This is a genomic window from Corynebacterium sp. MSK047, assembly GCF_030232285.1.
GTDB classification, from domain to species: Bacteria; Actinomycetota; Actinomycetes; order Mycobacteriales; family Mycobacteriaceae; genus Corynebacterium; species Corynebacterium jeikeium_D.
Genome location: NZ_JASPJI010000013.1, coordinates 1 through 57671 on the forward strand (window position 1 = coordinate 1; position 57671 = coordinate 57671).

Sequence of the window (57671 nt, forward strand, 5' to 3'; positions counted from 1 at the left end):
TATTCTTTGGTGATTTGTGGTGTGTGGTCTGGGGTTATGGTGGCATGCGGACACACTTTTCTTTACTTAACCCGCATTACCGTATTACGCAACATCGCATTAAGCATCAAAGGAATACGCGCCAAAAGATGACGCACCAAAACCTAGCCGCCAGCAGCTACCTGCGGTACTCCACCCGCGTATAGGACACGCGAATCCGAGTGGTAATGCGCTGACGGAGGTCCTCAGGGGCAGGTTGCTGGCAGCACCGGCGCAGCAGCCGTCGTATAGCTTGCTCGGAACCGAACTCTTCCAAACACTGAGGGCATTTGTGAATGTGCTCCTCGAGAAAGCGGCGCTCCTCCGAATCACACTCTCCATCCAAAAATGCGTGTAGGCGCGAGTGGACATCCTGACAGAAAGCATCTTCACAGGCGTGTCCGCGCTCTGGTGTCTGCTCCATATCTTGGCTCGACTCTCGGCTCATCGCGGAGAATCTCCCTTCTCTTCTTTCAAGAATCCACGTTCCACGGCTACGTTGTGCAACGCGTCTCGGAGCTGTTTTCTTCCACGGTGGAGCCGACTCATCACAGTTCCGATGGGCGTGCCCATGATTTCGGCGATTTCCTTGTAGGGCAATCCCTCGACATCGGCGTAGTAGACCACCATCCGGTAGTCCTCTTTGAGGCTCATCAAAGCGTCACGAATTTCCTCGTCAGGAAGCTTTTCCAGCGCTTCAACCTCAGCAGAGCGCAGCCCTATCGAAGTGTGCGACGCGGTTTCCGCGATCTGTGAATCCGTGATGTCATCGGTGGCGTACTCGGCAGGACGTCGCTGCGCCTTGCGGTAGTTGTTGATGTACGCATTCGTCAGAATGCGGTAGAGCCACGCTTTCAGGTTCGTGCCCGGCTTGTAGGAGCGGAAGCCCTGAAAGGCCTTGATATAGGTCTCCTGCACCAGGTCTTCGGCATCGGCGGGGTTGCGTGTCATCCGCAGCGCCGCTCCATAGAGCTGATCCAAAAGCGGCATGGCGTCACGCTCAAAGCGCTGCGCAAGCTCCTCATCCGACTCATCAGTCCGGATGGCCGATGTTCCTGTCTGATCACCTGACATGCTACCTATCCTAAAACATCCGCACCCACGAGTCGGCCAGACCCCCGTCACCAGGCATTTCGTAGCGTGGCGGCACTGGTGTGCAACGATGGGAAATTATGTCGAAGAAGTCCGCCAAGAAATCCGCTGCCGCCACCCCGGCAATCGCCGTCTGTCAGAACGCCGGAATCGACTTCCACGTTCACCAATTCCCCCACGGCAGCGACAACTTCGGCGAAGAGGCCGCCTCTTGGCTACTAGAGCATCTCGGAGTCGAGCCCGAACGCATCTTCAAAACTCTCATTATCGAGCTATCCGGCAAACGCACTGGGCTGGCCATCGCCGTCGTCCCCGCCACCGGAATGCTCAACCTCAAGGCCGCCGCCGCGGCTGTCGGGGCTTCCAAGGCCATGATGGCCGACCCCCATGACGCGTCACTTGCCACCGGCTACGTTCCCGGCGGCATCTCCCCGCTTGGCGGTCGCCGCAAGCTCCCGACTGTCATTGATGAGACAGCTACTCTCGCCGACACGGTGTTCGTCTCCGGTGGTCGCCGCGGGTGGGACATCGAACTGTCACCCGCTGATCTGGTTTCGCTTTGCGACGCCACGGTCGCCGACATCGCCCGCTAACCCTGCGGCTACTCCTGCAGCCTCCCCGCTGATACGGCCTTAAAACAGCTCCTTGTTGTGGCCGGGTGCTGCTCCATCGGGCCCATTCAGCAGGTGCGGCCCTTCATTCGCAACATTGCCGACGGCGCGGTTGACCGGTCGGATGGTCAGCTTGTCCACCACTTCTGCGCTGGTCATGCCAACATCTCCGTCTGCTGCCCAGGCCGAGAGATCCAACCAGTCACTGACTTCGTCGTCGGCAAGCACGCGCGGCATACGATGATGAAGATCCGCGAGCTGTCCCACGGCGTCGGTGGTGAGAATTGTGGCGGAGACGATATCGCCCCAGCGCGCCCACAGCCCCGCGACGGTGAAAAGCGGTGCGTCATCGCCGAAGCTGACGAAGTAGGGCTGGCGATTCTTCCACTCATACCAACCGTTCATGGGGATTGCGCAGGGCAGGCCGTCCCGGAAAGTCGGTTTGGACTGCCAGGTTTCCGCACGGGCATTGAAGAAAGGTGTCGTCGGCACCTCGCGGGCCCACTGCGGAATTAAACCCCAGCGCACGGTGGCAGCAATGGTTCCTGTGCGGCCGGGGTGCTCGCGGGCAAGAGCAACTATTGGCATGGTCGGGCCGATGTTGTAGCGGGAGGTGGGCAACGGGCCGTCGGCACGCACGGGCACCAAACCGGGAATCTCAGCCGAGGTGCTGAGCAGTTCTTCGGCGACTGTGAAATTGACGAAACGACCACACATACCAACTGATTGTGCCGTTGACTCCCCCTCTAGTCGAGGTATGGAGTGAAAGTGTTCCATAATTGGTTGTGTGTGTTCCCAAAATCAGAATTGGTCCGCCCCTACTGTAAGTGTCGACGGTGCCGAGGCCGGTCGACAGCCTTTTAGCGCCACGGTGCAGATTGCCGGCTCGAAGTCGATTACGAACCGTGCCCTTGTCATCGCGGCGATATCTTCGACACCATCGGTTATCCATGGTGCTCTGCGCTCTCGCGATACCGATCTTATGATTCGCGCACTGCAGGCCCTGGGAACTGACATCAGTGCCGACTCGACCTATTCGGGTGCCCCGAACCACACGCTCCGCGTCACTCCACGCATGCTTCGCGGTGGTGTCGTGGAATGTGGTCTCGCAGGTACGGTTATGCGCTTCGTGCCACCTATCGCAGCTCTTGCGCAGGGGTCGGTGTTCTTCGAAGGCGACGTGGAGGCCAAGGCTCGCCCGATGTCGGCCGTGCTGGATGCCCTGCGCAGCCTCGGTGTGAACATCGCGGGCAATGGGCTTCCCTTCACGGTCAATCCGCAGGGTCCGAATCAGGGCAACCGCCTCGGTGACTCGGTCCAGGAGCAGGATCTGCCGGACATCGGCGGCGAAGTGGAAATTGACGCTTCGGCTTCGAGCCAGTTCGTCTCTGGCCTGTTGCTGTCAGCACCGCGCTACGGCCGTGGCCTGGTACTTCGCCCGACCGGTGAGATTCCTTCCCGCCCGCACATTGACATGACCCTGGACATGCTTCGCGAGGCCGGTGTGCAGGTCGAGGAGACCACGGCCGACACACCTGAGGGACCACGCACAACGTTCACCATTCACCCGACCGAAATGATGGGTCGTACTTGGCAGGTCGAGCCTGATCTGTCCAACGCCGCCGCCTTCCTGGCCGCTGCGGCTGTCACTGGTGGCAGCGTCACCGTGCCCGACTGGCCAGAGCACACCACGCAGCCGGGCGACCGCATCCGCGAGATCCTCACCGCTATGGGCGCTACTGTGACATTCAACCGTCACGAAGGTGGCCGCACCAGCCTCACCGTCGTGGGCCCAAAGCCGTCGGAGCTGCGCGGACTCACGATGGACATGTCCGAAATTGGCGAGCTGACCCCCACTGTCGCCGCCATCGCCACCTTGGCCACTACCCGCACCGAGCTGACGGGTATCGCACACCTGCGCGGTCACGAGACCAACCGTCTCGCCGCGCTCACCACGGAAATCAACCGTCTCGGCGGTCGCGCGACCGAGCTTGACGACGGCATTGCGATCGACCCCGTTCCGCTCCACGGTGGGCTCTGGCACAGCTACGCCGACCATCGAATGGCCACCGCTGGTGCCATTGTTGGCCTGCGCACGGAGGGCGTGGAAGTCGAAAATATCGGTACCACTGCTAAGACCATGCCTGGATTCGATCTGCGCTGGCTGGAGATGCTCGGGCTGGCCTCCCCCAGCCCTAGTTCGTTGGAAAAGTCAGTCGAAGCTCGACTTGATGGCGTGGACAACGGAACCGAGGCAGGGAAATAACAGTGGCGGCACGCAGGCGTGGACGGCAATGGGACGAGTCCGATGTACGCATCCGCCCCGGTAAAGGGTCGCGGCCACGGACGAAGGATCGCCCCCGCCACGCCGATGCCCACTGGGGCATGGTGGTGACCAAGGATCGTGGTCGTTGGGGTGTAGTCCTCGATAACAACCCTGATGTTGCAGTGACATGCATGCGTGCCCGCGAGCTCGGCCGCACCAATATCGTTGTCGGTGACCGTGTCGGTGTCGTAGGCGATGTCAGCGGCCGTGCGGGCACACTGGCCCGCATCGTCAAGCTGGCAGAGCGCAGCACGGTTTTGCGTCGCACCGCCGATGACAATGACCCGTATGAGCGCATCGTCGTGGCCAATGCCAGCCTGCTGCTCATTGTGTGCGCAGTCGCCGATCCTGAACCTCGCACCGGTTTTGTCGAACGCGCGCTGGTCGCGGCCTACGCCGGCGGTGTCCGCCCCGTGCTCTGTCTGACTAAATCCGATCTGGCCGACCCAGAGGAATTTGCCGGGGAGTTCTCGGCACTCGGAGTGGATGTCGTTGTCTGCGGTATCAACGATGACTTGGCTCCCTTGTCAGAGCTCATCGATGTCCCCGGACGAGTGACAGCTTTGGTTGGGCATTCCGGTGTGGGGAAATCGACCCTTGTCAACCGGATTGTTCCTGAAGCCAACCGTGAGACCGGCGAAGTCAGTGGTGTGGGTAAGGGCCGCCATACCTCCACGCAGTCGGTGGCGCTGATGCTGCCGTCGGAAAGCGAAGACAGCGCGACGTCGTGGATTATTGATACCCCGGGCATTCGTTCCTTTGGTCTGGCTCATGTGACACCGGAGACGCTGCTGGCGGCGTTTCCAGATATCCAGGCAGCGACAGATGAATGCCCACGTGGTTGCACCCATTTGGGGCCGCCCGCGGATCCAGAGTGCGCCCTCGACAAGCTGGAGGGAGTTCAGCACCGTCGAGCGATGGCCGTGCGTCGCCTGTTGAGCGCCATCAGCGACAACGAGGATTGGGAGCTGGACATTGAAAGAGACTAGCCACACCGGTTCTGTGGAGACGCCCTCTGAAGCCTCGGCTGGAGCTGAGGCGGACAACGCGGGCTCCGGTCTCTACCCCGCTCCCGGCAGTTGGATTCGGCTGTGTATCTACACGCTTATCGTGGGTCTTGCGACAGGACTCGGCGCAGCCGGCCTCGCACTAATAATGCACGGCATCGAGTACGCAGTTTACGGACAACATGAGGGCGACGTAGCCGTCGTGACCGATGGCACCACTGGCCTCCAGCGCTTTGTCGGAATTGTGTTGGCGGGACTGATTGCAGGACCGGTGTGGGCAGCGCTGCGCACAAAGGCCACGCCCATTGAGAGCGTTGAGGCAGGCATGAACGGTCGACTCATGCCGGTGTGGTCAACTCTTGTCAATGTGTTTTTGCAGATGGCGACCGTCGCTGCAGGTGCATCCATGGGACGCGAGAATGCTCCGCGTGAGCTCGGTGCGATGGTGGCTTCACAGATGTCGCATCGACTGCGCATCGATCCGCTACACCGCCGTATTCTGGTCGCAGCAGCGGCCGGTGCCGGCCTGGGGGCGATTTATCACATCCCGTTGGCTGGAGCGGTTTTCTCGTTGGAGATTCTGCTGGGCTCGCTGAGTATTACCGCGGTGATGGTGGTGCTGGCGTGTTCAGCCATTGCCACGGTGACGTCGGGCATTGTGGTCGGCAGTAGCCCGCTCTACAGCCCAATTAATCTCTCGGACGGCTGGGGCAACCTCGGGGCAGCACTGCTCATCGGTGTTATCTGCGGTGCCATTGGCTACGCATTTCGCATTCTCAGCTCGCGGATGTCGGACAAAGCACCGACTGGCTGGCATTCTGCCTGGGCCATCCCCCTCGCATTCACACTGGTTGGTGTGATTTCACTGTGGGTTCCAGAAGTGTTGGGCAATGGCCGTATCGCTGCGACCACAGTTCTCATGGACCGCCCGCTGCTGGGTTTTGCAGTCATCCTGCTGATTGCGAAAGCTTTCGCGGTTCTCGTTACTTTCCGTTCTGGTGCCGTCGGTGGTCTCTTGACTCCCGGCTTTGCCCTTGGCGCGCTCAGCGGTTTCATCGTCGGCTGCTTCATACAGCCATTGATGCCCTCAGTTCCGCTGAGCGACTTTGCGATTCTCGGCGCGGCGGCCTTCCTGTCGGCGTCCATGGCAGCACCACTTTTCGCACTGATCGTGACCGTGGAGTTCACCGGCCAGAATTCCTCGGCTTACTTAGCACTCTTCCTCGCTGGTGCAACTGCGACGCTGACCGTGACCATGATTCGCGCCTGGCTACGGCTCCCCCACAAGCAATCAATGCCATGGAACCGCGAACCAGCAGTCGCGGCTGCGGTTCGCAAGCGGGCCGAGGGCTAAGCGCGCGCAGCAGTGTGCGTCGAGCGACCGGTGTAGGCCCGGACAATTTCCCGGACACCTGGGCGAAGACGGCGGAGCATTCGCAGGCCCGTCGCTAAGCCCTTGCGTTGCGGGGAACTGGACTGGAGCTCCGCTTCAACCTGCGGATACTTCTTGAACGCCGCCTCCGAACGTACCTCTGGGGCGTTGTCCGGGTCAGCGACTAAGAAACGATCCGGCAGCGACAACTTCAGCAGCGTGCGCTGGACCTGGAAGAACTGCTTCGGGAACGACCCCGTGTTGTATGGCAGGTCGTATTCCCGGCAGATCTGCTGAACCTGCTTCGAAATCTGCGCGAGCCTGTTGGACGGCATGTCCGGGAACAGGTGGTGCTCAATCTGGTAATTCAGATTTCCCGAGAGCACCGACAGCGCCAGCCCACCGTGGAAGTTTGCCGAGCCCAGCATTTGGCGCAAATACCACTCACTCTTGTCCTCGGTGTTGTACTGCTCCTTGGTGAAAGTCTCGGCATCATCCGGAAAGTGTCCGCAGAAGATGACCGCGTAGGCCCAAAGATTACGGGCGAGATTAGCCATCATGTTCGCAAAGGCCACCTCACGGTAACGCGGACCCGCCATCGCCGGGAAGAGAACGTAGTCCTTGAGCACCTGGCGCCCCGACTTGTTGAGCACCTCCATGAGCTGCGGTCGGGCCTCATCCCAGGATTTCTTGCCTGCGAACACGCGCCCGAGCTCGACGTCATAGAAGGCCACTGCCCATTGGAAAAGGCTGGCCAACACCACGTTTGTCACCGGCTGCAGCAGCGTCGATGGCTTCCAACGGCGGTCACGAGTCACCCGGAGAATGCCATATCCCACATCGTTGTCCATACCGAGCACGTTGGTGTACTTGTGGTGGACAAAGTTGTGGGAGTGCTTCCACCCGCTGGATGGGCAGGAATTGTCCCACTCCCAGGTGGCCGAGTGAATCTCGGGGTCATTCATCCAGTCCCACTGACCGTGCATGGTGTTGTGGCCGATTTCGAGGTTTTCCAAAATCTTTGCCAACCCCAGCGCTGAGACGCCCGCCCATTTGAAACCCCAGTGCGCGGTGTTCTTCCACGACTTCGGCAGCATCCCCAATTTGTTCAGGGCCATGCCGGCGGTCGGCACCATCAGCAGGCCTCGACCAGTCACCTCAAGGGTGCGTTGAATGCGGATGAGCGTGCGGATGTAGCGAGCATCCTTCTGCCCCAGCGAATCGCGGTGCTGCTTTTCGATTTCCGCAAACCGACGCCCAATCTCTGCGACGTCTTCTTCGCTCAAGTGCGCATACGATGCGATATCGGAAATTGCCATGGGAAGGGTCCCAACTCCTTTAGGTAGTTTCTCCTGGTTAATGCAGGTTGAGATAGATGTGGGGCGAACTTACAATTCGATACGCGCGTGCCCCGCCGGCGCACAGACGCACGTTCGGACTCGCTCCCCCGCCACAAACGTCGCCCCGGTGCGGATGTCCCGCGCTGCGCCGTCGGAGAGTTGCTGCACGCACGTCGCACAAATTCCCATCCGACAGCCGTACGGCAGGTCAACCCCGACGCTCTCGGCCGCCTCCAGGATGGTCGTTGCACCGTCTACGTCGATATCGCCTCGGCTGCCGAAACTCACCGTGCCGCCGACCTCCCCCGCCGCCGAGCGGTCAACGGTGAAACGTTCCGTCCGCAGCCCGGGAAACTCCGGCTCAAGGTTTTTCAGCAGTTCAACCGGACCACAGGCATAGGCGCTTGCCGACGATGCCAGCGCTCCAAAGTCAGCAATGATGCTGGTAACCGCCGCAACGTCAATCCGCGGCTGCGTCTCCGTATTCCGGGCATGCAGGCGATACTTCAACGCGCTAGTAGCGCTGCACTGTTCCAGCTCGCGAAGCTCATTGACAAACACAGCTTCTGCCTCGCCGCGGTAGGAGTGAATGTGCTCGACTTCCACTGAGGCATTGCGAGCTGAAAGATCACGCAGCATCGAAATCACCGGAGTGACGCCGGAGCCTGCGGTAACAAACGCAATGCGGGCTGGGAGCGGCTCCGGAAGATGGAAATCCCCAGCCGGGGCAGCCAGGCGGACGACAGTACCCGGCTTTACATTGGCGACGAGGTGTTGGGACACGTAGCCGTCGTTGAGCGCACGAATGTTGATAGTCAGCAGCCCGTCATGAGGCCGCGGCGCATTTGTCAGCGAGTAGGAGCGCCACAGATATTTCCCTTTGACCTCTACGCCGACTCCGATGAACTGGCCTGGCTTGAAGTCTGTTGGCATCCCCCAACCCGGACGGATTATCAACTCTGCTGAAGTAGGAGATGTGGGATTAATGGCCTCAATCTGACCGCGCAGCTCGCGACTTGACCACAGCGGATTTAGCAAATGCGTGTAGTCATCGGGCAAAAGTGGCGTGGATAAATGCTTGAATACCCGGGAAACTTTGGTCTTAAGCCCCATTTTTGGCCCTCCTGACTATCACGGGCGAACACGCAATAACACTGTTCATCAGCAGGCATGCCCCACCCGATTCATTATTACGTGTCCGTAGGTTACTTAGACGTAGACTACGGAGCGGTAAGTTATTGGTCAAGAGAAACAAATGGTTTTGACACAAATAGCGAAATTGTCATTACCCCCACTCCCGTGCGAAACACCCCCTTTGACATGGAGCTTATCCACACAAAACAATCACGCCTTTTATACCCCCGCTGAAAACACTTGTGCCATACAAAAAAGGGGCTGGGTTCCTAAACCCAGTCCCCTTCTTTAACGCCGAGCACGCGCTACTACAGGAAGTCGACCACCATGCCGAGCTCAGCTACGTCGTACCACGCCAGCGGGATCTCCAGCGCGTCGCCGACAGTGAGCTCCGCATCCTCGTCACCGAGATCCGCCTTATCGACGGCATCAATCGCAGCCTCAACCTTGTTTTCCGCCTCTTTCACATCAATGTGGAGCGCTGCAACGTCGGCAAGCGAAATTGGGCCGCCGACCTTAACCACAGCATCTCCCATATCCGACTGCGGCTCCGCCTCCACATCAACGGAAATGACCACTCGACGGTGCGGGAACTTCTCTTCTGCGGCATCGAGCAGACGGAGCGACGCACGCGCAGCCTCATCAAAGGCTACGTCTGCCAGTTCCTCATCATCGCCCTCAGTAAAGAAATCGCGCAGCGCTTCAGTGACAGCAAAGCCCCAACCACCGCGGGCGTGGAAGAGCTCATCCTCCTTCAGCGCCTCAAGCATGGAGAAAGTCGCTGGGATATAGACGCGCATTAGAACTCGCCCTCGAGCCCCAGTAGACCGGCAATCTCGACCACTGCGCGGTCGAACTGCTGATAGAAGACTCCCACCATGCCGTTAGAGACGGCCGCATGGATGTTCTCAATCGAATCATCTACCAGCACGCAGTCCCGTGCCGGCAGTTCAATAGCCGCAGCGGCTGCATTAAAAGCCTCTGCCGAAGGCTTCTCATGGCCAATTTCACCAGAGAGCACAACTGCGTCTACCAGGCCCTCATCTTCGAGCTTGCGAATCGGATCCGCCGATGGGCCACCTGGGTCATTCGACAGGACTGCCAGGCCAACACCATTTGCACGCGCCTCTACCAGCAAATTACGCCAACGTGCCTGGTCTTCATCCGTGCCGTCAAGGACACCACAGTAATCGATAATCATTCCGCGCATGGCCTGTAGTTTATCGCATGACCTGCACGTTTGCCTTTTTTCCAGTTCAGCGTGTTAATTGGCTGTTCGTTACGCCCATTTGTAGACGACCAGAACGGCCTTGACGGAAACCGATAGGACCATTAACAGCGAAACACTCAGCCCATTTCGCAGCTGCATCCTCTCCCCAATCCCCCCACGCCGGCCGTGAATTCCCCTTCACAAGCTGCACACTTAAAGCACTTGTAGGACAATGGTCTTCAGCAAGGGGGAACTTGCCAATGGAGCGTTTTTAGGGGGATTAATCCATGGCACCAACGTCTCACGTACCAAAATCTCAGACACCGATGCCTTACGCGCTGTCGCACGCCGCTGAGCACCGCTCCAGTGGCAGGGAATCCATTGAACCGGCAACGGGCTTTTCGCTTCTCCACACAATTCAACTTGGCCAGTCAGCTAATGCCGCCGCCTCTCAAACCGCAAAAGTGGCACCGACCTATAGCGGATGCTCCGCTGCCACCGGGACCGCTGTCATGACGGCATTACCGCCCGCCGTGGCCACTCCTGCTGCGAAAAAGACGCCGCAAACACCGCACGTCGTCCAGCACTGTGAGCAGAATCTGAGACAGGAGCTTGGCACGATTACTCGCCGCGTCTTCGACATCATCGCGGGTCGCAGGCGAGTCAACGATTTGCGTCGCATCAATATCGACCCGATTATTCACGCTGCGATACTCACGCTGTCGAAGAACACCAGCCTCAAGGGTGTCGCGTTGCAATCCTTCCATGCCAGCGCTTCCGCGGACGGCAAGAAGGTCGAGTTCCTGGGTAGTTGCCGTGTCGGTCCGCGCGTTCGCGCGTTCACGGGCACTTTCCGCCGCGGAACAGCAAAAACGCGGCCATGGACCATGACCGCGTTTCGTGTGCTTTAGTGCTTAGCGACGGCGCTTGCGAGCCGCCTTCCGACGCTGCGCTCGGTTGCCCTCAGACTCTTGATCCACGCGCTGCTGCTCTGCACTGCCGTCCTCGCTGGGGCCGGAGTAAGTCATCTGCTGATTTTGCTCAGCAGCTTCCGTTGGCAGAGCTGGAGCCTGGTTCTCCTGCCCCTCGGCGTTTTCCACTGCAGGCATAACCTGCTTACGGATCAGGAACAACTGACGAACCGATTCTTCCTTGATGCCGTCCATCATCGCGGTGAACATGTCGTAGCCCTCACGCTGGTACTCCACCAGCGGGTCAGCCTGGGCCATGGCGCGCAAGCCAATGCCCTCCTTGAGGTAGTCCATCTCGTAGAGGTGCTCGCGCCACTTCTGGTCCATGACGTTCAGGATGGTGAAGCGCTCGATGTTGCGCATCTGGTCGTCGCCGCCAATTGCGGAGACCGCATCCTCAAGCTGGTCGTAGCTGGCCGAGATGTCCGCGTGCAGAGCCTTGGACAGCTCATCGGCCGAGAGGTCACCCGGAGTACCGAAGTCAGAGCCATCAATGAGCTCTTGCGCGGTAAACGTCGGGCTATAGAGCTGCTCAAGGGCATTCCACAGCTCGTCGAGGTCCCAATCCTCCACGTAACCGTCAGCGGTGGCACCGTTGACATACGCATCGACTACGTCATCCTGCATGTCACGGACCTGAGTCTTCAAATCCTCACCTTCGAGGATGCGACGGCGCTCAGCGTAGATGACCTTACGCTGCTGGTTCATAACCTCGTCATACTTCAGAACATTCTTACGGATTTCGAAGTTCTGGCTTTCCACCTGAGCCTGGACGCTCTTAATGGAGTTGGAGACAACCTTGGAGTCGATAGGAACGTCATCCGGAACATTCAGAGTGTTCATCAGCGCTTCCATGCGCTGACCGTTGAAGCGAACCATGAGATCATCGCGCATGGACAGGTAGAAGCGGGTAACACCCGGGTCACCCTGACGACCGGTACGACCACGCAACTGGTTGTCAATGCGGCGCGACTCATGGCGCTCAGTGCCCAGGACGTAGAGGCCACCGGCCTCACGTACCTTGTCAGCTTCTTCCTTCGACTGCTGACGAACACGCTCAATCTCAGCGTCCCACGCCTCTTCGTACTCTTCCGGAGTTTCCACCGGGTCCAAACCACGAGAGCGCAGATTCAGGTCGGCGATGATGTCCGGGTTACCGCCCAGCACAATGTCAGTACCACGACCGGCCATGTTAGTTGCCACGGTAACGCCTCCGAGACGACCCGCCACTGCGACAATCTCAGCTTCCTTCTCGTGGTGCTTAGCGTTCAGCACAGAGTGAGGAACACCTTCGCGCTGCAGGAGCTTGGAAAGGTACTCGGATTTCTCAACTGACGTCGTACCGACAAGAACTGGCTGGCCCTTTTCATGGCATTCGCGGATGTCCTCGACAACAGCGGCGAACTTTGCCTCCTGCGTCTTGTAAATCAGGTCGGGCAAATCCTCACGCTGCTTCGGGCGATTCGGCGGGATCGCCATGACGTTCAGCTTGTAAATCTGGTGTAGCTCAGCCGCTTCGGTCTCAGCCGTACCGGTCATACCGGACAGCTTGTCGTAGAGGCGGAAGTAGTTCTGGAGCGTAACGGTTGCCAGCGTCTGGTTCTCGTTTTTAATCTCCACCCCTTCCTTGGCCTCAATTGCCTGGTGCATGCCCTCGTTATAGCGACGGCCTGCCAGCACACGACCGGTGAACTCATCGACAATGAGGATCTCACCATTGCGGATAATGTAATCCTTGTCGCGGGTGAACAGCTCCTTGGCCTTCAGGGCATTGTTCAGGTAGCTGACCAGCGAAGAGTTTTCCGGAGCATACAGGTTGGCAATACCCAGCTGATCCTCGACGAATTCAACACCCTCTTCACGAATACCGATGGTGCGCTTACGCTCATCGACTTCGTAGTGAATGTCGCGCTTCATACGCGGCACAATCTTGGAGAACGCCAGGTACCAGTGCGGATCGCCATCTGCCGGACCGGAAATAATTAACGGGGTACGAGCCTCGTCAATCAGAATCGAGTCAACCTCATCGACGATGGCGAAGTGGTGCCCACGCTGCACCAAATCGTCGAGCGAATGCGCCATGTTATCGCGCAGGTAGTCAAAGCCGAACTCGTTGTTCGTACCGTAGGTGATGTCGGCAGCATAGGCCTTGCGGCGCTGGTCCGGGCTGAGCTCAGAGAGAATCACGGAAGTCTCAAGCCCCAGGAAGCGGTGGACTCGACCCATCCACTCCGCGTCACGCTTAGCCAGGTAGTCATTAACCGTAACGACATGAACACCCTTGCCTGCCAACGCATTGAGGTATGCGGGCAGCACACAGGTCAGGGTCTTACCTTCACCAGTACCCATCTCGGCAACGTTGCCGAAGTGCAGTGCCGCACCGCCCATAACCTGGACGCGGTAGTGCTTCTGTCCCAGCACGCGCCAGGATGCCTCGCGCGCCGTGGCGAAAGCATCCAGCAGCAAATCGTCTACATCGGCACCGTCAGCCAGCTGCTTCTTAAACTCCTCGGTCTTGGCACGGAGTTCATCGTCTGAAAGAGCTGCGTACTCGTCTTCCTTGGCGATGACCTGATCTGCAATATTGCCAAGCCTCTTGACAGCGCGGCCTTCACCAATGCGGAGCAACTTGCTGAGCGAAAACACTAAATTGGGACCTTTCCGGCCGATTCACGTCGAACTTTAATGTGCAACGGTTGATTATACGACGAACCCGCCTTCCCTTCTAAGAGAAGACGGGCTCATGTGAGCAATTACTTACCAATACACAGCTCTGCGCGGTATTGCGTGCTCTTTTTGGTGAAGACTTACTTCTCGTCTTCGTCTGCCAGCTCAATCAGACCGTAGTCGTACGCGTGACGACGGTAGACCACGGACGGACGAGAGGTTGCCTCGTTAACGAAGAGGTAGAAGTCGTGACCGACGAGCTCCATCTCAGACAGAGCATCTTCCACCGTCATCGGAGTTGCGGAGTGCTGCTTGGTACGCACAACCTGGCCCGGGGTCACGTCCTCAACCAGATCCTCGTACGGATCAGCCTTTTCCGGAGCCGCTGCCTCAGCCTCTGCAACCAGCGAAGCAGTTGCCTCGCCGACGGACATCGGTGCACGGTGGCCAGAACGGCTAATCCTGCGGCGAGCCTTCACCTTACGCAGGGAGCGCTCCATCTTGCCCAGAGCAGACTCCAGCGCAGCGTAGAAGCTATCTTCCTTCGCTTCCGCACGAGCCAGGTGTCCCTTGCCAGTAGCGGTGATCTGAATACGGTCAGAGCGGTCTGCACGGCGCGGATTCGGCTCGTGCTGGAGCTCCACGTGGAAGAAGGTCAAAGTCGGGTCGAGGCGCTCAATCTTCGCCAGCTTCGCCTTAACACGATCTGCGAAGTGCTCTGGAACCTCAACATTGCGCCCGGTGATGGTCACCTGAGCGTTTGGGCTGAGTACCTCGTTGTTGTCAGCAGGTGTGGACACTTGCTACCTACCTCCCGGTATGGCCACCGCCCTTCCGTGAGCGGGATTACTCACGGCGTCTACGGTGACGAGTCTTTCTGCACCCCCAGGATACAGTTCCGGGGGTAACCAATGCCACGTTCCCCTCGTTTATTTTTCGCTTGCCGACGACACCCCCTGCGTCTACGCCCGGGCGAGCACCAACACCATGTCGATGCGAATCCCCAATGACGCTGCCACCAACTCGGTTTCCGCTGCAGTGGCACCAGTGGTGGCCACATCATCAACCAGAATTACTGTCGCCTGCGCACAGCGTTGTCGCAGCTTGTCGCTAATTCCGCGCTTGAATTGCGTCAGCGGCACAATGTGGCCAGAAAGATTTCGTCTGCGTTGAGAAGCCCCCAGCTCCGCGGAATCCCGCGTGCGCCCACCAATGCGCACCAGGGGCAATACCGAGCTGGAGGGGAGCTGACTGCAAGCAAAGTCGCAGGCAATTGTTACCGGGTCCCCACCCCGTTGTCGACGGGATGACGATCTTGTCGGCGCCGGAATCAAAATGACGGGGGTAATTTCTGGGGGCATTATATGGCCGTCAGAAGCCAGCCTTCGCACCGCAGCGGCGAACACGGCCCCCATGATTCGTCTAGCTTCACCACTGCCACGTTCTTTGGCCGACAAAATGAGATGTCTCCTCGCACCGGAGTACGGACCGCAGGCCCACGCTGCTGCGCGTAACGCAGCCCGCGGTGAAAACCGCACTGGAGGTTGCTGAAGGTCGTCCTTGCAATCGCGACACAGCGTTCCGGAGCGGCCACACACAGGACAGGTTTCCGGTATCACGAGGCCGATTGCATCGCGGGTAACGTCGTAAAGCACGCGCAGAAATTCCTGCGATGACCTCCCCTGCGCCATTAATCCCCTCCCCGATTTGCGCTTATTCCACAGACACCGGAGCCATTCGACCACGCGCACCCGGAACCTGGCGCCAGAACTGCTGCTGCCCCTCGCTGGAGATCAGCTCCATGACACCGGTGGCATCCAATGCGTAACGCTTCGACGAGGTCGCGGTAACCACAGGAATTGGCGGTGTCAGGTTGAGCTTCGGCAGAACGGAGCTGGTCGCACCGTCCGGGAAGGCACTCCACATCGGGGTGTCTCCGCTGTAACCACCCACCGTGACCGTTTGATTCGGCGACCACGTCAGCGACACTGGGGAGACGTTTTCAGGTAGCGGCAGAGCGCGCGGATGCGTCAACTTCCACGGTTTATCGTCATGCCTTTCGATGGTGGCGATATAGACCTCACCAGCGATAATCATCGCTACCTGAGTGCCTGAAGAATCGACGCGGAACTCAGAAATACCGGCGCTCGGGCGCCCCGTGCCTTCACCGCCGTCAAGGAGGTGGCTGAGCTCAGAGGTATCAACCTCCTCCTGCTGAATCCGGGATGACGTCGACTGCCGAACCAGGCGTACGACGGTTGTACCGTCCTTCACTGTCCAGACCGCCTCGGCGTCTGGCGACCATGTCGGACGGGTGAGGCTCTCGCCAGTCAGCACAGGAACCGGCTGATCTTGTATTCCGCCGAGCATCAATGTGGACTCCCCGAGGTCATACGAACCGGCACGACCGTCCACGGCCGAGCGGAACACGGCGGCAATAAGCTCGCTGCCATTGGGGTTGGTGCCCACTGCCGCGGAAAACACCGCAGTGCTGCCGCTGGCGGTCCAGCCGCGTCCCACAGGTGTGGCGTGGCCGTCAGCGATCTCGTAGATACCGCTGCGGTCGACCGTCCGCAACGGTGCGTTATCAGCCGGTAGATGATTCGGGTCGTAGAGCTGGATTGTGTCGGTGTCCTTCGTCCACGGCTCGTCGTGGCTGGCAACTAGTGGTTCGCCGTCGGCCATGAGGATCCACGGACCACGGAAATCTGCCGAATCGAGAGTCCAGATAATCTGCGCCGCGAGCATGACACGCAGTTCCTCGGAAACATCACCCAATCCGGTGATTTCGACCCTGCGACCGTCCGCGTTGGACACAGGTCCTGCTTCCACCGCAATTGAGGCATTGGGCTTGAGCACGGTAGTAACGCCCGGTCGCAGTGGTGCTGATGGTCCGTTCTTCAGCTTTGTCAACAGATTGGTCGCGCCATCGGTGACGCCACGATAGAGCCAACGACGATCTGTGACCAAATGATTACCGGCCGGGTCGAGGAAATAGACATTGCGAGGCACATTGTTTTCCAGAAATGCCTGACGCTCCATGACAACACCGTCGGGCAGCGAGGAAATGCGCCACTGCCCATCCGAACCGAGCTTCATCTCCACGGTTTCCTCATAGTCACCGGACTGGGGCTCATAAGCACCATCAGTACCGAATTGACCAACGCTGCGACCTCGGGCAACGAAGGACTGCCGCGATCCTCCTTCATCCCGCTGAGCGATGAGGTTGACACCGTCGAGAATGCGAGCGCTATCTTGCGGTTTCCAACTGGCCGCAAGTTCCGGGGTCATGAAGGCACGCATAGCTTGAAAATCATCAACCGGATGCGCGGCCGCGGCGAAAAAGTCGCGCAGGACAATGTCTGCATTGACATTCGGACGTGGCTGCGGAACTTCAATACGAACCTGGGGCGGCTCAAACGGACGCAGCACCTGGGGGCTGGTGTTCCGCGGAATGGTGGTACATCCTGCGGCCGTGCCCAAAATGATCACCGAGCTAAGCGCCACTGTCTTACGCAGGACGCGACGAGCCTTTGACTGTTGCTGCGCCGTCATTTAACTATCCTCCTCTCGTGCCTGTTGGGATTCGCTATCGCTAGCCCTCTGCCCCTTACCCTGATCCTGGCTCTTGGCTTGCGGTGCATTCGATTCCGATTCCAACTCCCGTGCACCAATTTCCTGCTGGTGCGGAATCTGATCAGGCAGCGGGGGAACTTCCAGTCCGAGCGGATGCTCACCGAAGCTCGCATCGGGCTCCAGTGGCACAGTCAGACGGAAACAGCTACCGACCGTCGGCACGCCAAATGCCTCCAGCTCCCCACCGTGCAATTGTGCGTCCTCACGCGCGATCGCCAAGCCAAGTCCGGTACCGCCGGTGCGTCGGACACGCGAGGGGTCAGCACGCCAGAAACGGTTAAACACCAGTTCCTGCTGCTCCGGCTTTAGCCCCACACCGTGGTCAACGACCGTAAACGAAACCGCGGAATCGCTCGCCCGCACTGTGACATCCACCGGATTGCCCTCACTGTGGTCAACAGCGTTGGCCATAAGATTGCGTAGCACGCGCTCGATACGACGCGAGTCGACTGTCGCCATTACCGGTTCATCGGGCAGGTGGAAGCGGATGGGCGTACCGGTCTCCTTAGCCACGACTGTTACCTGCTGATAGGCAGCATCCACACAGCGACGGACATCGACCTTTTCTGCAGACAGGTCAGCAACGCCGGCATCGTGGCGTGAGATCTCAAGCAGGTCATTGAGAAGCATCTCAAAACGCTCAAGCTCCTCATTCATCAGCTCAGCTGCGCGGCGAGTCGCCGGATCGAGGTCCTCAGCGCCGTCAGCAATAAGATCGGCGGCCATACGCACCGTGGTCAGAGGTGTCCTCAACTCATGCGAAACATCGGAGGTGAACTGTCGCTGCAGACTGCCGTACTCCTCCAACTGTCTAATCTGCGTGGACAGCGATTCGGCCATCTTGTTAAAGCTCATTGCCAGTCGCGCCATGTCATCTTCACCCTGCACGACCATGCGTTCGCGCAAGTGACCGTCGGCAAAGCGCTGGGCAATCTGGGCAGCGGAACGCACTGGTGTCGTCACCTGATTGGAGAAGAACCAAGTAATACCACCGAGAAGCGCCATGATGATTACTGTCGCACCGGCGAGCAGACCACGAACCAACTTAATAGTCGATTCCTCTGCGGCCATAGAGGTGACCAGATAGAGCTCGAGCCCATCAACCGAAGTAGAAGTGGGACTACCGATAATTAACGCCGAGTACGTATCGCCGCGGTTATCAGTGACTTGGCGTACCTGATACGCAATTTGCCCTTGTCGGACTACTTCATGCAATCGTTCTGGGACATCAGCCTTAATCGGCGATGAAGCCAACACCGTGCCTCGCGGCACCGGCGCCACGAGCAGTGGTTCATAACTTGTCAATGGTGCAGCACCGGAACCGGCTGCACGGTTCACAAGGGCATCGCGCCCCACGTTGAGCAGAGCTTGCAGTTCGTTGGACGAAGAGTTCTCAATCGCCCGCTCCACCACTGCGCGAGCACGGTCAATTTCCTCGTCGGCAGCGGTAACCTTTGCGTCGATAAGCCGCTGGGTAACAATAGTCGCCAACGCGAAACCGAGTACCGCAATCACCATCGCGCTCAGTACCACCACAGAGGTCAGAATGCGCGCTTGAATAGACGTGCGCCAGAGTGTAACCGCCCAGGTCACTCCCCTATTGGTGAAGTCTCGAAGCTTCGTTATTAATCGACGCAAGAATCGGCTCCCACTAAAGCTGACTGGCCTTGTTTAGTCACCCGTCTTGTACCCGACACCGCGGACGGTCAGCACAATCTGGGGGTTTTCCGGATCCAGTTCGATCTTCGAGCGCAGACGCTGAACGTGAACGTTGACGAGTCGAGTATCCGAGGTGTGCTGATATCCCCAGACCTTTTCCAACAACTCATCACGGGAAAAGACCTGCTTCGGACGGGATGCAAGAGTGTGCAATAGGTCAAACTCCAACGGGGTCAGAGAAATCTCCTTGCCATCACGGAACACGGCGTGACCGGGCACGTCGATGGTCAAGTCGCCGACCTCGAGGGTCTCGCTCGGGCTGTCCTCTTGACGACGCAGCCGAGCGCGCACGCGCGCCACGAGCTCCTTCGGCTTAAAGGGCTTCGTGACATAGTCATCCGCACCGGTTTCCAGGCCGAGGACCACATCGACCGTGTCGGTCTTCGCAGTCAACATGATAATCGGCACCGCCGATGTCTCTCGCACAGTGCGACAGACATCGACACCACTCATGCCCGGCAACATGAGATCCAGCAGAATCAAATCTGGGTTCTCCCGCTCTGCTGCCTTGACAGCTTCGAGGCCATCGTCGACTACTACTGTGTCGAAGCCCTCGCGCTCCATCACCATCGTGAGCATTTCGGCGATGGCCGGATCATCATCAACAACCAGGATTTTTGAGCTCATGCGTCATATTCTAAACGTAAAGCTATCTAGTTCTGTAGTTTCCCGTTGAGGTGGCTAGCGCAGGCGTGCACTGATCCATTCCACAAGGCGGTCCGCCCCATCGTCCCCCGTAAGCATCAGCCATGGTGACTGCCACGAGCCTTCCGCGAACTTTTGGTACGCCGCTAGTGTGCGCTCCTGCAAACCCGAGTCCTTTTCGTAGGCATCCCTAGTTCGCTGCACATCAGAGGCTTCCCGCTTGCGTGCGCGGTCGGCTGCCACTCCCACCGACGTGGCCAGACAGACCTGAACGTCGGGAAGCGGAAGCTGGAAATCCCCGAATTCAGTCTTCTCAATCCACTCGACGATCACCGGATCCTGTGTGCGCGCCAGGGAGTAGGCCGCGTTGGACGCGACGTAGCGATCGATAATCAGAACATCGTTCTCGCGCGCTGCATCAACAATCGCTTCACGACGTTCTTTGCGGTCCAGAGCGAACAGGAGTGCCATTGCCCAAGCGGAGTCCGCGGTGTCGCCGAGCTGACCGTGCAAGGCTTGATCGGCGAAATCAGCGAAGATTGTCTGCCGGTACGCCGGAAAGGTCATCGAAGAAACGGAGTGCCCTTGACTTCGGAGTTGATTGGTAACAGCTGTGACAAGCGTGTTCTTGCCAGCACCGTCGATTCCTTCGACTGCAATAATCAAATTTTTCTCCTCGCGCACATGGCTGCGGCCTAGCCTTGGCTAGAACTAGTAGCGGTAGTGCTCTGGCTTATACGGGCCCTCGACATCAACGCCGATGTATTCGGCCTGTTCCTTGGACAGTCGGGTGAGCTCGCCGCCGAGTGCCTCGACGTGAATCCGAGCGACCTTCTCATCCAGAATCTTCGGTAGACGGTGGACAGTGTTGTCGTACTTATCACCGTTGCAGTAGAGCTCAATCTGCGCGATTGTCTGGTCGGCAAACGAGGTCGACATTACGAAGGACGGGTGTCCGGTGGCATTACCCAGGTTGAGCAGGCGCCCCTCGGAAAGCACAATCAGAGAGCGCTCCTCGCCGTCTGCATGCGGGAAGATGTACTCGGTGACCTGCGGCTTGATTTCCACACGACGGACATCATCGCGGTGGTGCAGGCTGTGCATGTCAATCTCGTTGTCAAAGTGGCCGATGTTGCCCAGCAGCGCGTGGTTCTTCATCTGCTGCATGTGCTCGAAAGTGATGACGTCCTTGTTGCCTGTGGCGGTGATGACAATGTCGACATCTGCGATGACGCTCTCAGTAGCGACGACGTCGAAACCGTCCATCAATGCCTGCAATGCGTTAATCGGGTCGGCCTCGGTGACCTGAACGCGAGCGCCCTGCCCCGCCAGCGCCTCCGCGCAGCCCTTACCCACATCGCCGTAACCGCAAACCAGCACATTCTTGCCGCCAACCAGCATGTCGGTACCGCGGTTAATGCCGTCCAGAAGGCTGTGGCGGGTGCCGTACTTGTTATCGAACTTGGACTTGGTGACGGCATCGTTGACGTTCATGGCCGGGAATGGCAGCACGCCCTGCTCTGCGAAGTGGTAGAGGCGGTGGACACCAGTGGTGGTCTCCTCTGTGACACCCTTGACCGACTTTGCAATTCGGTGCCAACGGCCGGCATCCTTCTCCAAGCTGGCGCGAAGCATGTCCTTGAAGGCAATAAACTCGTCCGAATCCGACTCTTCTGCAGGCGGCACCAGGCCAGCATCCTCGAATTCCATACCCTTAATGACAGCCATGGTGGCGTCGCCGCCGTCGTCCAGAATCATGTTGGCATCTTCATCGCCCCAGTCAAAGATGCGGTCGAGGCACCACCAGTACTCCTCCAGCGTCTCGCCCTTCCAAGCGAAAACCGGAACACCCTGCGGATCCTCCGGAGTGCCGTTTCGCCCAACGACGACAGCCGCAGCGGCCTCATCCTGAGTGGAGAAGATGTTGCAGGAAGCCCAGCGGACCTCTGCGCCCAGCGCCGTCAAGGTCTCGATGAGCACCGCGGTTTGAACCGTCATGTGAATGGAGCCGGAAATACGGGCACCGGCCAGTGGCTGCTGCTCTGCGTACTCTTCGCGCAGCGCCATTAGGCCTGGCATCTCGTGCTCAGCCAGACGAATCTGGTGACGACCGGCCTCAGCCAGGGAGAGGTCTGCAACCTTGAAATCAATGTTCTTCGAGGACATGTAACGCTTTCTCTAGATTCTTTGACGTGAGATTCTTCTTAAAGAATCAGTACTGGGGACGCGAGAATTACTCTACCGCTTCGACACAGTTTTCCAGCGCCGCCTGGTCAGACTCACTGAGTTCCCCCAGAAGACTATCGAACACCTCGGAGGCGATAGCCAACGCATCCTCCTCGCTGCCGTGTGCCTCCGAGATTCCCTCCCGAATGAAGCTGTAGTCCTCCACAATGTCACCGCCGCTAAATGGCGCACCATTCCAAATTGCAATAATCACAGCCGCCGCGAGTGCGCATGCTTTCTCATCGCTACTTTCGGAATCCACCCCAATGCGGCCAGCATCAATCAATGCACCAACGCGATCCTGCGAGTCGAGATCCTGAACCTCATCGAACAGTTCAATGACCGAATCGCTACCAAAAACCTCAGTCTCCCAGATGGACATGATAGGTGGCCACGCTCCTTTCGCGCTTCGAACCAATTGCCAGTTTTCGTCTTCGACGAGCGCTTTCCGAAGAGCGCTTTTCGACGAGCCCACGGTAATCTGGCCGCCGACCTAATAGCTGTCGACTGCACGCGCCGCTAGCCGGAAAACCGCATGTGGCCTTACCGAAGTTCTACCCGACTTTTCGCCACTTTTACAGTGCGAGAGACTTATTTAATCCCCTCAACACAATTTTCACCCTAGAGAGAAGATAACGGGCATGTTAAGTTAGTTCCCAGACCTCGTAATGCAACTGTTATCTTTTTCGTTACAGGGCGACCTCACGCACGACACGAAAGGAGTACCTACCATGGTGAAGAAGGCTTTTGGAGCTCTTCTGCTCGCAGCCCTTCCCCTGAGCGTTTCGCTCGTTGGCTGCTCCGATAGCAATGCTGCCGAGGGGGCGAACCCGGAAAACGCCGGCTCTCAGTCGAAAATGGAGACCTCTGCTCCGCTGCCTCCAGTTCCTAGTGATGCCGAGCTGCAGCAGAGCACTGAATCGAATTCGGATTCCTCGCTGACTGAGACGACTGGCAGTCTGGTACCTCGTCCGACCACGCCATCGAGCAGCGAGATTGTAGAGGATCCGTACCTGCCACCGCAGGCGTATATCCCGCCGACTTCCACAAGCTCTAGTACGACAACTCCGACGTCGACCACATCAACACCTCCGACGACCACGGAGACCACAGAGCCCACGTCTGACGACGTTTCTTCGCCGACGCCCAGCAAGCCGGTGCCACTGCTACCGGAAGATAACTCGGAAAAGCCGAACGACAGTCTTCCGGAAGGCGACGGTGACGCAGCAGCTGAGCCGAAGCCGCCTTCATCGCAGGCGGAGTCCCAGTCGGGTACGCAAACCACAACTCCGTCCGAGACTCCTCAGAAAACTCCTTCGAACGAGCCGACGTCCCCGAAGGAGCCGACACCGCCGAACAACCAGGCCCCTTCGAAGGAGAAGGACACCACTGGCGGCAATGGGGCTATCAATAGCAAGATTTCCCCAATCCCGGAAAAGCCGAAGGACTCCGGATTCCTGGGAAATCTCTTCGATAACGACTAGGACTAACCCACCCGCGGGACGGTCGCGACAAAGACGGTTGCCCCGCCTTGGCGCGCAGTCAACTCAATATCGACTGCGTCAACAGCCGGAACCCAGGCCGCATGGCCGCTGGGAACCTCAACCACGGAGTCGTCGTGACGCAACGTAACCGTCCCCGCTGTAGACAACACAACCGTGGCGGAATCTTCGTCGAGCAGAACATGTTCGCCCGGCTCCAGGTCCCGCGAACGAAGGCGGAACTCGCGCACCGGCGCGTCATAGTCATTCCAGCCATCATCGGTCAGCCGCGACTGCAGCACCGGATCTGGCAGCGGGCGGAAAGAGAGCACGCGCAGTAGCTCTACGACATCGACATGCTTAGAGGTCAGGCCTCCGCGCAGCACGTTGTCGGAGTTGGCCATGATTTCCACGCCCATGCCATTGAGGTAAGCATGCAGCTGTCCCGCACCAAGGTAGATGGCTTCGCCCGGCTGTAAGCGAAGGCGATTAAGCAGCATCGAGCCCAGGACTCCCGGGTCCCCCGGATACTTTCGAGCCAGTTCGCAGGTGGTCTCGGCTACTCGCGAGAACTCCTCGTCCTCGCCACTGTAATCCGCGCACTTGGCAGCCACGGCTTCGACCAGCTCATCGAGGACATCCTGGGGCAACGTCAACCACGTTGTAAACAATGCCCGCAGAGCGCTCTCGTCATCGGCGGCATCGAGCAGTCCCATGTAGTGGTCGAACTCCGGTACCGCCAGCGCCGCGAGCAACTCCTTCGTGCGCTCCACCGGGCGGAATCCGGCCAACGCGTCGAAGGTAGTCAGGGCGACAATGAGTTCTGGCTTGTGGTTATTGTCCCGGTAATTGCGGAAATGTGCAGTGGCCGGAATGCCTTCCGCATTTTCGCGTGCAAATCCCTCCTGAGCTTCTGCCAAGGTGGGGTGTGCTTGCAGCGATAGCGGCTCATCGGCTGCGAGCAGCTTCAACAGGAACGGCAGCCTGCCGTTGTCGGTGTCAATTGCGCATCCGAGCGCAGCCGCCGGATCCTGCGCAATGAGCTCATCCAACGGCGTGCCGGCTACGGTGGCCGATGCCAGTGCATGCGCACCAAACCACAGTTCCGCCCAGGGCTTCGATGTGGGAGCGTCCGCACCGGTGATTCTCGCCAAATGTGTACGAGACCCCCAGGGGTACGACTGCAGCACGGGGTCCAACAGCTCCATGCCCGTATCACTCCTCTAATAGTCACTACTGGCGCAAGCACGCCAATCTCACCGAAGACCCAAAAGCCTTCGGTGACACCCGGCGATTACGCAGAAAACGCCGCAATCGCACCAACTCTGGCTGCAGTAACACATACTTCAACCAGTGGATGATGAGTCTCCGCATCGAGCGCGGGGCACTCCACACGAGCCCATCCAGCCTCGCCGTAGTGGTCCCGGTAGTGGCCCACGTTGTTCGGCGCAGCTAAAACAATCGCCCCCAACGGTAGCACTGTCGCCCCTTCATCCCCACCATCAATGAACGGGTCATAGAAAATATCCCGGCTTGCCTGGGGTTCTGCAGCGAGCAACGCGCCCACGCTAAGAGACAATTCGCTTATCGACGACACTGCCGAGACCACGCCTGCCTCGAGCATCTGTAACGATGCCAGCTCCGCTACCGGCGCCAGCGCCGAGGTCGTCGACACTGCAAGCATTCTGCGGCCTGCCAACCACTGCGCTACCTGCCGCGCGGGGTTAACTGTTTCATCTCGCTGCGGAGCGCAAGCCGCAATATCGGTGTCCACCGCATCGGCGACTTCCTCGACTACCCCGGCCGGAGCCAGGGCGGTGGCGCCACATTCAGTGAGCGCGCTGGCGATGGCACCGACATAGGCGGTAAAGGACGCGGACTCCGCCATCGCCGGGCGCGGAACCACAACCGTATCGGGACTACCGGCGGCACGCAATGGCCCTTCACCGGGATCCACCACGACCGTGGCTGCTCCTCGCCTATCAGCTTCAGCCAGAGCTGCACCCAGTGGACTGCCGGGGTTGTCGTCACAGACGATGACCAAGTCGAGGGCTCCGACATAACTGGGCAACTGATGCGCAATTACGACCGGGCAGCGGATGTCGTCGGCAAGCGCGCGCACGGACTCGGCGGCGAGCTGCGCCCGACGATTTCCCACGAGGATGACCGCGCTGCGCGGCAGTGGAAGTTGAGCAAATGCTCCCCCGCGAGTTGCGGAGGCAGCAGCTCTGAGACCTGCGCCGGCAGTGGCCATACGGTAGAACAGGGCCTCTTGGCGCGGGTTATGGGAGGAGTCGAATGACGAGGTCATACTCCCAAGCATGCCTGAAAACGGGCGTGTGGGGTTGATTAACCGCGGATGATGCCGAGAACTTCGTCGACAAGAGCGTCAACCTCAGCACGCGTCGGCGCCTCGACGTTCAGACGCAGCAGCGGCTCCGTATTGGAGGCCCGGACGTTGAACCACGCCTTGGAGTCCGCCAGCTCAATGGTCAGGCCATCCATCCAGTCCGAGGACTCGGTCCGATCGGCAAACGCAGCCTCGATTTCCTTCTGCTTGGCCTGCTGCTCCTCTGCGCTGCCCAGGCGGGAATTAATCTCACCGGAGGCCTCGTAGCGGTTGTACTCGGCCATGAATTCGCTCAGTGGCTTATCCTGCTCTGCCAGTGCGGCCAGGACATGCATGGCGGCGAGCATGCCGGAGTCAGCGTTGAAGAATTCCTTGAAGTAGTAGTGCGCCGAATGCTCGCCACCAAAAACAGCACTGTGCTCGGCCATTTGCGCTTTAATAAAGGAGTGCCCAACACGGGTACGAACCGGGGTTCCGCCGTTTTCCACAATCATCTCCGGCACGACGTGCGAGGTAATCAGGTTATGGATGATAGCCGCGCCCGGGTTCTGCTCCAGGTAGCGGGTGGCCACCAACGCACAGATGGCCGATGGGCTGACCGGGTTACCCTTCTCGTCGACGACGAAGCAGCGGTCAGCGTCGCCATCGAAGGCAATACCGATGTCTGCGCCCTGCTCCACCGTGAACTTCTGTAGGTCAACGAGGTTGGCGGGCTCCAATGGGTTGGCCTCGTGATTCGGGAAGTTGCCGTCGAGCTCAAAGTAGAGGTCAGCAACATCCATGTCTTCTCCGAGCACTGCCGGGACTGTCAGTCCCCCCATACCGTTACCGGCATCGACTGCAACCTTCAGGCGACGGCCAGAGCGGATGTCGACCAGCCCATGAAGGAACGCCGCGTAATCCTGCAGAACATCCTCGTGATCAATTTCGCCCGGAGTGCCGGTGTACTCCGGGATTCCGTCGACAAGCAGATCCTTAATCTGAGCGAGCCCTGTCTCCTGCCCGATTGGGCGGGCGAGCGAACGGCACATCTTGATGCCGTTGTATTCAGCTGGGTTGTGGCTGGCAGTGAACATCGCGCCCGGACATTCCTTTACACCGGAAGCAAAGTACAGCTCGTCCGTAGAGGTCAGGCCGAGCAGGGTGACATTGAGCCCCTGTGCAGCCGCGCCGTCGGCGAAACTAGCCGCCAGCTCCGGCGAGGACTCACGCATATCGTGGCCGACTACGGCACGTGTTGCGCCCTCTGAACGCATGATGTGTCCAAAGGCGGCGCCGATGGCTCCGACAAGGTCCGCGTCGATGCCCTCACCGACAACACCGCGCACGTCATAGGCCTTGATGACGGCATCCAAATCGGAACGATTGTAAGTGCCCACGAAAAACCTCTCTGGGTAAGTATCAGTTTTGTGAAAAATGATACTAGCCACAGAGAGGCTCTCACAAAGAAATGCCGCGGCAAGATGGCATGAGCTAGGGCACGGCGCCCGACCTGTTAGTCGTCCGAATCCTCCGGATCGCGAACTACATGCAGGTGACCGCGCGCGGATTTCCGCGTCGACGGGTGACGGCTGGAATCAATCTTGTAGGTCTGAGGACGGTTGTCGACCTCATCCCGCAGCACCAGGCCAGTCGCGTTGCGGCCAGCTTCACGGACGGCTTCCGCCAGTGCCGTCAAATCATCATCGTCCTGGGCGGGCGTCGGCACGTCGTAACGCACGAGCTCCCAACCCAGCGGTGCGGTGATGGAACGCGCGTGCTTCTCACAGAGATCCCAGCTATGCGGTTCGGACGCGGCGGCGAGCGGCCCCACCACAGCCGTCGACTCCGCGTAGGCATACGTCAACGTAGCTACGGCAGGTTTGCCACAGCCGGGCCGGCAACAACGTCTAAAAACACTCACGGCATCAAAGTCTAGACCCTAACTTTAAGTTTCGATAGTTTTTCTCCCACCCCGGGCGTTTTTCGCTTTCCGACGCGCCCCCAGACACCCCAGCCTTACCCAGTAAACCTGCGACATGGCCGGAAGCTGACCTCACCCACGTTGACAAGCCGACCGATTATGCTCAACAAATATGAATTCATCGGCTTATACTCCGCGCTCATTGCGACGCTCACTGCGACGCGGCCGCGGACCTCGGGGACCTCTGTTGCCGCCGGAAGTACCTCGCTGGAAGAGCCGCTCAGAAGCTTTTGACCAGGCGGTTATTGACGCCTACGCCCCATTAGATCAGCGCTGGTCCCGACAACTGTCACACCTGGACATCGCCATCGATACGATTCCTCGCATGCAGCTACGCCCGGACATGTACTTCCCGGAAGAGATTGTCGCTGACGGACCTGTACCACTGGGACGGCTCATCCCCGCTGGCATTGACCGCGTGGGCAACCCCACCCGCCCCTGCGTAGTAGTGTTCCGCCGCCCCATTGAGCGCCGTGTCTCGGGCCGAGTGGAACTGGACCAGATGCTGCAATATGTACTGACCCGCCTGATAGCGGTATATCTGGGCATTGACCCGGTTGAGGTGGACCCTAGTTTCGACGAGAACTTCCTGTAGAAAGCTTTCTTCTAGGGAGCTCTCTAGAGAGCAGGAAAAACTCGTTCACCGAAAAATCCCCCAGGGTATTACCCAAGGGGAAACTGCGAGGTCGAGCGAAGGATAAAATGCAGACCCGGCTGCCCTAGCCAATCTGCCGCTTCAAACGGCGGCGCTCACGCTCAGAGAGGCCACCCCAAATGCCGAAGCGCTCATCATGCTCGAGAGCAAACTCCAGGCATTCATCTCGCACACCACAAGCACGACAAATACGCTTTGCTTCGCGAGTGGATCCACCCTTCTCAGGGAAGAAAGCTTCTGGATCGGTCTGGGCACACAGAGCTTGCTCCTGCCAGTCCTGATCGACGGCTTCAAACAACCCCGAAAGGTCATCTGCCCACTCTGTCAACGGCCGAGGCTGGTTTTCAGAGGAGCTATCATTCACAGCGATGTCACCCGCATTCGTCTCACTATCCACAGCAGAGCCGCCATCAAACATGCTGGACTTTTCCATGCCGAGGGCCTCCTGATGGTTGTTGCTGCGGGTCTTTAAATTGGGCTTAGTGTGCGAAACACACATTTGTGATTACACACGTGTAACCCACCATCGGTCAAGCCGAATAGAGAATTTGCCCCAATACTTTTCATTGCCCCTGAAGCCCCTCCCCCCGCGTTGGGGATTAAGTTCAGGTTGAAGGATGGCGCCCGAACCCTAAACCTGCCACCTGAACTCAATCACATTCGCCACATGCCTCTCACCAGCAACTTTGACGACACTTCGGCAACTCTAATCAGATATTGCCGACAAAAGTCTGACACGCCGAAGGCTGCAGACTAGACATCCGTCGAAAAACGTACTCCGTGATCGGGGATCTGGACGCCCGGCCACACGCGGATACCGTTAATCAATTCACAGCGCGCACCAACGACGGCACCCTCGCCGATAATGGCATCACTGATGACCGTTCGCGGGCCGATATCGGCGCCATCGGCAATCACAGAGCGCTCGATCACAGCACCGGCACCGATGCGTGCGCCGTCGAAGATCACCGATTGATCAATCCGAGCTCCCGCACCGATCTCCGCCCCACGGCCGACAACAGAGCCACCGTAGAGAAGAGCACCGCCACCGACCGACGCAGATTCGTCGACAAGCGCTTCGCCGTGCTTACCCTCTAGGAGTGGTGACGGCGCGATACCGCGGACCAAATCAGAGGAGCCGCGGACGAAGTCACCCGGAGTCCCCATGTCACGCCAGTAGGCGTAATCAACGTGACCGTAGACGTTCATACCGCGGTCAAGCAGCGCTGGGAAGATTTCACGCTCAACGCTAATGGGGCGACCAGCCGGAATCGACTCGATAATCTCGCGGCGGAACACGTAGATACCGGCATTAATCTGATCGGTCGGCGGATCCTGGGTCTTCTCCAGGAACTCCAGGACGCGCCCATCCTCATCGGTCGGAACACAGCCGAACGCGCGTGGATCCGGCACACGGACGAGGTGCATCGTAACGTCCGCATCCTTCTCCGCGTGGGTGCCCAACACCGCGCGCAAGTCGGTACCGCCGAGGACATCGCCATTGAAAATCATTGCGGTGTCATAGCGCAGCTTGTCTAGGACGTTTCGGATACCGCCACCGGTTCCCAGCGGCTCAGCCTCAAAGACGTATTCAATTTCGAGACCCAAATCCGAACCGTCGCCGAAGTGTTCTTCAAATACTTCAGCTCGGTAGGAGGTGCCCAATACCACGTGCTTCATACCTGCTGCACGAATGCGGCCAAGCAGATGCTCCAGGAATGGATGCCCTGCCGTGGGCAGCATCGGCTTCGGCGTATTCACGGTAAGGGGACGCAAACGCGTACCTTGCCCGCCGACCAGAATGACAGCGTCAGTCTGTTCAGCCAACGTGGCTCCCGCCTGCTGTGCAGCATCCGCTCCCGGCTGGAAGGCGGAGCCATGCCCAGCACTCGGACGAACTTCGGTAGTCATGAAATCGGTAACTTTCTTCGATGGATCATTCCAACAGTTAATTAATTCCTACGCTTTTTGACCGCGATTATGACTTTGCCACGCAGGAACAGCCCCAAACGCAATGCCAGTCGCACAGGTGCCAGCGCCGGCCCCGGCAGGCGATCTGACATAAAACGGTATGCCGACTCGTGATGGGCCTTTACGGTAATTTCCGGGTGCTTACTGGCAGAATGTCCCTGCGCGTGACGTATCTCTGCACGGGGACAGAAAACATTGCTCCAACCGGCCTTGCCCAGTCGGTCACCCAAATCCACGTCCTCCATGTACATGAAGTAGCGGGTATCAAAGCCATCAATCTGGTCGAACGCATCCCACCGCAGCAGCAGGCATGCGCCCGACAACCATCCCGCCGATCGCTCACGATCCATATCCGTGTCATCCCGGTAGTGACGTGAGAAAGGGTTAGTAGGCCAGATATCGGCAAGCAGCGCGTGTCCGATACCGCTGACAAGTTTAGGAACCGCGCGTGCCGACGGGTACACGCTGCCATCCGCCTCGCGAATCAGCGGACCAATCGCTCCAGCTTTGGGGTTGCGCTGCGCGCATTCCAACAGAACATCGATTGCGCCAGGGGCAAACACCACGTCAGGGTTGACCAGCATGACGTAATCAGGATTGATTTCACCAGCACGGCGAGCCCGCCCCAGCTCCGCAATGCCACGGTTGGCGGCCGCGCCATAGCCAATGTTGCCGCCGGTACGCAGAAGCTGAACATCCGCTCCGGTCTCCTTGGCCCGAGCTTCTTCCTTCTCCACGGAACCATCCGTCGAGCCGTTGTCGGCCATAATCAGACGCGTGGAGGCACTGGCGGCGGGGCCCAGCGAATCCACCAGCTTGCTCAGGTGCTCACCGGGCGAAAAGGTCACGGTGACCACACCGAGCGGAAGCTGCGAGGGTTGCGGGGAATTCGAGGTTGCATTCACAAACCTAGACCCTAGGTCAGGACAGCACGCAAAGTGTCCTGCCACTCCGGAAGCGCATGTAGACCTACCTCACTCCATGCCGAACCATCCAACACGGACCAGGCCGGCCGCGGGGCCGGACGTGGGAACTCACTGCTGGTACAAGCCGCCACACGCTGCGGATCGTGACCGGTGAGCCGAAACACTTCGCGAGCCACTTCGAACCATGTCGCCTCACCGCTGCCCGTGACATGGAAGGTGCCGGTCGGTGCGCTGCTCGGTTCGGACAACACACGTTCGGACAACTCCCAGACAGCTCCGGCGAGATCACCGACAAATGTGGGGTTTCCGTGCTGATCGTCAACGACCTTAATAATTGCCGGATTGCCTTTGTCGTCAGTCGCCGTCTCTGCCAGACGCATCATCGTGGAAACGAAGTCCTTGGCCTCCGGCTGTGTGGGCCCCGACCAGACCCACGCCGTGCGCAAAATAGCGAAACGCGCACCCGAATCACGCACATGATTCTCCCCCACTAACTTGGTACGTCCATACATAGTCTGAGGCGCGGTGAAATCATCAACTCGCAGCGCTCGGCGCTGCCCCGTCATCTCATCGATTGCTACATCACCGAAGACATAGTCGGTGGAGATGTGAATGAGATACGCGTCTTCCTTTTTCGCCCGAGCCGCCAAGTACTTCGGTCCAAGTGCATTGATTAGGTGCGCTGAACCGGGATCGGATTCTGCACCATCGACATCGGTCGCCGCTGCCGCGTTAATGATGATGTCGACGTCGTCAAGCAGAGGCGTTGCCTCCACAGCAGCCGAATCAGTGATATCCAACTGTGCCCGAGTGAGAGCGCGCACCTCAACATCGGCGGCGAAAGAATCACGCTGAAGCGCAGTACCCAGCTGTCCAGCTGCACCAGTTATGGCGATAATGGGACGCCGCGAGTTGCTGCAGGTTGGTCCATGGGTGGCGAAATGCGAGACTGAAATTTCAGACATATTCTTCTTTATCACTATCGTAGATACGATTGACACTGTGTTGAGGTGCAACCGCACACGGTTGGATGGTTAAGGTTTATGTAGTTTCTGCAGCTGCTTACTGCCCTCCACGATGTGTGGAATGCCCTCGCAGACATGCAGCACAAATTATATTTTCGAAAACGGTTTAAGAGGAGCCCCGGTTTGAGCAGCCACACGCCACGCGCGCGTCACGCACGCGATATTCAAGCGCCACCGTCCTCTGCAGAGAGTACCGCCCAAGCTTGGCCGCCGATGCTGCGCAATGCGCTTGTGCTGCTCTCGGCCATTATCCTCGTTATTTCCGCAGTTGGCTGGTGGACACTTGGTAGGACCACCGACAACTTGGGTTCGGGTGGCGACTTCGGCCTGGGCAGTGAGAAGGACGGTGCAACCGATATTCTGCTCGTCGGCTCCGACTCCCGCACCGATGCCCAGGGCAACCCGCTGACTCCGGAAGAAGTTGAGCTTCTGCGTGCCGGCGACGAAGAAGCCACGAATACAGACACGATTATTGTGATTCGTGTTCCTGCCGATGGTTCTTCAGCGACGGCGATTTCCATTCCGCGCGATACCTATGTACACACCAATCGCCTAGGCAACACAAAGATTAATGGTGTCTACGGCAACACAAAGCAGATGGTGGAAGAGGAACTCGCAGGAAGCGGGGCCTCCCCGGAAGACATTGAGCGTCGCTCGACCGAGGCCGGACGTAGAGCTCTAATTGAAACCATTAGCGACCTCAGCGGTATCACCGTTGACCACTACGCAGAAGTTGGCCTGCTCGGCTTTGTCCTGCTCACCGACGCCATCGGCGGTGTCGATGTATGTCTGAATGAGGCTGTCTACGACGAGTTCTCGGGTGCGGACTTCCCGGCGGGTTCACAGACGTTGAAGGGTGCCGACGCGCTCTCATTCGTCCGCCAGCGCCACGGCCTGCCCCGCGGTGACCTCGACCGAATTACTCGCCAGCAGGTCTTCATGGCCTCGTTCACCAATAAGCTGCTCGGCGCTGGCACACTGTCTAATCCCGCGAAGCTGTCTGAGCTGGGCAACGCCGTCCAACGCTCGGTGGTGCTCGACGACAACTGGGATGTCACCGGATTTGCTACCCAGATGCAGGGCCTCAGTGGTGGCAACGTGAAGTTTGAAACTATCCCGGTGACCTCGATTGACGGTGTCGGTGACTATGGCGAATCGGTGGTCACAATCGATAAGGGCCAGGTCCACCAGTACTTCGAGACCCTGCTGGGTACCAAGGAAGAAAAAGCTCCGGCGAAGGAAGAAGACGAAAAGAAGGCTGACCCCAACGCGGCTGAAACTACAGTCAGCGTTTACAACGCCACAGGCATTGAAGGTTTGGCCAGCGGCGTCTCAGGTTTCTTAACGGAAAAGGGCTACACCCAGGGAGAGGTCGGCAACGCTGAGTTTGCCGGCGTTGCCTCCAGCCAGATCAATGCGGCTGACCCAGAGGATCCGGCAGCTCAGGCCATCTCTGAAGCACTCGGTGGCGTACCGATTGTCCACGATCCATACCTCGATCCGCACCACATCTCAGTGACGATTGCCGGTGACTACGAAGGTCCAGGATTGGCATCAGAGGGAATGGCCACTGATTCGGGCGACGGTGCCGAACCTGCACCTGAAGTCGAAGATGGTTCCAATGGCGATGTCATCGGCCAGGAAGGCGGGGCAATTCCGCAGGAAGATCGCCCCGCTATCGACGCCGCCGGCGTGACCTGCGTGAACTAGGTCCGCCCTTTCGGGGAGACCTCAGCGACATGTTCGATGAGGTTATATTCCTCAATTGCGGCTAAGGACTCCTTGGCCTCCTGTTCGTCCAGCACGTTCATGATGAACCCGTTCTGGACGAACACCCAATCACCTACCACCAGCTCAGGCACGTACATTGCCGAGCATTGCCTCTTCTGCCCCGCCATATCCACTGTCGCCATCGGCAGTGGACCATCGGCGATTGCCAAAACCCGGGCAGGAATTCCAAGACACATCGTGTTACTTCGTCCTCTCCACTACAGTCGGGGCGTCTGCCAAACCACGGCTATCCGTTGTCATTTTGTCCGCAGGTGCACCGGCATGTTCCTGCATCTTGAATGTCATCACTCCCGCAGGTGCCGAGCTACATGGTAGGCACGGATCGGCGGCCCAGATGGACTTCTCGACCCCCGCAGTCTCCCCTCCACCGCACAGCTGCTCGGTGAGCATACGAGTCAGCCAGGGTTCATTCTGCGCAGTTGGCGTCATAATCTGACAATCTGTGATGATGCCGTCAGCCCCTGCCGTATAGCGATGCACCAACAGCCCACGTGGCCCGTCAACCATCCCGACACCACTGCGATGCCCTTCAAAATCAGCATTCTCAATCGCTGTCGCGGCATTCGGATCGCACACATAGTCGCCTAGCAGTTCCCCGTCGGCAAGCACCCGCTTTGCCCAAGCCACGGTGTCAGCGAGAAGCTGGCGTTGGGCGTCGCGTGGGCTGATTCCACGCTTATCGACGACAACCTGCCTGGAGACCGGCCCCACCCGGTAGAAATCTGCCCGCTGACCTTTACCGCCGTCCTTGCCCAGCTCCTTTGAGGCATCAAACACCGGTCTGGGAGCGGCATCGCCCGGACGGGACTCCCGAACGCGTGTAGGCCAATCAGCAGCCGGGAAAATCTGCGCCGCGGTATCGGTGTCATGCCGCGCGACTGCCAGGTAGCTTCCTAACGGAGCAAGCTCACCATCAGCATCGACAACTACGACATCGAGGCCGTCAAAAGTATCTGTCCAAGCATCAGGAGCATCGGGGGCGGCAAGAAGCTCCACTTCCTTGATTACCGCCGTCGCAGCCAGCGCCTCCAGAGCACTTTCTGCCTCAGAAACCAGCGACTTGTCCACTGTCGCGCGCACGCCTCCGGGGACTGCGACATCCGGGAAGTGCGACGGTGCCCCCGCTGCACGCATCAGAGCTTTTCCGGCACGCTTCATTGCCCGCGCCCCCTCGCGGTCGACGGCCACAAACTTGGTCGCTAGATTGTCCAAGGTCGACCCGGCCGCTAGCAGCTCTCGAATCAACTGTGCGGTTCGGGGAATGTCGGAAATCCCGTAGAGGTCCTCCACCGCTCGCACGCCTGCAAGGTGATGCACAACCGGACAAAGGCCACATAGCCGCTTGGTGATATCTGGCACATCCAACGCCCGCTTCCCGACCAGCATCCCGTCGATACGCGGCAGCCCTGAAAGGTCGAAGGACACCTGTGTGATGGCACCGTTGTCATCGCGATAGACATCCAGTCGTGCCTCGAATGGGTCAACAAGCTCATCGAGCTGGATGTGCTGGGTAGCCGGAACGGATTTGGATGACATGGTCCGCCTGCGCCTCCTTCGCGCTGAGTGCTTCGCCATAATGGTATCTGTGCATGAGCTTGGATTGTTGACCAGCGTGGTGGAAAAGATTGCCGAGGTCTGCCCGGGACGTACCGTGACAAAGGTGTCAATGCGTGTGGGCGACCGCTCCGGAGTCGTCTACGATTCCCTCATCGCCGCGTGGCCTGTGGCCAGTGCCGCGACGCAGTGTGAGGGCGCCGAGTTAGACGCCGAGCTCATTGTCTCGACGGTCTACTGCCCCACCTGCGAGGCCGAGCATGAAATTGATGAATTCTATGCTCTAACCTGCCCTGTCTGCGGCACCCCAACTGCGGATTTGCGGCACGGCCGCGAGTTTGAAATCTCCAGTGTTGAGGTCAACGCTGAGGGCGAGAGTTAGACGTCGCTTTCGCGCTCGTCGGCAAGCCAGCTGTCGATGAGCTCGCGCGCAACCTCAGTCGCCTCCTCAATGCCGCCAAGTGCCGTGTTGCTGAGCCCCACCACCATGTCGGCAGACTCGTAGACCACTCCCACCACACCGACGCGCTCAGGCTCCTGCCCCAGCAGTCGCGCCGCGGTGAGCAAATCCAGCAAGCCGACCTGATGCGCGGACAGCTTTGCCGCCAATAGTCGCGGGATCTGGTCACCAACGAGCTTGACGACGGTACCGGGATCCCCGGGACCAGCGAGAGCGTCGAGCAACAATAGGTTCTTGGCCTCCTGCACGATGGGCAGCAACTCCATACCGCAGGTGCCACCATCGATGTAGGCAACCGCACCCGTCCATTCGTCCCCTCGCCCGGCGAGGTTCGCAGGATCATCGAGGTTGGAGGGCGACCAGACCAGATGCGCAGAATCCCCAGCCTGCGTTGTCTGCCCCATGCCTGCAGATTCCAGTTCTGGGGCAAGACGCCTCAGCAGCTCGAGACCAATGCCGTCGTCGCCCATGACGGGGTTGCCGATGCCAAGAACCGTCACCAACGGAGTGCCAGCATCAGCACCGGTGACTGCGTCGGACACCTTATCGTTACCCAATGATCTCCTATCCAATGCGTGGAGAGTCAACCGGTTGCGTGCCGCGCGGTAGCCAGACAGAGCCACCAATCATCGAGGACAGACCACCGTGGTTGTGCACCGCATCGGAGCGGATGACCAGGTAGACGTGAATGATGGCGAAGAGCCAAATCAGGTACATGATGATTGTGTGAATCAGGCGGAAGTAGCCGATGCCAATCCAGTGCGTCGGCATAGCCAGCAGCTGGAAGAACCAGTTGGACTGATCCATCATCGCGTATAGCGACAAGCCTGTGAGCATCTGAATGAAACACATCACATAAATGCCGGTGTACGCCAGCTGCTGCAGCGGATTGTGAGCGAAGTAGAACGGCCCTTCCTTGCGCAGGAAGAGGTAGTACTGCATCGTGTGCCAGAGGTCTTTAACATCCTGCTTGTTATAAATCGGCCATAGCGCACGCCATCGTGTTTGTCGGTCGTGGGTAACAAACAGCAGAATGACACGCCATAGCCCCACCGCGATCCATAGGAATCCGGCTAAGAAGTGCGCGAAACGGACATATCCCATCGCGAAGCCCGCGGCCGAGCCGTCATAGGTGCGCTCGGTCAAATAGGGCTGCATGATGTACCAGCCGGTAAAGGTCATCACCAACATCAGCGCCAGGTTCAACCAATGCTGAACGCGCAGCGCCCATCCCCACAGGTGAACCTCGACCCACGAACCGGAACCCTTTTTGTTTTCCGCAATGGCCTCGTCGAGTTTCCGCAGCCCCATTGCCACGAATCCTTCGAAGATGAACTCTCCGATGATATTTCCGTCTTTGTCAATGGGCGCAAGCGCGACGCCCATACTGCGGTGCCCGCGACCATGGTGCATGTTCGCGTTACGACGAAGTAGAACGCCTTCCTCACGGGACATCGTGGATGCCTCAACGACCGCATTCAATTCACCGCGCATGATGGCGACATCGACCGTTTGATCCGCAATGTTGAGGCCGTGCACCTTGGCGATGGAGTAACGGCGGTCAGGTGTTGCCGGGTCGTAGGAATCCGGGGTCAGTTTCATCAGTGGCGTGCCGTCGAGATGGAAAAGATCGTCACGACGACGACGCAAACTGACCTTCAGCGCAAGGTCGACAGGATCGCGGGAGTCGTCCGGGACAATTGCTGCGGCCTGAATGACCTCGGATGGCGACAACCAGTGGCTGGTGTGTGCGTCAATAACCGCAATAACCAGGGGGTTGCCCTTGGAATCTTTTAGTCGCAGTTCCGGATTTTCACTCACTGGGGGTGTCATGCCGTCGTCACCTTAAACATTTCCTGACCAGCCGGATCCAAAATGTGGACTGCGCAGGCCATACATGGATCGAAGGAATGAATCGTGCGAAGTGGTTCAAGCGGCTGCTCGGGATCAACCAGCGGATGCGTGCCATCGCCAGCCAGCGCGTGCTCGTATGGGCCAAGCTGCCCCTTCGGGTCACGGCCACCGGCCAGCCACGTGGTCGGAACCACGGCTTGGTAGTTGGTCACCTTGCCATTTTCAATTTTGACCCAGTGGCTGAGCATGCCACGAGCGACCTCGAGGAAACCCACGCCCTGGCACTTTTCCGGCCACGTGGTCGGCTCCCAACGGCTGTTGTCGAAGACATCGATGTCGCCGTTCTTCAGAGCCTCAACGAACTCCGGGAAAATGTGATCTGCCAAGTAATTGGCGGTGGTCACAGACTCCACAGCACGTGCGTAGGTGCGTCCCGCAGTGGAGTTCATCTGCTCAATGCGCAGGTCGAGCTTATCCATGACCTCGTCGACCAGGCGCATTGTCTCCGGCTCCTTCTGCAGGTACGCCAACAGCACACGAGCAACCGGGCCAACTTGAACAGCGCGACCGTCGTAACGCGGCGCCTTCGACCAGGTGTACTTTTCATTGTCCGACAGCCACTCATACGGCGGCTTCGGGCCGGTGTAGTTCACAGTTGTCTCGCCGTCGTACGGCTTCAGGCCGACATCATCGCCGGCTTCCTGCGTATACCAGGCGGAGTTGATGAATTCCTCGATCTTTTCCGGCTGGAATGGGTGGAGCTTGGTGTAGTCACCGTCGAGAATGACACCGGGCTTGATGTTTGGATGCACCGTCTGGACACGGGACTTAGCCGGGTCGCCGGAGTAAGTGGCGCCGGCCATGCCTACCGCCAGGAAGCTGTCGGAGGAGCGACCGATGTCGAAGTAGTCCTTGTAAACGCTCATGATGGCGACTGCATCTGGGTAGAAGCAGTCATTGACGAACTCCACGATCTCGTCGATCCAGGACTTGATCTGATCAATGCCGACTTGGTTGACAGTCTCCGAGCGTTCCGGGTCGATGGAGCACGCCATGCCTCCGACCAGGAAGTTCGGGTGTGGATTCTTACCGCCGAAGACGGTGTTAATGCGGATGATAGAGCGCTGGAAAGCCAAGGCGTCGAGGTAGTGCGACACTGCCATCAGGTTGGCCTCAGGTGGCAAGCGGTAGTCCTCATGTCCCCAGTAGCCGCCGGTGAAGATGGACAGCTGGCCGGAGTCCACAATGCCCTGCACGGTCTCCTTGACCCGGGCGAAGGTTTCTTCGTTATTGCCCTTCCACGTCGAGCCGATCGACTGCGCGAACTCAACGGTCTTCTTCGGATCTGCCTCGAGAGCCTTCGTGACATCAATCCAGTCCAGACCGTGAAGATGGTAGAAGTGAACGACGTGGTCGTGAATCTCCTGCGAGCCAATCACCAGGTCGCGAATACGACGTGCCTGCGGGGGCGGTGTCGAGCCAATGGCATCTTCGACAGCGGCAATGGACGCCACCGAGTGAGTACCCGTGCACACACCACAGATACGACCAACGAATGCCCAAACATCGCGAGGATCGCGGTTTTTCACAATGGTTTCGATACCGCGGAACTGAGTAGTCTCACTCCACGCGGTTTTGATCTGGTCTCCCTCGCGTTCCAGCTCAATGCGAAGGTGTCCCTCGATTCGGGTAATCGGGTCGATTACAACTTTTTCCGTAGCCATGTCCTATGCCCCCTTAGTTGTCCTTCGAATCGGATGCTGTCTCGCTCTGCGTGCCTGGTGAGTTTGAAGGAAGGTCGACCATCGGTGGCTTCCGGCCTTCCACACCACCAAACGCAGCCAACACCTTTTCTTCGCCGTTGGAGCGCCTTATCTTCAGTTCCTTCACCAGTGTGAGTCCGCCATGGACCGCGGCACCCGCGGCAGTGGCAGCCAGCAGTCCAACGCCGACCGTGTTCACGCTGGACTCCACTCCAATACCCGGGATTCCCGGCAGCTTGTCGTAGAACGGAGTGAACTGGTCGAAGAAGTCCTTCTCAGTACAGCCAATACATGGGTGACCAGCACCGATTGGCCAACCGGACTTAAGGTTCCACTGCACGATTGGGCATGGGCTAAACGTGGATGGCCCCTTACAGCCGACCTCGTAAAGGCACCAGCCGTTTCGTGCGCCCTCGTCGTCGAAGGTTTTCACGAACTGACCGGCATCGTAATGCGCGCGACGCGGACAGGAGTCGTGAATACGCTGGTCGTAGGCAAACTTTGGCCTTCCCTCAGCGTCGACCTCCGGAGTCTTGCCATAAGTGAGTACGTACGTCAGGGTGGCCGTAATCACCTCACCAATCGGCGGACAACCAGAGACGTTAATCACCGGCTTATCCTTGATAATCTCATCGACGCCCTTAGCGCCGGTCGGATTCGGCTTAGCAGCCTGGACAGAACCCCAGACTGCGCAGGCACCAACGGCCAGGATTGCCGTGGCCTTCTCAGCAGCCTCGAGCAGCACCTGCTCTGCCGACTTACCACCAATGGTGCAGTACGCACCGTTCTCGCCGGTCGGAATCGAGCCATTGACCACCAGAATGTGGTCCTCCGCATTCATGTCATCCAAAGCTTTTTCGGCCGCGTGCCCGGACGGTGCCATGAGCAGCTCGTTATAGTCCATTGAAACCAGGTTCAGCACCACGTCTTCAGCAGTCGTGCCTCCGGAACGCAATACGGATTCCATACATCCGGTACATTCCTGCAACTGCAGCCAAGCCACCTTCGGCTTCTTTACAGCCGAGAGCTTATCTGCGATTTCCTCCGCTGAGGGAGTCAGTGACTGCGCCGCAGCCTCACCGACATTCGGAGTTCCGGCGGCAAAAATTGCCGCCATAGTGCCACAAAACTTCATGAAACTGCGCCGTGAGACACCAGCTCTAGCGAGGTTTTCGCCGAGGGTCCCTTCCTGCCAATTCGCGCCACTAATCATTTTTTTCGCTGCGCCTTCTGCTTAGTTATTAGGAATATTGGTTTCGAGGTTTTACAACTACCAAGGCCCATTGCCTATACATGGCCAAGTATAGCGACCTAAGAACAACCTGAATAATGGTGCTGCGCTGCGGTTATAACAAAATAATATGCAAGATAAATGTTGCGTAAATATAGCTCCAGGTACAGGTAGTGAACGTGAAAAACCGCCACAGATTACAGCGGGATATCACCTATCCCCCACTAAGGTGGAGCGAAGCGAGGGGGGGGGTAACGGAGCCGTCGTCAAGCATGCCGTGACGCCTCCCATTGCTTCACGACGGCCCCCGGCGCGCGCTTAATCAACCAGCGCAGGGTTGACCCAACGGAGCCATTCGTCGATGCCCTCCCCGGTCTTAGCGGAGACCTCAATCACCTTCACGCCTGGATTGACCTTTTCCAGGTTGGCGCGGAAGAGCTCCATGTCGAAGTCAAGGTACGGGGCAAGGTCCATCTTGTTGATAACCACTACCTGCACAGAGCGGAACATCACCGGGTACTTGACCGGCTTATCCTCCCCCTCGGTGATGGAGTAGACCATTGCCTTGCGAGTCTCACCGACCTCAAACTCAGCCGGACAGACAAGGTTTCCCACATTTTCAATCATGACCAGGTCAAGCGTGGACAGATCCAGCCCCTCGAGCGCGCGGGAGACCATCGGGGCGTCCAAGTGGCATTCACCACCGAATCCGTTGCCCGTGTTCAGCAGCGAAATCTGTGCCCCGTAACCCTCCAGGCGGTCGGCATCGAGAGCCGTCTCAATATCGCCCTCGATAATGCCGACGCGCAGCTTTCCCTGCGCAGCCGCCAGTGTCTTCTCCAACAGCGCAGTCTTGCCTGAACCCGGGGAGCTCATCAGGTTGATGGCTTCCACGCCATGCTCAGCAAGCAGCTCGCGATTATGCTCCGCGCGGTGGTCGTTCTCGCTGAAGATGTCCTCGAGGATGGTCACGCGTTCCACGCCGGTTTCATAACCTGAGTGGTCGCCGTGGCTAGTGTCATCGGGATCGGCGAGATGAACGTGGTCATGGCCGTGATGGTGGTCATGGTCGTGGTCATGATGATGGTGGTGGTGGTGTGCGTCATCGCCGTCATGCCGGTGGAAACGTCCCATGATAAAACCGTCTTTCCTACTTGTGCGTGTCGACGTCGATGTCGACGATTGTGAACTCTTCCCCCGAGATTACGCGTCCCGGCTTTCCACACGTGGGGCACAGCAGGCCGTCGAGTGGCCCCACCTGTTCGCGATGCCCGTGCGTGCATTCGACAACCGCAGGTACCCAGTCAATATCCAATTTCGCGTCCCCCAAACCGGTATCGCGACTGACGAAATCCCACGCGTATGAAAGGGTTTCTGGCACAACCTGCCGTAGAGCGCCTATCCGCAGGTGCACAGTGCGTACAGTTCGACCTTCGGCTGCTCTCGTGACAACCTTCGCTAACTGCATGCTCAACGCTACTTCGTGCACAATCTCCAAACTAGCAGTGCGAACGGACCCGAGCCGCTTACGTAAAGTTGAATGCATGGAAAAGGCAGGCGCGACCGGGGCGGGGATGGGTACGAGCATTCAACGCATTCGCTGGCGTATCGAAGGTATCGTCCAGGGGGTCGGATTCCGCCCTTTTGTCGCCACCATCGCCCGGCGCGCGGGTCTCGTCGGCTTCTGTGGCAACGATGAGCAGGGCGTATTCATCGAGGTAGAAGGCACGTCGGACGCCCTCGCTGCCTTCCGCAGCCAGCTTTTCACCGAACTGCCGGCGCTTGCCCGCATCATCAATCACTCCGCCGAGCACATCGCGACACTGGGCCATGAGCGCGAGTTCACCATCGTGCCCTCTCGCCACAGCTACTCCGGCCGCGCACTGCTTCCGCCCGACACTGCACTGTGCCCGGACTGCCGCCGTGAGTTTTTCGACCCTACCAACCCGCGCTACCTCTACCCTTTCATCTCCTGCACCAACTGCGGACCGCGCCTGTCCATCATCACTGAACTGCCCTACGACCGCCCGCGCACCACTATGGCGGCCTTTCCGATGTGCACCCCGTGCGAGCGCGAGTACACCGACCCCACCGACCGCCGCTATCACGCTCAGCCAATCAGCTGCTTCGACTGTGGCCCGCGTCTGAGCTGGCACGATGCAGGCGGCACCACCACCGCCACCTCCCGCGAGGAGGTTCTCGCGCTCTTTCGTCGCGCACACGCACTGCTTGACGACGGCGCCCTGCTCGCCGTCAAAGGTATTGGTGGTTTTCACCTGGTCTGCGATGCCACCAATGACGCTGCCTGCGAGAAACTACGGATGCGCAAACGTCGACCCGACAAACCGTTGGCGGTAATGGCCCCCACTGTTGACACCGCTGCCCAACTGGTTGAGTTAACTGAGCAGGAGAAGCGTTTCCTCGACTCCCCTGAGGCACCGATTGTGATTGCACCGAAGCAGCGGTCGGGGCCGCTTTCCAATCTCATCGCACCGGGCCTCGACAGCTTCGGGATTATGCTTCCGTACTCAGGCATTCACCTGCTGCTTTGCGATCGCCCGCTCGTGGTCACCAGCGGCAACCTCAGTGGCGAGCCCGTCTGTACCGACAATGCCGACGCGCTGAAGAAGCTCGGTCACATCGCCGACGCTTTCATCCTCCACGACCGCGAAATCCACGTACCCGTTGAAGATTCGGTTTTCATCGGCACCGCCCCATCGCGCCGGTCCCGCGGCTTCGCTCCCGTCCCCGTTTCAATCACGCCCACCGATTCTCGTAGCCACACTGGCCCTGGCACCAGCGCCCGGAGCACGTCCCAACCCACCATTTTCGCGACCGGCGGAGAGCTGAAGAACACTTTCGCTATCGCGCATGGGGACCTCGCTCACGTCTCCGCGCACATTGGCGACATGGGTTCGTGGGCCAGCCAGAAGGCCTACCAGAGAGCAGTTGACCAGCTCCTTTCCATGCGCGATGCGACCCCGGACCTTGTCGTCTGCGATCTTCATCCGGGCTACGCCACGACCGCCTTCGCCGAACGCTTCGCCGCCGAGCACGACATCGACCTCCTCTCGGTTCAACACCACTTCGCGCACGCGCTCTCCCTACTCGCGGAGCACCGTCTCCTCTCCCCCAATGCGGGTCATGCAGTTGTCGCCACTCTCGACGGCACCGGCTATGGCACCGATGGCTCCATCTGGGGCGGCGAGATCCTCACGCTCAGTCGCAGTTCCGCAACCTGGGAACGCACCTGGCACTGCCCCACTTTCCCGTTGGTCGGAGGCGATCGCGCCGTCACGCACCCGTGGCGGCTCGCCCTCGGTCTCGCGCACGAGTGGGAGCTTGACGATGACCACCTCCTGCGCAATCTCTCCAACGAGCGCGAAGTAGCCCTGGTTAAAAGCCAGTTGGCGACGGGAGTTGGCACAGTGCAAACTTCTTCTCTCGGCCGCATATTCGATGCCGCCGCAGCACTGCTGCTTCCTCGCTGGCGTGGTGGCGGGGCCATCAGCTACGAGGCGCAAGCGGCCATGGAGTTGGAGGCAGCGGCGACTCGCTACGTGAGGTCACATGCGGAAGCGCTTGGAGCGGTCAGTTCAGAGACCAAGCCAGTGCCCTTCCAGGACGTCATTCGGGAGGCGGTAGCTTCGCCTGACGCTGAGCAGGCCGCATTTGTGTTTCACGGTGGGGTCGCGGGTGTCGTCGGCAAGCGATTGGTGCAGGCTGCGGAGGAAGCCGGCACCGATGTTGTCGGCGTCAGCGGGGGTTGCGCGAATAATGCGCTGTTGATGGAGCTGCTGCGGCGCGAAGTTGCAGCTGAGGGCATTACTCTGTTGCAGCATCAAATTGTGCCGCCGGGCGATGGCGGATTGAGTCTTGGTCAGGCGGTGGCCGGCCGCCTGCTGGCGGCAACGGGCATGGATGTCTAGCAGATGCGCGGCAGCGGGTCGCCGACCAACATGTCCACCATGCGGGTGCCACCGAATCCGGTGACCAGTACCACGGAAGCGGCGGGCTCGTCCTCGATGGAGCCGATATCACAAGCCTCGGAAGCCCCGGCTGCGTGGAGTGCACTGAGCGCTGCCTCGGATTGCTCGGCGGGGACAACGGCGACGAATGTACCTTCATTGGCGACGTAGAGCGGATCGATGCCGAGCATGTCACAGGCGCCACGGGTCATTTCACGGACCGCAATGGATTCGTCGTCAAGCACAACACCAAGACCGGTGCCGCGGGCGAGCTCGTTGGCAACGGTCCCGAGGCCGCCGCGGGTGGCATCGCGCATCCAGCGAGTGCCGGGTGCAGCTTCAAGTAGCGCTTCGACCAGACCATTGACAGCGCGGGTATCGGACTCGATAGGCGCGGCCAGAGCCAAGTCGCCGCGGGCGAGCATGACGGCCATGCCGTGATCGGCGATTGGACCGGAGACGAGGATGCGGTCTCCGGCCTCGATGTTTGCGTAGACAGATCCTGCCGTAGCGGCACCGGCGTAGTCGCCGCGGACCACGCCCACCCCGGCCGTGGTGATGTAGACCTGGTCACCTGCGCCCTTCGGCACAACCTTGGTGTCGCCGGCGACGATGCTCACCCCTGCGGCATCGGCAGCGACGCGCATACTCGCCACAATGCGGCGCAGAGTCGCAATCTCCAGCCCCTCTTCCAGGATGAACGATGCGGTCAGCGCCAGGGGCCTGGCTCCAGCTACCGCCAGATCGTTAATCGTGCCGTTGACGGCCAAATCCCCGATGTTGCCGCCCGGGAACTCGATGGGATTGACCACATAGGAGTCGGTGGACATTGCCAACCGCGCCCCACCATGTGCAGAAGCTGCCGCAGCTTCGACGACGGCATCGGCAGCGAAGAGCCCGGAGTCGCCACCCTGCCCTAGAATTTCATTGCCATAGGCGTCGAAAAAGACCTGTTCAACTAGAGCTGCGGATGCCTTTCCACCGGAGCCGTGTTGCAAGGTGACGTAGTCGTCGAGAAGCCTGAACGGACGTGCCCGAACGCGACCAATATTGGTGTTTACCTTGGCTTCGTTGGTGTTCAGACGATTCTTCGGCTGCATGCTCACTATCCCTAACTTCACAGCTGGTGGCGGACAAAACTGCTTGCGTCACTCGTCCTTCGAAAACGAGGCTCGCTGCCTCTGATGGTAGTCTCGATAAGTATTGCAAACGAGGAGAAGCGTATGTGTCTTGGTGTCCCTGCCGTCATCACAGAAGTCCACGATGCTGCCCGTGCAACAGTGGAAATTGGTGGCGTCGCACGCATGATTTCCACCGATTTACTTGTTGACGAGAACCTCACCGCCGGTGACTGGGTTCTCGTACATGTCGGTTTCGCCATGAGCAAGATCGACGAGGAAGAAGCCAGACTTTCGCTCCAGCAAATCAAACAGCTAGGCGGCGACACTTACGAGGATGAGCTGGAATCCTTCTCATCGTCACAGATCAACTGAGGGGCTGGACGGCACCATGAAATACGTTGACGAATTCCGCGATCCCGCCGCTGCGAAGAAGCTGCTCGCACGCATTGAACGCGAGGCCACCAAGCTGGAGAAGCCCATCGCGCTGATGGAAGTCTGTGGCGGGCACACGCACACCATTTACCGCTACGGCTTGGAAAACCTCCTACCCGAAAACATCGAGCTGATCCACGGACCCGGCTGCCCCGTCTGCGTCATCCCCATGGGTCGCGTCGACGATGCCATTTGGCTGGCACAGCAGGAAGACGTCATTTTCACGACCTTCGGCGACATGATGCGCGTGCCGGGGTCCGAAACGTCGCTGATGCAGGCACGTGCGCGCGGCGCCGATGTGCGCTTTGTCTACTCGCCTCTCGACGCGCTGAAGATCGCCACCGATAACCCCGATAAGCAGGTCGTTTTCTTCGCCGTTGGGTTTGAGACAACCGCCCCGTCGACTGCCGTGACCATTGAGGCCGCGCGCCGGCAGGGAGTGGAAAACTTCTCCGTATTTTCCAACCACGTACTCATCGAGCCGCCACTGCGCGCCATCGTCAACGGCGGCGAAACCAAGGTCGATGGTTTCATCGGCCCAGGTCACGTGGCTACAACCACCGGCACGGACGCCTTTGAGTTCCTGCCGCGCGAGTTTAATCTGCCAGTGGCGGTCACCGGTTTTGAGCCATTGGATGTGCTCCAGGCCGTCGTCATGCTGCTGGATCAATTCGTCAGCGGCGACGTTGCTGCCGGTAAGTCGCGGGTGGACAACCAGTACGCGCGCGTCGTTCGCTCCTCCGGCAACACCACCGCGCAGAAACTTATGGACCGCGTCTTTTCCCTCCGCGACACCTTCGAGTGGCGTGGCCTCGGCTGGATTGAAAACTCCGGCCTCGGCATCTCTGAGGAATACGCGGCATTCGACGCCGAGCGCCGTTTCCAGGTGCCGGGGCGCCGTATCCCAGATCCCGTGACCTGCGAATGCGGCTCTGTGCTCACCGGCCACATCAAGCCCTGGCAGTGCGCGGTCTTCGGCACTGCCTGCACCCCGGCGACCCCCATCGGCACCTGCATGGTCTCCCCCGAAGGCGCTTGTGCGGCGTACTACAACTTCGGCCGCATCGATCGGAAGGTCACCGAGAACCTGGCGAAATCTCGCCGCTAGTTACTCCGTAATTCCCGCTCGCGCGAGCGCTGCCACGGCTTGCTTTACGACGGGCGCGTCAATCATTTCACCATCGAGCTGGAAGGCGCCGGTATGCGTTCCAGCGTGCTTGACAATCTCCCGGGCGCGGGCCAGCGTTGCGTCCGACGGCTTGTATGCCTTACGCACCGGTGGCACCATCGCCGGGTGAATACAGGCAGTAGCCAGGAATCCGCACCCCACTGCGTCGAGTGCCTCGAGATACTGGCCACGCTCATCCCGGAAATCAGCGTGAATGGCATCAATGGCGGCAATGCCCGCTGCAGCTGCATGGACCTGAACAAGTGCTCGCGCCAGACGCTGCGGGTCTCGGTAGTGGCGACGTGGGTTTTCATCCACACTCTGCCGCGAGGACACCCCGCCGAGTTCGGCGGTCAGGTCTTCGGCACCCCAGAACAGACCCACAACGTCCGGGTGCGTGGCAATCTGCTGGATATTAATCATGGCCTGCGGGGTTTCAATCATCGCGATGATCTTCAACCCCTCGAGCTCTGCGGGGATGGAGTCTCGAATCTTGGGCACCATGACGATGTCGTAATCACATGCACGGGCAAAGGCGACATCCTCCGCGAAGGTCGGAGTCCCGGGACCGGTGATCCGAAGAATAGTCGTCTCCGGGTCGAGCGGATTGTTGATGATGTTCGCACGTGCCTGCTCGTGATTGTCAACGGCAGCGCCGTCTTCCAGGTCAATGATGACCATGTCCGATCGTTCAGCAGCTTTCTGGAAACGTTCCGGACGGTCAGCCGGGGCGAAGAGTAGCGCCGGGCCAGAGGGAAGCCAAGGGAAGGTCTGTTCACCATCGAGGGAGCTAAAGCCTGTCATAGCTCCTAACCTAATTGAAAACTCGAATCACCTTCGCGCAGGGGCTCCCCCAGGAGACAACAAAACCCGCGTTGTGGCATCCATAGAGTGGAAACCACAACGCGGGCTTGCTGAGTTTTTCAGCCTTTCGCGATTAGTCGCGGTACAGCAGCAGCGCATCGCCCTGACCGCCGCCACCGCACAGGGACACACCAGCGCGACCCGAACCGCGACGGTTCAGCTCCATCGCAGCGGTCAGAGTCAGGCGGGCACCAGAGCAGCCAATCGGATGGCCGAGGGCAATCGCGCCACCGTGGATGTTGGTCTTCTCCAGCGGGTAGTCCAGCTCACGCAGGGACTTGACGGCCACCGCACCAAATGCCTCGTTGATCTCGATGAAGTCGAGCTCCTGCGCGTCCCACTCAGCGCGACGCAGGGCCTCCTTCAAAGAGTCCGCAGGCTGAGCGTGCAGGGAGTTATCCGGACCTGCGGTCTGGCCAGCCTTGCCCACAACTGCGAGGTAGTCCAGTCCGTGCTTTTCTGCGTAAGCACGCGATGCCAGCACAACTGCTGCGGCACCGTCGGAAATCGGCGAGGAGTTACCGGCAGTGATGGTGCCGTTTTCCTTCAGGAAGACCGGGCGCAGCTTAGCCAGGGTCTCCACCGTGGTCTCCGGGCGAATGCCCTGGTCGGTGTCGACAACTACCGGGTCACCCTTGCGCTGCGGAATCTCGATTGGAGCGATTTCCTGCGCGAAAATACCGTCTTCCTGCGCCTTAGCCGCACGCTGGTGAGAAGCGGCCGCAACCTCGTCCTGCTGCTCGCGGCTAATGCCGAGGTCGCTGTTCGGACCGTCGGTAAGCGTACCCATGGACACACCATCGAAGGAGTCGACCAGACCGTCGCGCTCCAAGGTGTCCTCCAGCTTCAGCGCACCGAAGGACTTGCCCTGACGAACACCGCGTGCAACGTGCGGAGCGTGCGTCATGGACTCCTGACCACCTGCAACAACGACGTCTGCATCACCGAGACGAATCAAGCGAGCGGCGTGAATGACAGCGTTTAGGCCCGAGAGGCAGACCTTGTTAACGATCTCAGCAGTCGTATTCCATGGCAGACCCGCCTTAATGGCGACCTGTCGAGCCGGGTTCTGGCCAGCACCTGCGAGAATCACCTGGCCCAGAACGACGTGCTGAACCTCTTCCGGGGCAACGCCGGAACGCTGGACAGCGTGCTTGACAGCATGAGCGCCAAGTTCGACGGAAGTAAGCGGTGCCAGCTGACCGAGCAGCTTGCCCTGCGGGGTGCGGGCACCAGCGAGGATAACGACATCATTCGGGCTGGGAGCTGGAAGGTTACTCATGGATGGATTCTCCTAAGTCAAAACTGATGAGTGTGGACTGACCATGATTGCTGCGTATTTAATTCTCGAGGTCAACCACGTATGCGGCTTCGGTGTTGGCCTCGATATCTGCCAGCGTCACCCCAGGTGCCAGCCTGCGTAGCACCAGGTGATCATCAGCGACATCGAAGCTTCCCAGGTTGCTAATAATCCTTTTCACTACTTTTGCACCTGTGAGGGGCAGTTCGCAGGCTTTTACCAATTTTGGTTTGCCATCTTTGGAAACATGATCGGTCAAAACCACCACTCGAGGGGTACCGGCGACCAAGTCCATCGCACCGCCCATGCCCTTGACCATCTTTCCCGGAATCATCCAATTGGCCAGGTCACCGCACTGGCTCACCTCCATCGCACCCAACACGGCCATTTTCACGGCACCGCCGCGAATCATGCCGAAACTGGTGGCGGAGTCGAAGATTGCCGCGCCCGGCACCAATGTCACGGTCTGCTTCCCCGCATTGATGAGGTCAGCATCCTCTTCGCCTTCATATGGGAAGGCACCCATTCCCAGAATTCCGTTTTCACTCTGCAGCAGAACGCGCACGCCTTCGGGAATATGGTTTGCCACCAGTGTCGGAATGCCGATACCCAGATTCACATAGTCGCCATCGCGCAGCTCTTCAGCGGCCTGCTGTGCCATCTCGTCACGGCTCCAGCCCTTGTCCATAATTGTCTTCGCAGGTGCCATTTAAATCTCCTCCCCTGCTGCCGCGTCACCGGCATCGTGGCTGGAATCGGTATTGCGTGGCCGAGTTGTGCGCTTTTCAATGAGCTTCTCGCGTCCGTCACCGCGAACGATGTGCTGGATATACACACCCGGAGTCATCACCAGATCCGGGTCGATCTCGCCGCGGCCAAGCAAGTACTCCACCTCTGCAACGGTCACCTTGCCGGATGCTGCGCACAGCGGGTTGAAGTTCTGCGCGGTCCGGCGATAGACAAGGTTGCCGTCAATATCGCCGTGGTAGGCGTGCACCAGGCCGATGTCGGCAACGATGCCACGCTCCTGCACGTAGGTCTGTCCGTCGAAGTCGGCGTGGGGCTTGCCCTCTGCAACGAGCGTGCCGACGCCGGTTGCGGTGTAGAACGCGGGAATACCTGCGCCACCTGCGCGAAGACGCTCTGCCAGAGTGCCCTGTGGGGTGAACTCCACCTCGATTTCTCCTTCGAGGTACTGGCGAGCAAACTCCTTGTTCTCGCCGACGTAGGAGGCCACTACCTTTGCCACCTGCTTGTTCTCCAGCAGAATGCCGAGCCCAGTACCGTCAATGCCCATGTTGTTGGACACGATGGTGAGGTCTTTTGCCCCGGAGTCGCGCACGCCCTCGATGAGGGTATATGGCACACCGCAAAGGCCGAAACCGCCGACTGCCAGGGTCATTCCATCAGTGACGAGGCCTGCGACAAGCTCGCGACCGGTCTGATCAGTTGTTTTTGACATTGTTCTACACCCAGCCCAGGATTCGCGGAGCCATCTCACGCATCTCAACCTTGCGAACCTTGCCCGACGCGGTCATCGGAAACTCCTCGACGACGTGGACGTAGCGCGGAATCTTGTGACGCGACAGCTTGCCGTGGGCAAAGGCCGCCACATCGTCAGCGGTGAGGTCTTCCACATCGTCGTGCAGAATTACCCATGCCATGATCTCTTCGCCGTACTTGTCATCCGGCACGCCGATGACCTGTGCATCGACAACAGCCGGGTGGGTGAACAGGAACTCTTCAATCTCGCGCGGGTAGATGTTCTCACCACCGCGGATGAGCATGTCCTTAATACGTCCGGTGATGGACAGGTAGCCCTCGTCGTCAAGTACACCCAAGTCGCCGGTGTGCATCCAACCGTCGGTGTCGATGGCCTCGGCGGTCTTTTCCGGGTGCTCCCAGTACTCCTTCATAACGGAGTAACCGCGAACGACAACCTCGCCCTGTTCACCTCGCGGCAGCGTCTCGCCCGTTTCTTCACAAATGATGCGGGCTTCCAAGTGCGGCATGATCTGGCCGACGGTGTTGACGCGCTTTTCCAGCGGGGAATCCGCGCGGGTCTGGAAGGACACCGGCGAAGTCTCGGTCATGCCGTAACAGATGGCAATCTCACGCATATTGAGCTTGTCCATCACATCACGCATGGTCTTCGACGGGCACGAGGTACCTGCCATCACACCTGTGCGCAGCAGCGACAGGTCGTAAGGGGAGCCGTATTCCTCCTGGTCGTGGGCTTCTTCAAGCTCATTGATGAACATCGTCGGCACGCCGTAGAGGCTAGTGGCCTTAGCCGAGTGCACAGCCTTGAGAGTTTCGCGCGCCTTAAACGACGGCGCTGGAATGACAATGGCGGCACCGTGGGTGAAGGCGGCGAAGGTGCCGATCACCATGCCGAAGGTGTGGAAGAACGGCACCGGCACACAGATGCGGTCGGCCTCGGTGTAGCCCAACAGCTCACCGATGAAGTAACCATTGTTCAGCAGGTTGCGGTGCGTCAGCGTAGCGCCCTTGGGAAAGCCTGTCGTGCCCGAGGTGAACTGGATGTTGATCGGATCATCCGGCTTCAGCTGGGAGGTGTACTCGCTCAGGTCATCGATTTCGCTGTGCATGTGCTCGTACCACTCGGAGGAGCCGAAGTAGATGACCTTGTCCAGGCGCACACCGCGCTGCTTGGAGGCCTCGATCAGCATGGTTCGGTAATCGGAGTCCTTGTAGCGGCGGGCGGCGAACACCATACGCACACCTGCCTTTTCCAACACGTAGTTCAGCTCGTGCTGGCGGTAAGCCGGGTTGATGTTGACCAGCACCAAGCCGATGTGGTGGCAGGCGTACTGCACCACGGTCCACTCCCAGCGGTTGGTGGACCAAATGCCGATACGATCTCCTGGACGGTAGCCCTCACGGATGAAAGCGCTGGCCAGACGCAGAACTCGGTTGTAGAAACGCTCAAAGGTAAAGGAGACATCCGCGTAGACGTCAACGACGGCGTCGCGGGACGGGAATTTCTCCACAATCGCACGCAGGTTCTCACCGAGAGTCTCATCGCGAAGTGGAGCGGCACCTTGCTCGACACCGGCGCCGAACACGTGGCTCATCTTGTTGCCATCAGCATCGACAACATCCTTGCCGTATGGTGCCGGCACAGTGGTGAAGCCCTCCGGCAGCTTCGAAGGATCAGCAGTGCGCTGTTCTGCGTGGTTCTTCAATGTCGCGGTCATGGGGAGATCTCCTTGGTTTAAGTGACTCCGCATAGTGCGGAGTGCGTTAGGGGAAATGTGTTCTTTAGGGGGATAAATCAGTAGTCATTACCGGCTGTGGGACTAACCGGTTACAGCGGCTCGCCGAGCAATGGCTTCTGCTTGGCGGAAGAGCGGCGCATCCACCATCTGGCCGTCAAAGCTGAAGGCACCGGTGTTCTTTTCCGCTTCCGCCAAGAGCCGACGCGCCCAGTCAATCTCCTCGTCGCTAGGGCGATAAGCCTGGCGGATTGTCGGGACCTGACCTGGGTGAATACAGACGGTGGCAGCGTATCCCAACGCAGCGGCATCGGCTGCCTCCGCAGCTAGCCCATCCGTGTCGGAGATATTGACGTAGATGGAATCCAGACTGGCCTTACCGTGCGCGGCTGCCGCCAGGTGAACGTGGCTGCGGGTATGTACCGCCACACTGCGGTAGCTGCCCGCATGGATACGGCCCGGCGCGAGTGCAGCCTCTGCTTCGCTAAAGCGTGATGACGTTCCCGCCAAGCCCGCCACCAGGTCCTCTGCGCCCCAGAACAGCGCAACGACGCCATCGGCCTGCGCCAGCTCTTCGGCGCGCATGACCCCAAGCGGAGTTTCGATGAGGGCAATGATCTGGGTCTTCTCCCCCAGTGCCGCTACCAACTCATCCACTTGCTGCGCCGAGGAGGCCTTGGGCAGCATCACCTGGCGGAAAGCGGTGCCACGCAGCATGTCAATATCCGCTGCGTAGTCCTCAACCTCCGGTGGATTGACACGCACAATGGTGCGGGCCGGATCGAGGTCACAGGAGACGATAGCCTCGCGGGCAGCCTCACGGTTTTCTGCGCGACAGCCGTCCTCCAGGTCCAGGATCACCATGTCGGCACGGTCAGCAGCTTTAGCGAACCGTTCCGGCCGGTCGGCTGGCGCAAACAGAATTGCAGGGCCCAGCGGCTGCCAGGAGTTATGCGTAGACATGAGCCACTCACTTCCCCGCTGAAGCTGCGTTCTCGGAGCCGTCGTCAAGCGAAGTCGGTGCGCATTGGACGAGCGTGGAACGGACTGCGCGGCAGACGACAGTGCCGTCCTGATTGCGTCCGATGTGCTCAAGCTCGACAATGCCCTGGTTGGGGCGGGACTTGGACAGACGCTTGTTACGGCAGACGGTCTCTGCGTACAGGGTGTCGCCGTGGAACATCGGTGCGGGAAACGCCACTTCGGTGAAGCCGAGGTTGGCGACGATGGTGCCGAGCGTCAGCTGCCCAACAGACAGCCCGACAACCGTCGACAGCGTCCACATCGAATTGACCAGGCGCTCGCCTCCGAATCCCGGCTGCTGGCTCGACCAGTGCGCATCCAGATGCAGTGGCTGGGTGTTCATGGTCAGCGTCGTGAAGAGGACGTCATCGGTTTCAGTGACGGTTCGCCCCGGACGGTGCAGGTAACGCGCGCCAACCTCGTACTCTTCGAACCACAGTCCGCGCTGGACGACGTCGTGGGTGACTTCGGTTGCGTTGTTGTCAGCCATTTTTACAGCCCCAATCCGCGCGCGATCAGCATGAGCTGCACTTCTGTGGTGCCCTCGCCGATCTCCAGGATCTTGGAGTCGCGGTAGTGGCGTGCCACGCGGTACTCGTTCATGAACCCGTAGCCGCCGAAAATCTGTGTCGCGTCGCGCGCGTTGTCCATCGCTGCCTCGGAGGCGATCATCTTGGCGATGTACGCTTCACGACGGAAATCTGCGCCCGCGGCCATCTTTGCGGCTGCGTCGTACCACGCCATGCGTGCGGCATGCGCACGCGCTTCCATTCGTGCGATCTTGAAGGAAACAGCCTGATACTCGCCAATTGCACGGCCCATGGACTGACGTTCCTTGGCGTGACGGACCGACTCATCGACACAGCCCTGGGCGGCACCGGTGGCAAGCGCTGCAATCGCGACTCGGCCCTCCGCCAAGATGGACAGGAAGTTAGCGAAGCCGCGTCCACGGGTGCCCAGCAGGTTCTCCTGGGGGACGCGGACATCGGTGAAGGTCAGTGGGTGGGTGTCGGAGGCATTCCAACCGACCTTGTCGTAAGCCGGTTCCGCGACAAAGCCCTCCGTGCCACTCGGGACGATGATGGTAGAAATCTCCTTCTTTCCATCGTCCTTCTGGCCGGTGACTGCGGTGACAGTAACCAGCGAAGTAATATCCGTGCCGGAGTTGGTGATGAACTGCTTGGCACCGTTGATGACGAAATCATCGCCGTCTTCACGGGCGTTGGTGCGGGTGGCACCGGCGTCGGAACCTGCATCCGGCTCGGTGAGACCAAAACCGGCGAGCTTCTTACCAGCAGTCAGCTCGGGCAGGTAGGTCTCCTTCTGCTTGTCATTGCCGAAGTGGAAGATCGGCATGGCACCTAGGCCAACGCCCGCTTCCAGGGTGATAGCGACCGACTGATCGACCTTAGCCAGCTCCTCCAGAGCGATACCGAAGGACAGGTAGTCGCCGCCCATTCCACCGACTTCCTCAGGGAATGGCAGACCGAACAGGCCCATTTCTCCCATCTGCGAGACAATCTCGTACGGGAAGGTGTGGTTGCGGTCGTGCTCGGCGGAAACCGGATCGACAACTTCGTTGGCAAATTCGCGAACTACTTTCTGCAGTTCCACGTATTCGTCGTCGAGGATGGCGGTTGCAATCTTGGTGCTTTCGGACATGATGAGTGCTCCTTAAAGATTTTGTAGGTGTAGGACCTGATTGGTGCGTTTTGTGTGGGCTTTTATTCTTCGGCTTCGGCCACGGTGATGACGGCCAGCTGCTGGTCACCGGCGACCTGATCGCCCGGCGCGACGGTGAAGCTAACCTCACCTGCAATTTCGGCAGTGAGAGTGTGCTCCATCTTCATGGCCTCCATGACCAACAGAGCCTCACCAGCTTCGACGCGGGCTCCCTCCTCCACCGCCAACGCGATAATCGCGCCGGGCATCGGAGCTTGGATGACGCCAGAGCCGCCTGCATCGGCTTCGGCACCGGTGGTGACTACCTCGGTGCGGGGCAATACCCAGGTGCCGTGGGCACCGGCGACGACGTACTCTTCGTGGTTCGCCGACCCCGCATTGTCGATGGTCTCGACCAGGAAGTGCTGTGCGACTCCGTCGCGGACGATGCGCAGATGTTCCCCGTCGCGAAAGACCGAAACTTTGTAATTTCGCGGTTCTGGAACGTCGATATCTTCGTTCTCCGCTTCGGCCGACAGACCTGCGACTACGTCACCGACAACGACGTCAGCACTCGCCGGGGTGCCCACAATCGAGATCAGACGCGAGTCCTCCCCTGCCCCAAAGCGAATGCGCTGCGCGGCAGGCGCACTGGCACGCCAGCCATCCGGGGTCAGCCACGGTGAGTCGGTGGCTTGTTCAAAGCGGGAAGTCAGCCAGTCCATCGCAGCGGCGAGGTAGACATCGTCCGGTGTTTCGGAGGTGGCGAAGCCTTCCGCCACGCGGTCGAGCAGACCGGTATCAAGATCGCCGGCGCGAACCTCGGGGACGTTCAGCAGGTAGCGACAAAAGTCGATATTGACTCCGACACCTGCGACAACGGTGTCTCCGAGCGCTCGGTCCAACCGCTCGAGCGCCTGCTCACGGTTTTCCCCATGGGAGATGATCTTCATCAACATCGGGTCATAGAGAGATGAGACCTCGGAACCGTCGACAATGCCGGAATCCACCCGGATTCCCGCCCCGCTCGGCTCGACGACACGTGTGACCGTGCCACCGGTGGGCAGGAATCCCGCCGCCGGGTCTTCGGCATACACGCGAGCTTCAATCGAGTGACCGGTGAGAGTTACATCTTCCTGAGCAACCGGCAGTGGGCGTCCCGAGGCAATGTCAACCTGCAGCGCCACCAGATCCAGGCCGGTGACCTGCTCAGTCACGGGGTGCTCAACCTGCAGGCGCGTATTCATCTCCATGAAGAAGAACGACGACGGGTCCTTCGCCGGCACAATGAACTCCACCGTGCCCGCGCCGACGTAGCCGACCGAGCGGGCCGCGTCACAGGCCGCTTCACCAATTGCGCTGCGCGTTTCCTCATCCAGCAGAGGGCTCGGTGCTTCCTCGATGACCTTCTGATGGCGTCGCTGCAGCGAGCACTCACGCTCGCCCAAGTGGATTACATTGCCGTGTTTATCTGCGAGAATCTGCACCTCGATATGCCGCGGGGTGTCGACGAAGTGCTCGATGAACAGGGAGTCATCGCCGAAGGCACCCGCCGCTTCACGACGGGCCGTCGCGAGCGCAGCCGGCAGGTCAGCAGCGTTTTCCACGCGGTGCATCCCCTTGCCGCCACCGCCTGCCGACGGCTTAATCAGTACCGGAAAGCCAATCGATGGGGCTGCCTCAATGAGGTCCTCGTCGCTAAGCCCGGGGCGAGACAGACCCGGCACGGTGGGAACATCGCGGGCTTCGACGGCAGCGCGGGCGGAGATTTTGTCACCCATGGTGTTGATGGCACTGGCCGGTGGGCCAATGAATTCAATACCTGCTTCCTCACAGGCGGTCGCGAAGTCTGCGTTTTCAGACAGAAAGCCGTAACCGGGGTGGATTCCGTCTGCG

The 57671-nt window shown here is 59.4% G+C and carries 54 protein-coding genes (1 of these 54 running past the window's edge); 12 read left to right on the plus strand and 42 right to left on the minus strand.

Going from position 1 to position 57671, the window contains the following annotated elements; all coding sequences use genetic code 11:
* Nucleotides 1-157: 157 nt before the first annotated feature.
* Together rsrA and QP981_RS06490 are read right to left on the minus strand one after the other, a co-directional pair.
* The gene (gene rsrA, locus QP981_RS11245) at nt 158-466 is read right to left on the minus strand and encodes a mycothiol system anti-sigma-R factor (protein ID WP_016422222.1); all 309 of its coding nucleotides are present in this window, start codon (nt 464-466) and stop codon (nt 158-160) included.
* Nucleotides 463-1092 (minus strand): sigma-70 family RNA polymerase sigma factor, encoded by a 630-nt coding sequence (locus QP981_RS06490; protein WP_016422221.1) that lies wholly within the window; start codon nt 1090-1092, stop codon nt 463-465. The genes rsrA and QP981_RS06490 overlap by 4 nt, the downstream gene beginning before the upstream one ends.
* 98 nt (nt 1093-1190) lie before the next feature.
* Here QP981_RS06490 and ybaK point away from each other — a divergent pair, with 98 nt between their 5' ends.
* Nucleotides 1191-1703, plus strand: a complete 513-nt coding sequence (gene ybaK / locus QP981_RS06495) for a Cys-tRNA(Pro) deacylase (protein ID WP_070439541.1) — start codon at nt 1191-1193, stop codon at nt 1701-1703.
* Between the two features lie 39 nt (nt 1704-1742).
* Here ybaK and QP981_RS06500 read toward each other — a convergent pair whose 3' ends face one another.
* Nucleotides 1743-2438 carry an SOS response-associated peptidase gene (locus QP981_RS06500; protein WP_284857693.1) on the minus strand — a complete coding sequence of 232 codons (696 nt, stop codon included), beginning with the start codon at nt 2436-2438 and terminating at the stop codon, nt 1743-1745.
* Nucleotides 2439-2508: 70 nt separating this feature from the next.
* Here QP981_RS06500 and aroA point away from each other — a divergent pair, with 70 nt between their 5' ends.
* Genes aroA through QP981_RS06515 form a run of 3 tightly spaced genes read left to right on the plus strand, consistent with a single transcriptional unit; the run spans nt 2509 to nt 6408 of the window.
* The gene (gene aroA / locus QP981_RS06505) at nt 2509-3987 is read left to right on the plus strand and encodes a 3-phosphoshikimate 1-carboxyvinyltransferase (protein WP_101687798.1); all 1479 of its coding nucleotides are present in this window, start codon (nt 2509-2511) and stop codon (nt 3985-3987) included.
* 2 nt (nt 3988-3989) lie between these two features.
* A complete protein-coding gene (rsgA, locus tag QP981_RS06510; RefSeq protein WP_016422217.1) occupies nt 3990-5036 on the plus strand; it encodes a ribosome small subunit-dependent GTPase A in 1047 nt (348 codons plus the stop codon).
* Nucleotides 5023-6408, plus strand: a complete 1386-nt coding sequence (locus QP981_RS06515; RefSeq protein ID WP_284857692.1) for a chloride channel protein — start codon at nt 5023-5025, stop codon at nt 6406-6408. Before rsgA ends, QP981_RS06515 begins: the two co-directional genes overlap by 14 nt.
* On the opposite strand, the gene QP981_RS06520 is transcribed toward QP981_RS06515, so the two are convergent.
* The 4 genes from QP981_RS06520 to QP981_RS06535 form a co-directional block, all read right to left on the minus strand.
* Complete coding sequence (locus QP981_RS06520) at nt 6405-7745, minus strand: fatty acid desaturase family protein (RefSeq protein ID WP_016422215.1); 1341 nt, start codon at nt 7743-7745, stop codon at nt 6405-6407. The two genes, QP981_RS06515 and QP981_RS06520, sit on opposite strands and share 4 nt — an antisense overlap.
* A 69-nt stretch (nt 7746-7814) precedes the next feature.
* Nucleotides 7815-8879 carry a flavin reductase family protein gene (locus tag QP981_RS06525; protein WP_284857691.1) on the minus strand — a complete coding sequence of 355 codons (1065 nt, stop codon included), beginning with the start codon at nt 8877-8879 and terminating at the stop codon, nt 7815-7817.
* A 329-nt stretch (nt 8880-9208) separates the two neighbouring features.
* Nucleotides 9209-9700 (minus strand): DUF6912 family protein, encoded by a 492-nt coding sequence (locus QP981_RS06530; RefSeq protein ID WP_284857690.1) that lies wholly within the window; start codon nt 9698-9700, stop codon nt 9209-9211.
* The gene (locus QP981_RS06535; RefSeq protein WP_038627918.1) at nt 9700-10110 is read right to left on the minus strand and encodes an HAD-IA family hydrolase; all 411 of its coding nucleotides are present in this window, start codon (nt 10108-10110) and stop codon (nt 9700-9702) included. Before QP981_RS06535 ends, QP981_RS06530 begins: the two co-directional genes overlap by 1 nt.
* Nucleotides 10111-10397: 287 nt before the next feature.
* Between QP981_RS06535 and QP981_RS06540 the strand changes: the two genes are divergently transcribed.
* On the plus strand, nt 10398-11021 hold the full coding sequence (locus QP981_RS06540) for a hypothetical protein (protein WP_069359456.1): 624 nt from the start codon (nt 10398-10400) through the stop codon (nt 11019-11021).
* A 3-nt stretch (nt 11022-11024) separates the two neighbouring features.
* Here the strand turns inward: QP981_RS06540 and secA are convergent, their stop codons facing one another.
* From secA to QP981_RS06585, 9 genes are all read right to left on the minus strand, one after another.
* Nucleotides 11025-13727 (minus strand): preprotein translocase subunit SecA, encoded by a 2703-nt coding sequence (gene secA / locus QP981_RS06545; RefSeq protein WP_088611954.1) that lies wholly within the window; start codon nt 13725-13727, stop codon nt 11025-11027.
* Nucleotides 13728-13888: 161 nt separating this feature from the next.
* Complete coding sequence (gene hpf, locus QP981_RS06550; protein WP_088611953.1) at nt 13889-14548, minus strand: ribosome hibernation-promoting factor, HPF/YfiA family; 660 nt, start codon at nt 14546-14548, stop codon at nt 13889-13891.
* 162 nt (nt 14549-14710) lie between these two features.
* Nucleotides 14711-14968, minus strand: coding sequence for a hypothetical protein (locus tag QP981_RS06555; RefSeq protein ID WP_141737802.1), 258 nt, complete (start codon nt 14966-14968; stop codon nt 14711-14713).
* Nucleotides 14969-15461: 493 nt separating this feature from the next.
* Entirely contained in the window at nt 15462-17303 is a 1842-nt protein-coding gene (locus tag QP981_RS06560) for an LpqB family beta-propeller domain-containing protein (protein ID WP_088611952.1), read from the minus strand.
* Complete coding sequence (gene mtrB, locus QP981_RS06565) at nt 17304-18977, minus strand: MtrAB system histidine kinase MtrB (protein WP_049191142.1); 1674 nt, start codon at nt 18975-18977, stop codon at nt 17304-17306. It lies immediately after the preceding gene.
* Between the two features lie 78 nt (nt 18978-19055).
* Nucleotides 19056-19730: an MtrAB system response regulator MtrA gene (mtrA, locus tag QP981_RS06570; RefSeq protein ID WP_187404316.1), complete on the minus strand. Its 675-nt coding sequence runs from the start codon at nt 19728-19730 to the stop codon at nt 19056-19058.
* A gap of 54 nt (nt 19731-19784) precedes the next feature.
* On the minus strand, nt 19785-20414 hold the full coding sequence (locus tag QP981_RS06575; protein ID WP_262713081.1) for a dTMP kinase: 630 nt from the start codon (nt 20412-20414) through the stop codon (nt 19785-19787).
* A 45-nt stretch (nt 20415-20459) separates the two neighbouring features.
* Entirely contained in the window at nt 20460-21914 is a 1455-nt protein-coding gene (ahcY, locus tag QP981_RS06580; protein WP_049172800.1) for an adenosylhomocysteinase, read from the minus strand.
* 67 nt (nt 21915-21981) lie between these two features.
* On the minus strand, nt 21982-22356 hold the full coding sequence (locus QP981_RS06585) for a DUF4259 domain-containing protein (protein WP_049191146.1): 375 nt from the start codon (nt 22354-22356) through the stop codon (nt 21982-21984).
* A gap of 349 nt (nt 22357-22705) precedes the next feature.
* Between QP981_RS06585 and QP981_RS06590 the strand changes: the two genes are divergently transcribed.
* Nucleotides 22706-23458 carry a hypothetical protein gene (locus tag QP981_RS06590; RefSeq protein ID WP_284857689.1) on the plus strand — a complete coding sequence of 251 codons (753 nt, stop codon included), beginning with the start codon at nt 22706-22708 and terminating at the stop codon, nt 23456-23458.
* A 2-nt stretch (nt 23459-23460) separates the two neighbouring features.
* On the opposite strand, the gene manA is transcribed toward QP981_RS06590, so the two are convergent.
* The 4 genes from manA to QP981_RS06610 form a co-directional block, all read right to left on the minus strand.
* Nucleotides 23461-24663: a mannose-6-phosphate isomerase, class I gene (manA, locus tag QP981_RS06595; protein WP_284857688.1), complete on the minus strand. Its 1203-nt coding sequence runs from the start codon at nt 24661-24663 to the stop codon at nt 23461-23463.
* Between the two features lie 86 nt (nt 24664-24749).
* Complete coding sequence (locus QP981_RS06600) at nt 24750-25766, minus strand: hypothetical protein (RefSeq protein ID WP_284857687.1); 1017 nt, start codon at nt 25764-25766, stop codon at nt 24750-24752.
* A 38-nt stretch (nt 25767-25804) separates the two neighbouring features.
* Complete coding sequence (locus tag QP981_RS06605) at nt 25805-27184, minus strand: phosphomannomutase/phosphoglucomutase (protein ID WP_284857686.1); 1380 nt, start codon at nt 27182-27184, stop codon at nt 25805-25807.
* 116 nt (nt 27185-27300) lie between these two features.
* Nucleotides 27301-27708: a DUF3499 domain-containing protein gene (locus QP981_RS06610; protein ID WP_005509890.1), complete on the minus strand. Its 408-nt coding sequence runs from the start codon at nt 27706-27708 to the stop codon at nt 27301-27303.
* Nucleotides 27709-27880: 172 nt separating this feature from the next.
* On the opposite strand from QP981_RS06610, the gene QP981_RS06615 reads away from it, so the two are divergent.
* Nucleotides 27881-28363 (plus strand): metallopeptidase family protein, encoded by a 483-nt coding sequence (locus tag QP981_RS06615; RefSeq protein WP_284857685.1) that lies wholly within the window; start codon nt 27881-27883, stop codon nt 28361-28363.
* Between the two features lie 124 nt (nt 28364-28487).
* On the opposite strand, the gene QP981_RS06620 is transcribed toward QP981_RS06615, so the two are convergent.
* The 4 genes from QP981_RS06620 to rfbD all read right to left on the minus strand — a co-directional run bounded on the left by QP981_RS06620 (nt 28488) and on the right by rfbD (nt 32285).
* Nucleotides 28488-28856 (minus strand): WhiB family transcriptional regulator, encoded by a 369-nt coding sequence (locus QP981_RS06620; protein WP_005510060.1) that lies wholly within the window; start codon nt 28854-28856, stop codon nt 28488-28490.
* A gap of 320 nt (nt 28857-29176) precedes the next feature.
* Nucleotides 29177-30334: a mannose-1-phosphate guanylyltransferase gene (gene manB, locus QP981_RS06625; RefSeq protein WP_048731655.1), complete on the minus strand. Its 1158-nt coding sequence runs from the start codon at nt 30332-30334 to the stop codon at nt 29177-29179.
* A gap of 41 nt (nt 30335-30375) precedes the next feature.
* Complete coding sequence (locus QP981_RS06630; protein WP_070438459.1) at nt 30376-31299, minus strand: glycosyltransferase family 2 protein; 924 nt, start codon at nt 31297-31299, stop codon at nt 30376-30378.
* Nucleotides 31300-31310: 11 nt separating this feature from the next.
* Nucleotides 31311-32285 (minus strand): dTDP-4-dehydrorhamnose reductase, encoded by a 975-nt coding sequence (gene rfbD / locus QP981_RS06635; RefSeq protein WP_284857684.1) that lies wholly within the window; start codon nt 32283-32285, stop codon nt 31311-31313.
* Nucleotides 32286-32420: 135 nt separating this feature from the next.
* Here rfbD and QP981_RS06640 point away from each other — a divergent pair, with 135 nt between their 5' ends.
* Nucleotides 32421-34055 carry an LCP family protein gene (locus QP981_RS06640; protein ID WP_502869556.1) on the plus strand — a complete coding sequence of 545 codons (1635 nt, stop codon included), beginning with the start codon at nt 32421-32423 and terminating at the stop codon, nt 34053-34055.
* Here the strand turns inward: QP981_RS06640 and QP981_RS06645 are convergent.
* Nucleotides 34052-34312, minus strand: a complete 261-nt coding sequence (locus QP981_RS06645) for a HypC/HybG/HupF family hydrogenase formation chaperone (RefSeq protein WP_040360872.1) — start codon at nt 34310-34312, stop codon at nt 34052-34054. The two genes, QP981_RS06640 and QP981_RS06645, sit on opposite strands and share 4 nt — an antisense overlap.
* 4 nt (nt 34313-34316) lie before the next feature.
* Nucleotides 34317-35672 (minus strand): nickel-dependent hydrogenase large subunit, encoded by a 1356-nt coding sequence (locus QP981_RS06650; protein WP_284857683.1) that lies wholly within the window; start codon nt 35670-35672, stop codon nt 34317-34319.
* 40 nt (nt 35673-35712) lie between these two features.
* On the opposite strand from QP981_RS06650, the gene QP981_RS06655 reads away from it, so the two are divergent.
* The gene (locus QP981_RS06655; protein ID WP_187403833.1) at nt 35713-36072 is read left to right on the plus strand and encodes a hydrogenase maturation nickel metallochaperone HypA/HybF; all 360 of its coding nucleotides are present in this window, start codon (nt 35713-35715) and stop codon (nt 36070-36072) included.
* On the opposite strand, the gene QP981_RS06660 is transcribed toward QP981_RS06655, so the two are convergent.
* The 6 genes from QP981_RS06660 to QP981_RS06685 form a co-directional block, all read right to left on the minus strand.
* Complete coding sequence (locus QP981_RS06660) at nt 36069-36653, minus strand: hydrogenase maturation protease (protein ID WP_070566238.1); 585 nt, start codon at nt 36651-36653, stop codon at nt 36069-36071. The genes QP981_RS06655 and QP981_RS06660 overlap by 4 nt on opposite strands.
* A 61-nt stretch (nt 36654-36714) precedes the next feature.
* Nucleotides 36715-37983 carry a Ni/Fe-hydrogenase, b-type cytochrome subunit gene (cybH, locus tag QP981_RS06665; protein WP_083296836.1) on the minus strand — a complete coding sequence of 423 codons (1269 nt, stop codon included), beginning with the start codon at nt 37981-37983 and terminating at the stop codon, nt 36715-36717.
* Nucleotides 37980-39728 carry a nickel-dependent hydrogenase large subunit gene (locus QP981_RS06670; RefSeq protein WP_070438472.1) on the minus strand — a complete coding sequence of 583 codons (1749 nt, stop codon included), beginning with the start codon at nt 39726-39728 and terminating at the stop codon, nt 37980-37982. The genes cybH and QP981_RS06670 overlap by 4 nt, the downstream gene beginning before the upstream one ends.
* Nucleotides 39729-39741: 13 nt before the next feature.
* Nucleotides 39742-40980, minus strand: coding sequence for a hydrogenase small subunit (locus QP981_RS06675; RefSeq protein ID WP_070603462.1), 1239 nt, complete (start codon nt 40978-40980; stop codon nt 39742-39744).
* A 336-nt stretch (nt 40981-41316) separates the two neighbouring features.
* Nucleotides 41317-42132: a hydrogenase nickel incorporation protein HypB gene (gene hypB / locus QP981_RS06680; RefSeq protein WP_284857682.1), complete on the minus strand. Its 816-nt coding sequence runs from the start codon at nt 42130-42132 to the stop codon at nt 41317-41319.
* A 16-nt stretch (nt 42133-42148) separates the two neighbouring features.
* Entirely contained in the window at nt 42149-42586 is a 438-nt protein-coding gene (locus QP981_RS06685) for a hydrogenase maturation nickel metallochaperone HypA (RefSeq protein WP_350309523.1), read from the minus strand.
* Here QP981_RS06685 and hypF point away from each other — a divergent pair.
* A complete protein-coding gene (gene hypF, locus QP981_RS06690; RefSeq protein WP_284857680.1) occupies nt 42543-44927 on the plus strand; it encodes a carbamoyltransferase HypF in 2385 nt (794 codons plus the stop codon). The genes QP981_RS06685 and hypF overlap by 44 nt on opposite strands.
* Here hypF and hypE read toward each other — a convergent pair.
* Nucleotides 44924-46066 carry a hydrogenase expression/formation protein HypE gene (hypE, locus tag QP981_RS06695; protein WP_284857679.1) on the minus strand — a complete coding sequence of 381 codons (1143 nt, stop codon included), beginning with the start codon at nt 46064-46066 and terminating at the stop codon, nt 44924-44926. The two genes, hypF and hypE, sit on opposite strands and share 4 nt — an antisense overlap.
* A 123-nt stretch (nt 46067-46189) precedes the next feature.
* On the opposite strand from hypE, the gene QP981_RS06700 reads away from it, so the two are divergent.
* Nucleotides 46190-46459, plus strand: coding sequence for a HypC/HybG/HupF family hydrogenase formation chaperone (locus tag QP981_RS06700; protein ID WP_049172773.1), 270 nt, complete (start codon nt 46190-46192; stop codon nt 46457-46459).
* Between the two features lie 16 nt (nt 46460-46475).
* A complete protein-coding gene (hypD, locus tag QP981_RS06705) occupies nt 46476-47627 on the plus strand; it encodes a hydrogenase formation protein HypD (RefSeq protein WP_049193290.1) in 1152 nt (383 codons plus the stop codon).
* Here hypD and QP981_RS06710 read toward each other — a convergent pair whose 3' ends face one another.
* The 9 genes from QP981_RS06710 to QP981_RS06750 all read right to left on the minus strand — a co-directional run.
* Nucleotides 47628-48491, minus strand: coding sequence for an HpcH/HpaI aldolase/citrate lyase family protein (locus QP981_RS06710; RefSeq protein ID WP_016422177.1), 864 nt, complete (start codon nt 48489-48491; stop codon nt 47628-47630).
* A 133-nt stretch (nt 48492-48624) separates the two neighbouring features.
* Nucleotides 48625-49833 carry an acetyl-CoA C-acetyltransferase gene (locus QP981_RS06715; protein WP_038627863.1) on the minus strand — a complete coding sequence of 403 codons (1209 nt, stop codon included), beginning with the start codon at nt 49831-49833 and terminating at the stop codon, nt 48625-48627.
* 58 nt (nt 49834-49891) lie between these two features.
* A complete protein-coding gene (locus QP981_RS06720; RefSeq protein ID WP_005509864.1) occupies nt 49892-50560 on the minus strand; it encodes a CoA transferase subunit B in 669 nt (222 codons plus the stop codon).
* Nucleotides 50561-51313: a CoA transferase subunit A gene (locus QP981_RS06725; protein WP_016422175.1), complete on the minus strand. Its 753-nt coding sequence runs from the start codon at nt 51311-51313 to the stop codon at nt 50561-50563.
* A 4-nt stretch (nt 51314-51317) separates the two neighbouring features.
* Nucleotides 51318-53072 carry an AMP-binding protein gene (locus tag QP981_RS06730; RefSeq protein ID WP_284857678.1) on the minus strand — a complete coding sequence of 585 codons (1755 nt, stop codon included), beginning with the start codon at nt 53070-53072 and terminating at the stop codon, nt 51318-51320.
* A gap of 102 nt (nt 53073-53174) precedes the next feature.
* Entirely contained in the window at nt 53175-54053 is an 879-nt protein-coding gene (locus QP981_RS06735) for an HpcH/HpaI aldolase/citrate lyase family protein (RefSeq protein ID WP_284857677.1), read from the minus strand.
* 7 nt (nt 54054-54060) lie between these two features.
* Nucleotides 54061-54603, minus strand: coding sequence for a MaoC family dehydratase (locus QP981_RS06740; protein ID WP_069359443.1), 543 nt, complete (start codon nt 54601-54603; stop codon nt 54061-54063).
* Nucleotides 54604-54605: 2 nt separating this feature from the next.
* Nucleotides 54606-55775 (minus strand): acyl-CoA dehydrogenase family protein, encoded by a 1170-nt coding sequence (locus tag QP981_RS06745; RefSeq protein WP_049193284.1) that lies wholly within the window; start codon nt 55773-55775, stop codon nt 54606-54608.
* Between the two features lie 62 nt (nt 55776-55837).
* Nucleotides 55838-57671, minus strand: the 3' portion of a protein-coding gene (locus QP981_RS06750) for an acetyl-CoA carboxylase biotin carboxylase subunit (protein WP_049172756.1). 260 nt of this gene lie beyond the right edge of the window; 1834 of the gene's 2094 nt are visible here — the last part of the coding sequence; its start codon lies beyond the right edge, outside the window; its stop codon occupies nt 55838-55840.

Coding starts and splice junctions, on each gene's coding strand:
- rsrA (WP_016422222.1), bottom strand. CDS start 466: ATGAGCCGAGAGTCGAGCCAAGATATGGAGCAGACACCAGAGCGCGGA.
- QP981_RS06490 (WP_016422221.1), bottom strand. CDS start 1,092: ATGTCAGGTGATCAGACAGGAACATCGGCCATCCGGACTGATGAGTCG.
- ybaK (WP_070439541.1), top strand. CDS start 1,191: ATGTCGAAGAAGTCCGCCAAGAAATCCGCTGCCGCCACCCCGGCAATC.
- QP981_RS06500 (WP_284857693.1), bottom strand. CDS start 2,438: ATGTGTGGTCGTTTCGTCAATTTCACAGTCGCCGAAGAACTGCTCAGC.
- QP981_RS06520 (WP_016422215.1), bottom strand. CDS start 7,745: ATGGCAATTTCCGATATCGCATCGTATGCGCACTTGAGCGAAGAAGAC.
- QP981_RS06525 (WP_284857691.1), bottom strand. CDS start 8,879: ATGGGGCTTAAGACCAAAGTTTCCCGGGTATTCAAGCATTTATCCACG.
- QP981_RS06530 (WP_284857690.1), bottom strand. CDS start 9,700: ATGCGCGTCTATATCCCAGCGACTTTCTCCATGCTTGAGGCGCTGAAG.
- QP981_RS06535 (WP_038627918.1), bottom strand. CDS start 10,110: ATGCGCGGAATGATTATCGATTACTGTGGTGTCCTTGACGGCACGGAT.
- QP981_RS06540 (WP_069359456.1), top strand. CDS start 10,398: ATGGCACCAACGTCTCACGTACCAAAATCTCAGACACCGATGCCTTAC.
- QP981_RS06560 (WP_088611952.1), bottom strand. CDS start 17,303: ATGACGGCGCAGCAACAGTCAAAGGCTCGTCGCGTCCTGCGTAAGACA.
- mtrA (WP_187404316.1), bottom strand. CDS start 19,730: ATGAGCTCAAAAATCCTGGTTGTTGATGATGATCCGGCCATCGCCGAA.
- ahcY (WP_049172800.1), bottom strand. CDS start 21,914: ATGTCCTCGAAGAACATTGATTTCAAGGTTGCAGACCTCTCCCTGGCT.
- QP981_RS06585 (WP_049191146.1), bottom strand. CDS start 22,356: ATGTCCATCTGGGAGACTGAGGTTTTTGGTAGCGATTCGGTCATTGAA.
- QP981_RS06590 (WP_284857689.1), top strand. CDS start 22,706: ATGGTGAAGAAGGCTTTTGGAGCTCTTCTGCTCGCAGCCCTTCCCCTG.
- manA (WP_284857688.1), bottom strand. CDS start 24,663: ATGGAGCTGTTGGACCCCGTGCTGCAGTCGTACCCCTGGGGGTCTCGT.
- QP981_RS06600 (WP_284857687.1), bottom strand. CDS start 25,766: ATGACCTCGTCATTCGACTCCTCCCATAACCCGCGCCAAGAGGCCCTG.
- QP981_RS06615 (WP_284857685.1), top strand. CDS start 27,881: ATGAATTCATCGGCTTATACTCCGCGCTCATTGCGACGCTCACTGCGA.
- QP981_RS06620 (WP_005510060.1), bottom strand. CDS start 28,856: ATGGAAAAGTCCAGCATGTTTGATGGCGGCTCTGCTGTGGATAGTGAG.
- manB (WP_048731655.1), bottom strand. CDS start 30,334: ATGACTACCGAAGTTCGTCCGAGTGCTGGGCATGGCTCCGCCTTCCAG.
- rfbD (WP_284857684.1), bottom strand. CDS start 32,285: ATGTCTGAAATTTCAGTCTCGCATTTCGCCACCCATGGACCAACCTGC.
- QP981_RS06640 (WP_502869556.1), top strand. CDS start 32,421: ATGCAGCACAAATTATATTTTCGAAAACGGTTTAAGAGGAGCCCCGGT.
- QP981_RS06645 (WP_040360872.1), bottom strand. CDS start 34,312: ATGTGTCTTGGAATTCCTGCCCGGGTTTTGGCAATCGCCGATGGTCCA.
- QP981_RS06650 (WP_284857683.1), bottom strand. CDS start 35,672: ATGTCATCCAAATCCGTTCCGGCTACCCAGCACATCCAGCTCGATGAG.
- QP981_RS06655 (WP_187403833.1), top strand. CDS start 35,713: ATGGTATCTGTGCATGAGCTTGGATTGTTGACCAGCGTGGTGGAAAAG.
- cybH (WP_083296836.1), bottom strand. CDS start 37,983: ATGACACCCCCAGTGAGTGAAAATCCGGAACTGCGACTAAAAGATTCC.
- QP981_RS06670 (WP_070438472.1), bottom strand. CDS start 39,728: ATGGCTACGGAAAAAGTTGTAATCGACCCGATTACCCGAATCGAGGGA.
- QP981_RS06675 (WP_070603462.1), bottom strand. CDS start 40,980: ATGATTAGTGGCGCGAATTGGCAGGAAGGGACCCTCGGCGAAAACCTC.
- hypB (WP_284857682.1), bottom strand. CDS start 42,132: ATGGGACGTTTCCACCGGCATGACGGCGATGACGCACACCACCACCAC.
- hypF (WP_284857680.1), top strand. CDS start 42,543: ATGGAAAAGGCAGGCGCGACCGGGGCGGGGATGGGTACGAGCATTCAA.
- QP981_RS06685 (WP_350309523.1), bottom strand. CDS start 42,586: ATGCTCGTACCCATCCCCGCCCCGGTCGCGCCTGCCTTTTCCATGCAT.
- hypE (WP_284857679.1), bottom strand. CDS start 46,066: ATGCAGCCGAAGAATCGTCTGAACACCAACGAAGCCAAGGTAAACACC.
- QP981_RS06700 (WP_049172773.1), top strand. CDS start 46,190: ATGTGTCTTGGTGTCCCTGCCGTCATCACAGAAGTCCACGATGCTGCC.
- hypD (WP_049193290.1), top strand. CDS start 46,476: ATGAAATACGTTGACGAATTCCGCGATCCCGCCGCTGCGAAGAAGCTG.
- QP981_RS06710 (WP_016422177.1), bottom strand. CDS start 48,491: ATGACAGGCTTTAGCTCCCTCGATGGTGAACAGACCTTCCCTTGGCTT.
- QP981_RS06715 (WP_038627863.1), bottom strand. CDS start 49,833: ATGAGTAACCTTCCAGCTCCCAGCCCGAATGATGTCGTTATCCTCGCT.
- QP981_RS06720 (WP_005509864.1), bottom strand. CDS start 50,560: ATGGCACCTGCGAAGACAATTATGGACAAGGGCTGGAGCCGTGACGAG.
- QP981_RS06725 (WP_016422175.1), bottom strand. CDS start 51,313: ATGTCAAAAACAACTGATCAGACCGGTCGCGAGCTTGTCGCAGGCCTC.
- QP981_RS06730 (WP_284857678.1), bottom strand. CDS start 53,072: ATGACCGCGACATTGAAGAACCACGCAGAACAGCGCACTGCTGATCCT.
- QP981_RS06735 (WP_284857677.1), bottom strand. CDS start 54,053: ATGTCTACGCATAACTCCTGGCAGCCGCTGGGCCCTGCAATTCTGTTT.
- QP981_RS06740 (WP_069359443.1), bottom strand. CDS start 54,603: ATGGCTGACAACAACGCAACCGAAGTCACCCACGACGTCGTCCAGCGC.
- QP981_RS06745 (WP_049193284.1), bottom strand. CDS start 55,775: ATGTCCGAAAGCACCAAGATTGCAACCGCCATCCTCGACGACGAATAC.